The 56,489-nt window shown below is 62.3% G+C and carries 53 protein-coding genes and 1 other annotated feature (2 of these 54 running past the window's edge); of the genes, 28 read left to right on the top strand and 25 right to left on the bottom strand.

Annotated features, from left to right (window positions below):
- Positions 1-891: the 3' portion of an IS91 family transposase gene (locus ACDK93_RS00485; protein ID WP_458070637.1), read on the top strand. 333 nt of this gene lie to the left of the window's left edge; only the last 891 of its 1,224 coding nucleotides appear in the window; the start codon falls outside the window, past its left edge; it ends in the stop codon at positions 889-891.
- Positions 892-1,489: 598 nt separating this feature from the next.
- Here ACDK93_RS00485 and ACDK93_RS00490 read toward each other — a convergent pair.
- The 5 genes from ACDK93_RS00490 to ACDK93_RS00510 all read right to left on the bottom strand — a co-directional run bounded on the left by ACDK93_RS00490 (position 1,490) and on the right by ACDK93_RS00510 (position 9,019).
- Positions 1,490-4,612, bottom strand: coding sequence for a type I restriction endonuclease subunit R (locus ACDK93_RS00490; protein WP_458070638.1), 3,123 nt, complete (start codon positions 4,610-4,612; stop codon positions 1,490-1,492).
- Positions 4,613-4,898: 286 nt separating this feature from the next.
- Positions 4,899-5,408, bottom strand: coding sequence for a hypothetical protein (locus ACDK93_RS00495; protein WP_458070639.1), 510 nt, complete (start codon positions 5,406-5,408; stop codon positions 4,899-4,901).
- A complete protein-coding gene (locus ACDK93_RS00500; RefSeq protein WP_458070640.1) occupies positions 5,405-6,118 on the bottom strand; it encodes a DUF3800 domain-containing protein in 714 nt (237 codons plus the stop codon). The genes ACDK93_RS00495 and ACDK93_RS00500 overlap by 4 nt, the downstream gene beginning before the upstream one ends.
- A complete protein-coding gene (locus tag ACDK93_RS00505) occupies positions 6,115-7,428 on the bottom strand; it encodes a restriction endonuclease subunit S (protein ID WP_458070641.1) in 1,314 nt (437 codons plus the stop codon). Before ACDK93_RS00505 ends, ACDK93_RS00500 begins: the two co-directional genes overlap by 4 nt.
- Positions 7,418-9,019: an N-6 DNA methylase gene (locus tag ACDK93_RS00510; protein WP_458070642.1), complete on the bottom strand. Its 1,602-nt coding sequence runs from the start codon at positions 9,017-9,019 to the stop codon at positions 7,418-7,420. The genes ACDK93_RS00505 and ACDK93_RS00510 overlap by 11 nt, the downstream gene beginning before the upstream one ends.
- Positions 9,020-9,097: 78 nt before the next feature.
- On the opposite strand from ACDK93_RS00510, the gene ACDK93_RS00515 reads away from it, so the two are divergent.
- The 4 genes from ACDK93_RS00515 to ACDK93_RS00530 all read left to right on the top strand — a co-directional run bounded on the left by ACDK93_RS00515 (position 9,098) and on the right by ACDK93_RS00530 (position 12,059).
- The gene (locus ACDK93_RS00515) at positions 9,098-9,424 is read left to right on the top strand and encodes a hypothetical protein (RefSeq protein WP_458070643.1); all 327 of its coding nucleotides are present in this window, start codon (positions 9,098-9,100) and stop codon (positions 9,422-9,424) included.
- 174 nt (positions 9,425-9,598) lie between these two features.
- Complete coding sequence (locus tag ACDK93_RS00520; protein ID WP_458070644.1) at positions 9,599-9,778, top strand: helix-turn-helix transcriptional regulator; 180 nt, start codon at positions 9,599-9,601, stop codon at positions 9,776-9,778.
- On the top strand, positions 9,778-10,557 hold the full coding sequence (gene mobI, locus ACDK93_RS00525) for a conjugative transfer protein MobI(A/C) (RefSeq protein ID WP_458070645.1): 780 nt from the start codon (positions 9,778-9,780) through the stop codon (positions 10,555-10,557). Before ACDK93_RS00520 ends, mobI begins: the two co-directional genes overlap by 1 nt.
- On the top strand, positions 10,554-12,059 hold the full coding sequence (locus ACDK93_RS00530) for a YfjI family protein (RefSeq protein ID WP_458070646.1): 1,506 nt from the start codon (positions 10,554-10,556) through the stop codon (positions 12,057-12,059). The genes mobI and ACDK93_RS00530 overlap by 4 nt, the downstream gene beginning before the upstream one ends.
- Before the next feature lie 460 nt (positions 12,060-12,519).
- Here ACDK93_RS00530 and ACDK93_RS00535 read toward each other — a convergent pair whose 3' ends face one another.
- The gene (locus ACDK93_RS00535; RefSeq protein ID WP_458070647.1) at positions 12,520-12,936 is read right to left on the bottom strand and encodes a hypothetical protein; all 417 of its coding nucleotides are present in this window, start codon (positions 12,934-12,936) and stop codon (positions 12,520-12,522) included.
- A gap of 480 nt (positions 12,937-13,416) precedes the next feature.
- On the opposite strand from ACDK93_RS00535, the gene ACDK93_RS00540 reads away from it, so the two are divergent.
- From ACDK93_RS00540 to ACDK93_RS00550, 3 genes are all read left to right on the top strand, one after another.
- Positions 13,417-13,770 carry a hypothetical protein gene (locus ACDK93_RS00540; RefSeq protein WP_458070648.1) on the top strand — a complete coding sequence of 118 codons (354 nt, stop codon included), beginning with the start codon at positions 13,417-13,419 and terminating at the stop codon, positions 13,768-13,770.
- Between the two features lie 278 nt (positions 13,771-14,048).
- Positions 14,049-14,330 carry a hypothetical protein gene (locus tag ACDK93_RS00545; protein ID WP_458070649.1) on the top strand — a complete coding sequence of 94 codons (282 nt, stop codon included), beginning with the start codon at positions 14,049-14,051 and terminating at the stop codon, positions 14,328-14,330.
- 28 nt (positions 14,331-14,358) lie between these two features.
- Positions 14,359-14,634: a hypothetical protein gene (locus ACDK93_RS00550; protein ID WP_458070650.1), complete on the top strand. Its 276-nt coding sequence runs from the start codon at positions 14,359-14,361 to the stop codon at positions 14,632-14,634.
- A gap of 160 nt (positions 14,635-14,794) precedes the next feature.
- On the opposite strand, the gene istB is transcribed toward ACDK93_RS00550, so the two are convergent.
- Positions 14,795-15,550 carry an IS21-like element helper ATPase IstB gene (gene istB, locus ACDK93_RS00555; RefSeq protein ID WP_458070651.1) on the bottom strand — a complete coding sequence of 252 codons (756 nt, stop codon included), beginning with the start codon at positions 15,548-15,550 and terminating at the stop codon, positions 14,795-14,797.
- A 13-nt stretch (positions 15,551-15,563) separates the two neighbouring features.
- A complete protein-coding gene (istA, locus tag ACDK93_RS00560) occupies positions 15,564-17,060 on the bottom strand; it encodes an IS21 family transposase (RefSeq protein ID WP_458070652.1) in 1,497 nt (498 codons plus the stop codon).
- A 425-nt stretch (positions 17,061-17,485) separates the two neighbouring features.
- Between istA and ACDK93_RS00565 the strand changes: the two genes are divergently transcribed.
- The gene (locus ACDK93_RS00565; RefSeq protein ID WP_458070653.1) at positions 17,486-17,800 is read left to right on the top strand and encodes a hypothetical protein; all 315 of its coding nucleotides are present in this window, start codon (positions 17,486-17,488) and stop codon (positions 17,798-17,800) included.
- Between the two features lie 488 nt (positions 17,801-18,288).
- On the opposite strand, the gene ACDK93_RS00570 is transcribed toward ACDK93_RS00565, so the two are convergent.
- A complete protein-coding gene (locus ACDK93_RS00570; protein ID WP_458070654.1) occupies positions 18,289-19,116 on the bottom strand; it encodes a hypothetical protein in 828 nt (275 codons plus the stop codon).
- A 282-nt stretch (positions 19,117-19,398) separates the two neighbouring features.
- On the opposite strand from ACDK93_RS00570, the gene ACDK93_RS00575 reads away from it, so the two are divergent.
- Positions 19,399-20,630 (top strand): IS3 family transposase gene (locus ACDK93_RS00575; protein ID WP_458070655.1). Its coding sequence is split into 2 segments (ribosomal slippage): positions 19,399-19,687 and positions 19,687-20,630, totalling 1,233 coding nucleotides; the frame shifts between segments, so codons are not numbered across the junction.
- Positions 19,677-19,793, top strand: a sequence feature (AL1L pseudoknot). Its footprint overlaps the gene before it by 117 nt.
- On the opposite strand, the gene ACDK93_RS00580 is transcribed toward ACDK93_RS00575, so the two are convergent.
- The 8 genes from ACDK93_RS00580 to rpmH form a co-directional block, all read right to left on the bottom strand.
- On the bottom strand, positions 20,606-21,307 hold the full coding sequence (locus tag ACDK93_RS00580; RefSeq protein ID WP_458070656.1) for a hypothetical protein: 702 nt from the start codon (positions 21,305-21,307) through the stop codon (positions 20,606-20,608). The genes ACDK93_RS00575 and ACDK93_RS00580 overlap by 25 nt on opposite strands.
- Before the next feature lie 23 nt (positions 21,308-21,330).
- A complete protein-coding gene (locus tag ACDK93_RS00585; protein WP_458070657.1) occupies positions 21,331-22,152 on the bottom strand; it encodes an SDH family Clp fold serine proteinase in 822 nt (273 codons plus the stop codon).
- Between the two features lie 11 nt (positions 22,153-22,163).
- Positions 22,164-22,361 carry a hypothetical protein gene (locus ACDK93_RS00590; RefSeq protein WP_458070658.1) on the bottom strand — a complete coding sequence of 66 codons (198 nt, stop codon included), beginning with the start codon at positions 22,359-22,361 and terminating at the stop codon, positions 22,164-22,166.
- Positions 22,362-22,525: 164 nt separating this feature from the next.
- Positions 22,526-23,752 carry a tyrosine-type recombinase/integrase gene (locus tag ACDK93_RS00595; protein WP_458070659.1) on the bottom strand — a complete coding sequence of 409 codons (1,227 nt, stop codon included), beginning with the start codon at positions 23,750-23,752 and terminating at the stop codon, positions 22,526-22,528.
- A gap of 183 nt (positions 23,753-23,935) precedes the next feature.
- Complete coding sequence (gene mnmE, locus ACDK93_RS00600) at positions 23,936-25,309, bottom strand: tRNA uridine-5-carboxymethylaminomethyl(34) synthesis GTPase MnmE (protein ID WP_458070660.1); 1,374 nt, start codon at positions 25,307-25,309, stop codon at positions 23,936-23,938.
- A 76-nt stretch (positions 25,310-25,385) separates the two neighbouring features.
- Positions 25,386-27,122, bottom strand: a complete 1,737-nt coding sequence (gene yidC, locus ACDK93_RS00605; protein WP_458070661.1) for a membrane protein insertase YidC — start codon at positions 27,120-27,122, stop codon at positions 25,386-25,388.
- A 134-nt stretch (positions 27,123-27,256) separates the two neighbouring features.
- Positions 27,257-27,622 carry a ribonuclease P protein component gene (gene rnpA, locus ACDK93_RS00610; protein WP_458070662.1) on the bottom strand — a complete coding sequence of 122 codons (366 nt, stop codon included), beginning with the start codon at positions 27,620-27,622 and terminating at the stop codon, positions 27,257-27,259.
- A gap of 14 nt (positions 27,623-27,636) precedes the next feature.
- A complete protein-coding gene (gene rpmH / locus ACDK93_RS00615; protein ID WP_007082494.1) occupies positions 27,637-27,771 on the bottom strand; it encodes a 50S ribosomal protein L34 in 135 nt (44 codons plus the stop codon).
- A 215-nt stretch (positions 27,772-27,986) separates the two neighbouring features.
- Between rpmH and dnaA the strand changes: the two genes are divergently transcribed.
- The 9 genes from dnaA (at position 27,987) to ACDK93_RS00660 (ending at position 38,446) form a co-directional block, all read left to right on the top strand.
- Positions 27,987-29,321, top strand: a complete 1,335-nt coding sequence (gene dnaA, locus ACDK93_RS00620; RefSeq protein WP_458070663.1) for a chromosomal replication initiator protein DnaA — start codon at positions 27,987-27,989, stop codon at positions 29,319-29,321.
- A 256-nt stretch (positions 29,322-29,577) separates the two neighbouring features.
- Entirely contained in the window at positions 29,578-30,678 is a 1,101-nt protein-coding gene (dnaN, locus tag ACDK93_RS00625) for a DNA polymerase III subunit beta (protein WP_458070664.1), read from the top strand.
- 96 nt (positions 30,679-30,774) lie between these two features.
- Entirely contained in the window at positions 30,775-31,854 is a 1,080-nt protein-coding gene (recF, locus tag ACDK93_RS00630; protein ID WP_458070665.1) for a DNA replication/repair protein RecF, read from the top strand.
- Between the two features lie 93 nt (positions 31,855-31,947).
- Positions 31,948-34,383 carry a DNA topoisomerase (ATP-hydrolyzing) subunit B gene (gene gyrB / locus ACDK93_RS00635; RefSeq protein WP_458070666.1) on the top strand — a complete coding sequence of 812 codons (2,436 nt, stop codon included), beginning with the start codon at positions 31,948-31,950 and terminating at the stop codon, positions 34,381-34,383.
- 204 nt (positions 34,384-34,587) lie between these two features.
- Positions 34,588-35,883: a tetratricopeptide repeat protein gene (locus ACDK93_RS00640; protein WP_458070667.1), complete on the top strand. Its 1,296-nt coding sequence runs from the start codon at positions 34,588-34,590 to the stop codon at positions 35,881-35,883.
- Between the two features lie 202 nt (positions 35,884-36,085).
- Positions 36,086-36,742: an energy transducer TonB gene (locus tag ACDK93_RS00645; RefSeq protein WP_458070668.1), complete on the top strand. Its 657-nt coding sequence runs from the start codon at positions 36,086-36,088 to the stop codon at positions 36,740-36,742.
- A gap of 68 nt (positions 36,743-36,810) precedes the next feature.
- Positions 36,811-37,599, top strand: coding sequence for a MotA/TolQ/ExbB proton channel family protein (locus ACDK93_RS00650; protein WP_458070669.1), 789 nt, complete (start codon positions 36,811-36,813; stop codon positions 37,597-37,599).
- Positions 37,600-37,609: 10 nt separating this feature from the next.
- The gene (locus ACDK93_RS00655; RefSeq protein ID WP_458070670.1) at positions 37,610-38,035 is read left to right on the top strand and encodes an ExbD/TolR family protein; all 426 of its coding nucleotides are present in this window, start codon (positions 37,610-37,612) and stop codon (positions 38,033-38,035) included.
- Positions 38,036-38,038: 3 nt separating this feature from the next.
- Positions 38,039-38,446: an ExbD/TolR family protein gene (locus ACDK93_RS00660; RefSeq protein ID WP_458070671.1), complete on the top strand. Its 408-nt coding sequence runs from the start codon at positions 38,039-38,041 to the stop codon at positions 38,444-38,446.
- A gap of 92 nt (positions 38,447-38,538) precedes the next feature.
- On the opposite strand, the gene ACDK93_RS00665 is transcribed toward ACDK93_RS00660, so the two are convergent.
- The 5 genes from ACDK93_RS00665 to ACDK93_RS00685 form a co-directional block, all read right to left on the bottom strand.
- Positions 38,539-39,282, bottom strand: a complete 744-nt coding sequence (locus tag ACDK93_RS00665) for a pyridoxine 5'-phosphate synthase (protein WP_458072306.1) — start codon at positions 39,280-39,282, stop codon at positions 38,539-38,541.
- 91 nt (positions 39,283-39,373) lie between these two features.
- Positions 39,374-40,012, bottom strand: a complete 639-nt coding sequence (locus ACDK93_RS00670; RefSeq protein ID WP_458070672.1) for a 4'-phosphopantetheinyl transferase family protein — start codon at positions 40,010-40,012, stop codon at positions 39,374-39,376.
- 68 nt (positions 40,013-40,080) lie between these two features.
- Complete coding sequence (gene acs / locus ACDK93_RS00675) at positions 40,081-42,021, bottom strand: acetate--CoA ligase (RefSeq protein ID WP_458070673.1); 1,941 nt, start codon at positions 42,019-42,021, stop codon at positions 40,081-40,083.
- A 287-nt stretch (positions 42,022-42,308) separates the two neighbouring features.
- Positions 42,309-42,569 (bottom strand): GlsB/YeaQ/YmgE family stress response membrane protein, encoded by a 261-nt coding sequence (locus ACDK93_RS00680; protein WP_458070674.1) that lies wholly within the window; start codon positions 42,567-42,569, stop codon positions 42,309-42,311.
- Between the two features lie 132 nt (positions 42,570-42,701).
- Positions 42,702-42,929, bottom strand: a complete 228-nt coding sequence (locus ACDK93_RS00685) for a hypothetical protein (protein ID WP_458070675.1) — start codon at positions 42,927-42,929, stop codon at positions 42,702-42,704.
- 180 nt (positions 42,930-43,109) lie between these two features.
- On the opposite strand from ACDK93_RS00685, the gene ACDK93_RS00690 reads away from it, so the two are divergent.
- A complete protein-coding gene (locus ACDK93_RS00690; protein ID WP_458070676.1) occupies positions 43,110-44,246 on the top strand; it encodes a PA0069 family radical SAM protein in 1,137 nt (378 codons plus the stop codon).
- A gap of 10 nt (positions 44,247-44,256) precedes the next feature.
- On the opposite strand, the gene ACDK93_RS00695 is transcribed toward ACDK93_RS00690, so the two are convergent.
- The 3 genes from ACDK93_RS00695 to ACDK93_RS00705 form a co-directional block, all read right to left on the bottom strand.
- On the bottom strand, positions 44,257-46,305 hold the full coding sequence (locus ACDK93_RS00695; protein WP_458070677.1) for a prolyl oligopeptidase family serine peptidase: 2,049 nt from the start codon (positions 46,303-46,305) through the stop codon (positions 44,257-44,259).
- 159 nt (positions 46,306-46,464) lie between these two features.
- A complete protein-coding gene (locus ACDK93_RS00700) occupies positions 46,465-47,376 on the bottom strand; it encodes a patatin-like phospholipase family protein (protein WP_458070678.1) in 912 nt (303 codons plus the stop codon).
- 114 nt (positions 47,377-47,490) lie between these two features.
- Entirely contained in the window at positions 47,491-48,525 is a 1,035-nt protein-coding gene (locus ACDK93_RS00705) for a class 1 fructose-bisphosphatase (RefSeq protein ID WP_458070679.1), read from the bottom strand.
- Positions 48,526-48,702: 177 nt separating this feature from the next.
- On the opposite strand from ACDK93_RS00705, the gene ACDK93_RS00710 reads away from it, so the two are divergent.
- The 8 genes from ACDK93_RS00710 to ACDK93_RS00745 all read left to right on the top strand — a co-directional run.
- Complete coding sequence (locus ACDK93_RS00710; RefSeq protein WP_458070680.1) at positions 48,703-49,311, top strand: DJ-1/PfpI family protein; 609 nt, start codon at positions 48,703-48,705, stop codon at positions 49,309-49,311.
- Between the two features lie 230 nt (positions 49,312-49,541).
- Entirely contained in the window at positions 49,542-50,246 is a 705-nt protein-coding gene (locus ACDK93_RS00715; RefSeq protein WP_458070681.1) for a helix-turn-helix transcriptional regulator, read from the top strand.
- An 83-nt stretch (positions 50,247-50,329) separates the two neighbouring features.
- Positions 50,330-50,938 carry a ParB-like protein gene (locus ACDK93_RS00720; RefSeq protein ID WP_458070682.1) on the top strand — a complete coding sequence of 203 codons (609 nt, stop codon included), beginning with the start codon at positions 50,330-50,332 and terminating at the stop codon, positions 50,936-50,938.
- Between the two features lie 38 nt (positions 50,939-50,976).
- Positions 50,977-52,650 carry a SulP family inorganic anion transporter gene (locus ACDK93_RS00725; protein WP_458070683.1) on the top strand — a complete coding sequence of 558 codons (1,674 nt, stop codon included), beginning with the start codon at positions 50,977-50,979 and terminating at the stop codon, positions 52,648-52,650.
- Positions 52,651-52,691: 41 nt separating this feature from the next.
- The gene (locus ACDK93_RS00730; protein WP_458072307.1) at positions 52,692-54,452 is read left to right on the top strand and encodes a DUF885 domain-containing protein; all 1,761 of its coding nucleotides are present in this window, start codon (positions 52,692-52,694) and stop codon (positions 54,450-54,452) included.
- Positions 54,453-54,585: 133 nt separating this feature from the next.
- The gene (locus tag ACDK93_RS00735) at positions 54,586-54,984 is read left to right on the top strand and encodes an MbcA/ParS/Xre antitoxin family protein (protein ID WP_179479008.1); all 399 of its coding nucleotides are present in this window, start codon (positions 54,586-54,588) and stop codon (positions 54,982-54,984) included.
- Positions 54,985-55,108: 124 nt separating this feature from the next.
- Positions 55,109-55,798 (top strand): RES family NAD+ phosphorylase, encoded by a 690-nt coding sequence (locus ACDK93_RS00740; RefSeq protein ID WP_458070684.1) that lies wholly within the window; start codon positions 55,109-55,111, stop codon positions 55,796-55,798.
- A gap of 45 nt (positions 55,799-55,843) precedes the next feature.
- Positions 55,844-56,489, top strand: the 5' portion of a protein-coding gene (locus tag ACDK93_RS00745) for an SGNH/GDSL hydrolase family protein (protein ID WP_458070685.1). 50 nt of this gene lie beyond the right edge of the window; the window shows 646 of its 696 coding nt (coding positions 1-646); its start codon is at positions 55,844-55,846; the stop codon falls past the right edge of the window.

Consider the following 56,489-nt stretch of genomic DNA (forward strand, 5'->3'; position numbering starts at 1 on the left):
ACCAACAAGGAGGTCATCTACAGCCTGCTGTTCGAGATTGCCGCGCAGACGCTGCGCACCATCGCCGCCGATCCACGGCATCTGGGTGCGCGCATCGGAGCGACCCTGGTCCTGCACACCTGGGGCTCGGCACTGACCCACCATCCGCATGTGCACGGGATCGTGCCCGGTGGCGGCCTGGCCCTCGATGGCGATCGATGGGTGGCCTGCAAGCCGGGGTTCTTCCTGTCGGTGCGCGTGCTCTCGCGGCTGTTCCGGCGGCGCTTCCTCGAAGAACTCCAGGCGGCGCATCTTCGCGGACAACTGCAGTTCTTCGGCGACACGTCCGCACTCGCCGACGCCACGGCCTTCGCCCAATGGCTCGTGCCGCTGCGCCGGTGCGAATGGGTCGTCTACGCCAAGCGTCCCTTCGCAGGACCGGCCGCTGTGCTCGCCTACCTGTCGCGCTACACCCACCGGGTCGCGATCGCCAATAGCCGGCTGGTTGCCTGCGACGAGCGCGGCGTCACCTTCCGCTGGAAGGACTATCGGGTGCACGGCAGAACACGCTACAAAACGATGACCCTGAGCACCGATGAGTTCATGCGCCGATTCCTGCTGCACGTGCTGCCCAGCGGCTTTCATCGCATCCGCCACTATGGGCTACTCGCCAACTCCGGCCGCGCACAGAACATTGCCCATGCACGTACGCTCCTGCAACAGCCGGCTCCACCGGTGCAGGCCGACGTGGCACCAACCTCTGCGGTGAACGAATCCACGCAGACCACCCCTGGTGGATCCGTGCTGGCCACCTTCGTGTGTCGGCACTGCGGCGCACCCATGCGTGTCATCGGTATCCTCGCCCGTGCGCACCACATCCGCGCACCACCATCGTTGCCGTCTCCACCATGAGCGACCGCCGCTCCCACAGACAACATGCTCCATCGACACTTCTTCGAACCGTGCCGGTGCGGACGCCCTTGGTCTTCTGCCCGGAAACCCTCGCTTTTGGCATGCATCACTGCCAGTACAGCGTGCGTTTGCGCTTCCATGTTGAGCGCCACGCCGCATGGGGCACGCCACCCGCCGCCGCGATCGTCACTTCCGACGGTCATGTCAGGATTCAAACCGCCATAGCTCCTCGCCTCGGCTGACCACCTCAGCACGCCACCGCGGTTTCCTCCATCGAGGATTGTCCAACACCTGCCCGCCAGACGCCCCCGCGAATGGACACTTGGCGCGCGTGGGCAGGTGTCGAACAATCCTTAACAGAAAGAGACCGTCGGTCGGATGGTCATCTGGCTGCCGGCGCTGGCCAGTTCACCTACCGGAAGTGGTCAGTTGTGATGGCAATGCCTTGTCAATTTGTTGGCAATACGCACTCAGTGATCAAGCCTAGCGAGCGGTCCTCGCTCCGTGGATGGAAGAGCGAGACACCACGACGCCTTCATTCGATCCTCTCGACTGAAGTGCTCGCGTGGCTGATCGGTGCAAATCCGGAACACGAACGTCAGTTGCGCGCGCGATCCGAAGCCCACGTATCAGCCAGCAGCTCCGCCTGCGCGATCACTTTTTCTGTGGCTTCCGCCTGCTTGTCGGGTGGATATTTGTGGATAGCCAGGAGCACCTTGACCATGGCGACCATGCGGGCGCGGGCATCCTTGCGATTCTGCCAGTTGATGGTGGCGGACTTGCGCAGCTTGTCGGTCAGCTCCTGCGCCAAGGCACGCAGCACCGGATGGCCTAGCTCCCTGACGGCCGACTCGTTCTCAATCAACGCCTGGTAGAACGCAAACTCCTCGTCGGTCATGCCTTCCGGCGGTTTGGCGGCGTTGATCTCTTGGGCCAGCTTGATCAGTTCCTCGATCACCTCGACCGTGGTCAAGCCGCGATTCTGGTATTTGATGATCGCCTCTTCCAGCTTCTTCGTGAATTCCTTGCCCTGCATGGCGTTTTTCTGACCACGTGCCTTGATCTGATCGGCCAGCAACCGTTCCAGCAATTCAGCGGCCAGATTCTTGGTCGGCATCGCTTGGATCTGGGCAAGAAAGTTTTCATTCAGCAACGAGATGTCGGGCTTGGCCAGACCGAGCGTGGCGAAGATGTCGTTGACGCCTTCCACCAGCACACCCTTGGCAACCAGCTGCCTCAACGCGGCCTCTTTTTCCACCCGTGAGCGGGTCTGCCCGGCACGGGTCAGCTTGATCAGGCACACGCGCACCGCCTGGAAGAAAGCGATTTCCTCGCGTACCGCCATCGCCGGTGCCCGGGTGCCGGCCAACGCCTGCGCTGTGGTGAGCTTGGCCACCTGATCAAGGTAGGCACGGACGCCGCGGTTACGCCCCTTCGTGTCCGGTTCGGGATCATGCTGCAGCACGTGTTCCATTGCCGGCCCCAGCAGTGCCAGGGCCTTTTTCGGATCCTCGAAACCACTGCAGTCAAAGCCGTGGAAGAACTCCTTGCGGACCACGTCCAGGGTATCGAGCAGCACGTGCAACGCCTGACCGGAGGTATCAACCGGCTCGCGTTCGGCGCCGGAATCCTTGGTGTACTGCTTGATCGCTTTCTTCAGTTCTTCGCCGATACCGATGTAGTCGACGATCAGGCCGCCGGGCTTGTCTTTCCAGATACGGTTGGTACGGGCAATCGCCTGCATCAGGCCGTGGCCCTGCATCGGCTTGTCCACGTACAGGGTGTGCACCGGTGGTGCATCGAAGCCGGTCAACCACATGTCACGCACGATCACCAGTTCCAGCGGGTCGTCGGCATCCTTGAATCGCTTCTCCAGCATCTTGCGCTGGGGCTTGTCGCTACGGTGCGGCTGGAAATGGAGCGCATCAGCGGAATTGCTGGTCATCACCACCTTGATCTTGCCCTGGGTGATGTCGTCACTATGCCAGGCGGGGCGTAGCTTGATGATTTCGTCGTATAGGCGCACCGCCGCCTCGCGCGAGATCGACACGATCATGGCCTTACCGTCGACGGATTGCTTGCGCGCTTCCCAGTGGGCAACCAGGTCCGCCGCCAATGTGGCCAGTCGTCCTTCGGCCATGGCCAGCGCTTCGAGCCGGGTATGGCGGCTACCCGAGCGGTTCTGTTCACTTTCGTCCTCGTCGTCGGTCACTTCAAGGAACTCGTCCATCAAGGCTTGCTTCTCGGCCTCGTTGAAACGCAGCTCGATGATCCGCGACTCGTAGCTGACCGGCACCACCGCCTCGTCATCCTGCGCGGCGATCATGTCGTACACGTCCACGTAGGTACCAAACACCGCCTCGGTGTCTCGATCGTCCAAGCTCACCGGCGTGCCGGTCATGCCCAGATAGATCGCATTGGGCAAGGCGTCGCGCATGTACTTGGCCAAGCCATACCGGGTCTTTCCGGTCGTGGTGTCCAGATCTGCGCGGAAGCCGTATTGCGTTCGGTGCGCCTCGTCGGCGATGACGATCACATTGGAGCGCTCGCACAATGCCGGCATCGTGCTCTCGCCGGGACGCGGTGCGAACTTGTTGATGGTGGTGAAAATCAACCCGCCAGCCTGCACCTGCGAAAGCTTGTCGCGCAGATCCTCGCGGCTGTCGGCCTGCTCGGGCGTACCGCGCAGCGACCAACGGCAGTCCGCAAACGTCTCGAACAACTGCCCGTCCAGATCGTTGCGGTCGGTGACCAGCACCACGGTCGGGTTGCGGAACTCCGGGTGGTCGCGCAGCGCCATCACATAGAACAGCGCCAGCAATGACTTGCCCGAGCCCTGGGTAAACCAGATCACGCCGCCCTTGCCATCCTTGCGGTGGGTCAGCGCCTCCACCGCACGCGCCACCGCCTTCTGCACACCGTGGTACTGATGCCATTGCGCAATGATCTTGAAGCTGGCCCCACCGTTGGCGCCGCCGTAGGCGACAAAACCGCGGAAGAACGTGAGCAGGGTTTGCGGTTCCAGCAGGCCGCGAATCAGTACCTCCAACTCCAGCTGCACCTTGGCCACTTTCTTGCCATCCAGCAGGCGCCAGCGCGAGTAGCGGCCGAGGTCCGCCGTCAGCGAGCCGTAGCGGGCGACCGTGCCGTCGGAAATCACATTGAATAGGTTGAACCAGAACAGCTGCGGGATATCCGCCTTGTAGGTCTGGATCTGGTTCCAGGCACTTTGAATGTCGGCATGAAGATCGGCCGGGTTCTTCAGCTCGATCACCACCAACGGTAGGCCGTTGACGAACAGCACGATGTCGGGACGGCGCACCTTCTGGCCGTGGATGGTGAACTGGCGAACCGCCAGCAGGTCGTTGGGTCCGGCAAAGTCGATCACCGGCACGCGCAGCACGGAGCGCCGGCCATCGGCCTCGATCCGTTCCACCGGCACGCCGTTGCGCAACCAGTCGTAGATTTCCCGGTTACCGTCCACGGTGGACTGCGCGCCGTAGTCGGCAAGCCGGGCGACGGCTTGCTCGACCTCGGCGTGGCCCAGTGTTGGGTTGAGGCGCGTGATGGCATCGCGCAAGCGCGGCGCCATCACCACGTCGGAGTACCGGCTTCGTGCCTCGTAGGTACCGCCGGGGGACACATCGTCGCCGTGCAGGCAGGTGTAGCCCAGACCAGCAAGCCATTCCAGGCAGGCGTCTTCGAGGTGGTTTTCGTTCATGCGTCCTGCCCCTGAAACTTGTTCGATAACAGCCGCCGCAGGCACCCGAAAATCAGATTCTTGAGGCCGTTAAACGGCTTGCACCTAAATGGCAAGTCATTGATGCAATGATGAAATATATCTCACGCCGGCGAGACTGGGCCCAACACCAAAATGGACCAGGCCTTGTCGGGATCATTCCTGCCAAGCCTTCGATTCATTGCCCGTCCATCTCACTATGTGTAACATCACGCCAGCTCATCAACCACGTGTTGAAGGAGTAACGAGGCCGTCCCTAGGGGCGGCCTCAGCCTTTTTGGGCACTCCAGAATTCGGCCCAGCGTCGGCGCAACTTGCCCTGCCGGTGCGGTTGCTCGACACAGTACGCGGTCCAAGGGAGCACGAAGTCGCCGCGATCGGCCACCACGACGACATAACTGAAGTCGTCGAGTGCAAGCAGATACCGATCCTCACTGCCCCGGCGCTCCTTCCACCAGACCAGCCGACACCCGGTCGTTTTGGGCGGCGCGGCATCGAACTCATCCATCATCGGTCGCGGCCAGGCGATGCGTTCGCAGCGGCGGAAATCCGCCAGACGTTCCGCTTCTCCCTCGCCCTCTGAAATTATGTGCCAGAACGTGGCGCTCTTCCCTGCATGCTCAGGGTGCCGCTTGAGGCCGACGCGCTTGCCGACCCAATGCGGCGTGGACTGGACGAAATCCGCCACGAACTGGCGATGCAGGCGTTCAAGATAGACATCCCAGTCTCCATTCGAATCTTCAAACAGAAACAAGTCAGGCAACCATTCACCACTCATGCGGCGACTCCGCCGCCACGGCCCCGCCACAGGAAGAGGTTGAATTTCGGTTCACGGAGCAACGTCGACCGGGTGAGCGCATACCCGGTACGTTCGCGAATCCGTGCAATCAACGCCTCCTTGCCAGCGTTTCCCGCCAGTCCGCGGTTGACGTAACCCACCGCTCCCAAGAGCAGATCCGACAGTTGCAGCTGTTCGACGGCGTGGGACTCCACCACCTGCACGCGCTCGACGATCTCGCGCTTGAAGTCGTAGAGGTTGTTGCACAGCACGTCGTGAAGCTTGACGACCTTGCGTGCACTGCGGGTGTCCTTCTTGTCGAGATAGATGCGAAAGCAGGCATCCGGGCGAATCACCGGCTCGAGCAGCCCGAACATCATCTTGTAATACCAATCGTCATGGTCCTGACCGAACGCTTCGTGCTGCAACCCGGTCTTGTCAGCCACCAGCGCACGGAAATGCAGATCGTCGTCGTCGAAAAAGTAGTCAAGGTAGTCGCGATAGAACGCTACCTTGGCACCGGAGACCTTGCTCCACTTCACCTCGAAGTCAGGTGCCAGTCCATGGGCGACCTTGATCTCCCGCAGCCGCACCGCGATTTCCCTGGCTTTTTCGATCGGACACCAAGCAACGCCCAACACCATCACGCGCTGGCCATCGTTCGGCAGGTGGCAACTCTCGTCGCAATAGAGATTGAAGGTTTCGCTCATGCCACAGCCTCGGCGATGGCGGCCTCGGCCTCGGGCAGGCGCAGCTTGCCCGAGATCAGGCGAGGGAGAAGGGTGTCCCGAAGCGACGCTATTTCACGGGCCTGCAATGCGTTGCACACACGCTTATCCAACAAGCTACCGATCAGAGGCGAAACGGCATTCAAGAATTCGCTCGAAGGCAGCGCCAATCGAGCTTCCGTCAGATGCCTGCGCTGAATGTGCCCCATTGTGGTCGCTTTGTTCGCAGCAGTTTCTCGGAAACTCGGTAGGAAATGTTTTGTCGCTTGGTAGCAGAACCAGTTGGGAACTTCACCCGAAGTGATCTTGAACAAGTGCTGGTTCAATGCGCCGTCGCCACCGCACCAAAATTCGACCTCCAACGATCCGGACCACGAGAACAGCACGTCTCCGTCTCGAACGATGTAGTCCGGTTTGAGCCGTGCGCTCGCCCGATCTGCACCCAAAGTGTGCCCAGCCCTGAGCTGAGCAATCTTGATCACAGGCAGGTACTCACTGTCACTCTCAGGCGGAAACCTCTGTAGCGCGAGTCCGTTGAGATAGGTGGCGAAAGAGTCTAGGGAGCGAACCCTCCAGCCCTTCGGAATCAACCCCAGCTCCGACTCCTCGAAATCGTTGGGGAACAGGGCGGCAGTGGCGGCGTCCATGCCTTCTGGCTCGCGGCCTTCGGCCTTGGCGCGCACGGGGTCGAAGTCCACGAACCAGGACTTGAACAGGGTCTGGGCGATGGCTTCGAGGGTGGTGTTGGTTTGGCGGAGGAGGTCGATGCGGTCATCGAGCGCGACAAGCATGTCAGAGATTGCTGCGCGAGTACTTTCCGGGGGAAACGGAATCGAGAGCGCCCTTAAATCCTTGAGGTTTATCGTAGTTTGAACTGTCGTGTTAGCGGTTGTGCCGAGCTGATGTTGGGCAACCGGCGAACGCAACACGAATGCGATCCAACGTGAAAGCAGATGATGCCTAGGACGGATCAGAGCAATTGCGCGCGCGATATTCCATCCTGCCTGCGCGTCCGGAACGACGGCGACTAGCCCGACTGATCCCACGATAGTGATCAACACGTCCCCGGGCTGCAATCGCGTTCGCTGATATTTCGCCTCAATGCTGGCGTCAATTCGCATTACGTCGGCCACATTGAGGGAATGCCCAGAAAAATTATTGACACGGAGCATAGGAGTGCCCGTCGGTGTCCCGACCCCAGGCTGCACAACGCCATACGTGACGTTGGCAGCGGTGAGCTCAGACAACGGCACCCATTCCCAGGTCTCGACGTCGCCGATTTCAGACGCCATAACCCAGCGCCCCCAACTTCTCCCGGATCACCGCGTCCAGCTGCGCGCCCTTCTCCATCTGCTCGGCTAGCTGCGCGGTCAGCCGCTCCATCTTCTCGCCGAACGCCTCGTCGTCATCGTCCTCGGCCACCGCACCCACATAGCGGCCCGGCGTCAGCACGAAACCGTGCTTAGCCACCTCGGCCAACGAGGCCGAATGGCAGAACCCTAGCTCATCGGCATACTCGTCGCCGTCGCTGAAGTCGGTGCCACGCCAGCGGTGATAGCTCTGCGCGATGCGCGCCAGATCCTCGTCGCTGAATTCCACCTGGGTGCGACTGATACGACCACCAGCCGCCTTGCGCGCGTCGATAAAGAGAATCTGTCCGCTGCGGTCAGTGCTGCCATTGCCGCCGGCTTTCTTGTCTCGAGACAGAAACCACAGGCAGGCGGGAATCTGGGTGTTGGAGAACAGCTGGCCGGGCAGTGCCACCATGCACTCCACCACATCGGCCTGCACCATGTTGCGGCGGATGTCGCCCTCACCTGATTGCTGCGAGGACATTGAGCCATTGGCCAGTACCGTGCCGGCACGGCCACGGCTGGAGAGGCGCGCCAGCATGTGCTGCAACCAGGCGAAGTTGGCGTTGCCCTTGGGCGGGATGCCATATACCCAGCGCGGATCGTCCTGCAGCTTGTCGCCGTCCCAGTCGGAGATATTGAACGGCGGGTTGGCCAGGATGTAATCGGCGCGCAACGCCTTCTGCTGATCGTTGGTGAAGGAAGAGCCATAGGCCTGACCCAGGTCACCGGCCAAACCGTGCACCGCCAGGTTCATCAGGCACAGGCGGCGGGTGTCCGCCATCAGCTCCTGGCCGTGGATGGACAGGTCACCTTTCTTCTTCAGGGTTTTCTGGTGGGCGTCCTTGAAACGTGACGACTGCACGAACATGCCGCCGGAGCCGCAGGCCGGATCGTAGATGGTGCCCTTGAACGGGGCGAGGATTTCGACCAGCAGGTTGACCACGCTCTTGGGCGTATAGAACTCGCCGGCACGGGCACCTTCCTTCAGCGCGAACTGGCCAAGGAAGTATTCGTACACTTCGCCAAACACATCGCGGCTGCCATGCCGGTCGGGGTCGAAGCTGAGCTTGGCCACCACGCCCATCAGCTCGCCGAGCTTGCCCGGCTCCAGCTCTAGCCGTGAGAATTCGCGGTAAAGCACACCCTTCAGACTCGGGTTCTCTGCCTCGATCGCGCCCATCGCCCGGTCCAGCCGTTGCGCCAGATCGGGCGCGGTGGCCTGCGCCAGCAATGCGCTGAAGTGGGCATCGGTGGGAACCCAGAACACGTTATCGGCGTCGTAGAAGGTCTTGTCGCCCACGAAGAGCGCTTCGCTCTCCTTCCGGACGGCGGCATCGTCGATGTAGTACTCGCCCTGCGGATCGGCGACGCGGTGACGGATCACCTTCGACTGGGCGTCGAACATGTCCGACACGTACTTGAGGAACACCATGCCCAGCACGGGGTATTTGTATTCCGCCGCCGACACCGAGCCGCGTAGCTTGTCCGCCGCGGTCCACAGCGTTTTCTTAAATTCTTCGTTCGTCATGCCTTCCCTGTTCCGTCACACATATATAGATGAGTCCTGTCAGCTCGGCGTAGCCAGCGAGGAAGACGGCATAGTGTCATGGCTGACGAGGACGAGGGCGAAACGCACGAGCACGCCCTCTCACTGCGCACCGTCTCGTTCGACCACTTCTTGACGGTATTTCTCGACAGACTGGTTGGGCATGAAATCTCGCCGATCGACATGTCATTCCGAGGCTTCATTCTCCGCCCCTTTGCGTATATCGCCATCGTATGCACTTCGTATTCCTGGTTGGGCAATCCCCGCAGGCCAGTGAAGAACACCCAGGCCAATTTTCAAACGGCAAACACGCTAAGCCGAGACTCGTCACTTTGGCAACCTTCAAATGACGGTCACGATTGGCTGAAGCAGGCAGTCACGCCGTAGCGAGTGATCACTCACATCATAGCCAAAGGGCCGAGGCAAACCCCGGGGCAGTTCATGCGTGCGCCTTCGTGCGCGATTTGCCTGATTCAAGGGCATAAAACCGACCCGACTTCTTCGATCGGCGGCAGCAGAATAACTCTCACGCAGGCCAGCCGGCCTGGATGGAGTGACATCATGAATAGAGACTACCGATTTCTCCGTCTGCCGGAGGTCATGCAACGTGTCGGCCTCAGGAAGAGCACTATCTACTCCCTTATGCGGCGTTCCAAATTTCCGAGGGCGCGGAAAATATCGGATCGCGCGATCGGTTGGGTCGAACATGAGATCGAGGCATATCTGCGAGGCATCCATTGATGGATCCCGCCGCCCGCTCAGAAAAAATCGGAGAACTTCGCGCGATCGTCACCGCTGTTAGGGCCGCGCTCGAAAACTGCGCTGACCTGATGTGGCAGATCCAGGACGACTTCCAGGCAGAACGCCGCGCGATCTTGGCCGCAGTCCGAAGACAACTTCAACGGGGCCAGACCTCCAATCTGCTGCTCTGCGTCCGGTGCCGACCTGGTCGGGTTCTCGGGGCCCCGACAGCCGACTGGAAGCGCATAACGGCCCGGGGCCATCGGGTTCAGCGGGCCAAGATGACCGTTGCCGAAAAGCGCCGCACCCCCATACCGGTAGGGAACGGCGAGGCTAGCCACATCAACATTTTTTCAAACACAATTCCTAAGAATAAAAAGCACGGATGGCGCAGGACGGACCTGGCCCGACATGCCCACCCTTCAGAATTGGAGCTTGTCTACTCGACCGAGGCGAAGCTCCAGCCTCTGCGAAAGCGAGTCGCTGCCCTGGCTGCTCGCGGAACCCGAGCATTGCAGGCGCTGTACCAACACGAGCGTGCCCTGCAGGCAGCAAAGGACGGCGTTGCCAGCACCACTGACAAAGTACCGCGCGGCAGTATGCCCAAGGCAGGTCTTGATTCCCCTGCTAGGGCGGTGGGCAACTTTGAACGGCCGCAGCTTCTGAATCCACAGCAGTCCAATTTGCCGGCTTGGGCAAACGAGCCGATCTCGAAAATCGATTCCGACACCATGTCGCTGGATATTTATCCTCGGCCTCAGCTGAGGAAGCCGGAATGAGCGCACCGCTGGGTAAGATCCTCACAGAACCGAGTGATGCAGGGCGCTCACCAAAAGCATTGCCTTCCCCACTGCCTGAAGTTCCAGCATTTGACGCGGAGTTGCTGCCCGAATCAGTTCGTGACTGGTGTGTCGATGCGGCCGAAGGTCTCTCCGTTCCTTTGGATTTCACCGCCGTGCCCGCCATGGTGGCACTGTCGGGAACGATCGGTCGCTGCATCGGCATCGCCATGAAACGGCATGAATCTTGGCATGAGCTACCGATCCTTTGGGGCTGCGTCGTGGGGCGGCCAAGTTCCGGCAAGAGTCCTGCCCTCGCGCCCTCGCGCCGCATGCTGGATCGTTTGGCGCGGGTCGAACGCGAAGCGCACGAGGTGGCCATGCGCGAACACGAGAAAAAATTGCTCATCGCAGACGCTCTCCGTGCGAACGCCAAAAAGGCGATCCAACGTGCATTGGCCAAGGGTGACTTAGACACGGCAACCGCCGCCGCGGGGAATGCTTTGCCCGATGGAGGTCCGCCGATCGAACCTCGCCTCGTCGTCAACGATGTCACGATTGAGAAGCTGGGCGAGTTACTAAACGCCAACCCGCGGGGCCTGGTGCAATGCCGCGACGAACTGGCGGGCTGGTTGGCCACGTTGGACAGGGAAGGTCGCGGGGGAGACCGCGAATTCTGGCTGGAATGCTGGAACGGGACAGGGGCCTACACAGTCGATCGAATAGGACGCGGGACAGTCCGTGTCGAGGCGTGCGCTGTCTCGATCCTCGGCGGCATGCAGCCGGGCAAACTCTCCGAGTATGTGCGCGGCGCAATCCGTGGCGGTTTCAGTGATGACGGGCTAATGCAGCGATTCCAGCTCGCCGTCTACCCCGATCTGCCACCGAGCTGGACCTACTCCGACCGGCCGACCGACCAAGCTTCGGAAGCGAGGGCATGGGCGACATTCCAGCGGCTGCGGGGACTGGATCCAGGTGCCGTCGGCGCGCAATCTCTGGACGGTATCGACGTGCCTATCCTTCGGTTCGACGACGAGGCACAGGAACTTCTGGTTTCGTGGATGAGCTCGCTGATGCATCGCCTGCGCATCGGCGACGAGCCGGCGTGGCTTGAGTCGCACCTATCAAAATTCCGGGCGCTGGCCGGACGGTTGGCCCTCGTCCTCCACCTGGCCGATGACCGCCGAGGCCCTGTCTCAGCAGCAACCTTGGCCACGGCGCTGCGCTGGTGTGAGTATCTGGAGGGGCATGCGCGACGGATCTACTCGCCAGCCTCAGACAACAGCGTGACGATCGCGCATGCGATTCTCAAGAAACGCCAAAAACTACCTGAAGGATTTACGGCCCGCGATATCCAACGACATGCATGGTCCGGTCTGGAGGAACGCGATGCCATCGTCTTAGGGCTGGAACGATTGGTCGAGCACGGCTATCTCGTCGAATCGGTCGCGCAGACCGGTGGTCGCCCCTCGGTGGTCTACTCGTGGTGCGCGTCGTTATGAAGCTGGCAACGGATCAATTCGGCGGCATGCAAAATTCAAATACCCACGGCAAAGGCACTGACAAAACCGACGAAAGCCCCTTTTGTCAGTTTTGTCAGTCGCGCAAGCGAGCGTCCATGGTGGGGCTCTGGCCGTGTCGTGAAAGCTCGCCGTCCGTCAGTCGGGGACGCCTAGGTGGCGGAGTGCCTCGTTCTCAGCCAGTCTGCCGCCATCAAGTAGATAATTAGCGGCAGAGTGCACGGCATCCTTGCCGTGCGTGCCGCCGAGATGCGCCTGCTTTTCGTCATCTGGAATCCTGCCGGGAATCGCGACGTGCTCGCCTGACGCGCTGTGCAACGCGTGAGTCGCTTCCCGGCGCCCATGCTCGGGAGATCGACTGATGGCTTCCCCTGTGGCAGAAGTTCCGAGGCCTCCTGATCAGCTGGGCTCACCCCTTGAACCGGTCGCTGCTGCACCGGCGCTAACGCGACGATCCATTGTGAGCCGGTGTCGTGTTGGAGGGAACAGACGCCGATGGTGGCCTGCCCGACGAAGCGTAGATGCAGGTCACACCGCCATTGGTAAGCACCACGGCATAGCGCAGGTCACAGTTCACCGCGGCGAAAAGGATGGGCAGCTGCTCATTGCCCCAGCGGTCAGGCAGGAAGGCGACCTTCTGGCCAGGCGTGCAAGTCGCGGCGGTGGCATCGGACTGCCAGCGGTGTACCTCGCAGACCTGCGCCTGGTCGGGCAGCGGCGATTGGTGCGTTGCAGGTGTTATCCGATGGCATCCCGACAGGCAGGCCATCGTCAGAACGGCGACGGCCCATGGACGTGAAGGTGTCTTTGCGCGCAACCGTGCGAGCAGGGTGGACTTGGGTAGGAGATGGTGGTGCATGGTAGGCCCTCGTGGTCGTGGTGTGGTTCGAGCAAAACACGAACGCCGGATAGCGCAAGGCCGCCCAACGAACCGGCGGACGCCAGATCGTTGATGGCATACATGCCGTGGGTTAGCCTCAACCCATGCGTAAAGCACCGCTCCCATTCACGCTTTGGCCCGGAGACCGCAGTGCCCTGGAACGCCATGCTGTTCATGCGGCGGCAGTCGGCGACCAGGACGCCCTGCGGGAGATCATGGCGACACTGAGATCTCGCGGAGAACTTCGCCCCGTGGAATCGATCCGGGCGACAGCCGGGTCGCCGGCGTCCTACCTCGTCGACGGGATGGGGTCGCACTCAGAGGTGGCGCAACCGGCGGACGGCGACTCCTCAGAGTCCATCACCTCAGCCAGCTGCATCGGTCGGAATCGCACGCTGTGAGATGGCTGGATGTTTCATTGGACGGCATCGCTCATGAAGCCCAGATCATGGAGTGCCGATGCATCCGTTCAAATTTACCTTAGGTGGAACCTCGCTCCTCAGCTGGCGCGGACTTGCCTATCTGCTGACGGGCCTCGTCGCAGTCGTTTCGACCGTCATGCTGTTTGGTCTCGCTACCCGGTGCTTCGCAGGGTTTGTGACCGACCCGACCGTGCTACTGAGATGGTGGCGGCACCCCCTCGCCTGCTTGAAAGGCCTCCCCTTCGGCACACTGGGAACGACGGTCGTCATCGTCGTGATCGTGGTTCCCCTGCTGGTGGTGTGCCGGCACATCGGCGCCTGGATCCTCGCCACCGTAGGGGGCTCTCATGCCTCCAAAGAATCCAAGCCGTCAGACGATGGGGGCGACTGATCTCCGGCGTTCGCGTATTTCTGGCCAACATATCTTGGCCGTCCGTCTCGGACGCCAAGGCGCGGGAGTGCTTCCTGGTAGCCAGTGGGCCTCCCATAACGAGGTAAGTGGTGGCGGATTGCCCTTCGTCCGCGCTGCTCGTCTCGGCGGAAATTCCAGGATCTTTGGCGTCTGCGGCCGTTCGGAGCAGTGACTTGCGCGACTGACGCTCAGTGCTATGACTGGGTCTCTTTTCAACGCGCATGGTCTCCATGAGATCGATCCACGGATTTCCCCTGATGCAGATTTATGCCGAGGCCTACCTGGAGCGGCTTGGCTTCTCCTACGAGCAGTTTGCCGCCGCTCCCATCGCGACCCTCTATGCCGCCGGTCAGCCGGACGCCATCGACATCATGCGATCGGGATATCGGCCGTTGCTGCCCAAGCAGGTCGCGCTGCGGCGAGCGCTGCAGGCGAAGTGGGAAGAAGAAGGTCATCCCGCCGAACCCCAGCGGCGGAGTCGGAGTGTGGTGCATCGACCAGTGGGTCTGGTCGGGCCTGGTCAGGGCGATGCTGGCTGAATAAGCGACAGTGAACCGTGGAGGCGTGATGCCGATCGTTTTCTTGATTGTGCCGGTGGTGATGATCACGATTTTTGGATGGGCGATTCGTTCGCTCAAGGCAAACCACGAGCGATGGAAGGCGCTGCCCGTGCTCCGGCAATACGTCGAGCGCCATCCGGATTGCAAGACAAGCCGTGGCATCAAGTGCTTCCATTGTGGATCGTCGAGCATCCGCAATTGGGGAGAGGGGCGCGCGGACAGTGGGTTGCGCACCTTCATCTGCAATCACTGCGGGGCCAAACTTTATCGCAGTGGGCCATGATGAACCCGTGGGCACGGCGGACGGGCGCTACCTCGACTCGCCAGTGTGCGTATTCCGGCGAAGCCGGGCCACGATTCCGCTGCATGCCGGGCCAGTGTTCCGGAGCACGCCGGCAGGGGGTGAAGCGGTGGGGGTAATGTCGCGTTGACGGGGTGATCCGTCAAGCATTCTGCGAAGCGTTGGCCTTCTTCGTTTCGGTTTTCTGTTTGCGCATGGATGCTCCGGTGAGAGCGAGCCGGTAACTGTTGTGCACCAGGCGATCGAGGATGGCGTCGGCGAGGGTGGGGTCGGCGAGATAGGCGTGCCACTTGTCGACGGGGAGCTGACTGGTGATGAGGGTGGACTTGCGGTCGTAGCGATCGTCGAGGATTTCGAGCAGGTCGCGCTTGAGCTCATCGGTCAGGGGCGCAAGGCCGAAGTCGTCGATGACCAGCAGGTCGGCCTTGGCGATGAGTTTCAGGAAACCGGCGCGGTTGCTCATGGCGCGGTAGCGGGCCAGTTCATCGGCGAGGCGCGGCAGTCGGAAGCAGCGCACGCTGCGGTCGGCGCGACAGGCGGCGTGCGCGAGCGCGCAAGCGAGGAAGCTTTTGCCGACGCCGCAGGGGCCGGTGACGAGGACGTTCAAGTGCTCGTCGATCCAGGCGAGGTCACGCACCTGGGCGAGCTGACGCGGATCGAGTCCGCGCGGGGTGCGGATATCGAGGTCTTCGAGGGCGGCGCTTTGTGGCAGCTTGGCCCAACGTAGGCGTTGCGCGAGACGGGCGCTGGCGCGTTCGGTGAGTTCGTGCTGGATCAAGAGTCCCAGCCGTTCGTCGAAGTCGAGGTCGCGGACTTCGCTGCCTTGATTGGCCAACGCGGCTGCCATGCCATTCAGGCGCAGCGCCTTGAGCTCGCGGATAAGGGGTTCGTGCAACATCGGTGCTCCTTGGTCAGTGGAAGTAATCGCCACCGCGCACGTTGGCGTGCATCAGCGGTGGCGTGGGTGGCGCGGGAGGCTCGTCGGGTGTGGCGATGAGGGCGCGCAGGGCGCGGTAGCTGAAGGCGCCCAGCGCCACGGCGCGCGCGGCGGCGGCTTCGAGTTGGGCAGGGCTGAAATCCTTGGCCAGGCGCAGGATGCCGAGGCTGGCGCGCAAGGCCTCTTCGGGATGACGGCGGCGCTGCGCCAGCTGGGTGAGCACCTCCACCGTGGCCGGGCCGATGGCGAGAGCGCGCTGCATGAGCTTCTCGTGGGAGAGCTCAACGACGGCGCTGTGCCGCTCGGGCCGGTGCGCTGCCTCGGTGGTGAACTGGCCTCGCTGGGCGCTGCGTCGATGCGTGGCGACGCGCACCTGCCGATGGAGGATCTCGACGCCGCGCGCCGTGAGCCGCACGTCGACCGTCTTGCCGACCAGGGCATGGGGCACCGAGTAGAACGCACCATCGACTTGCACGTGGTAGTCCAGGTGCACCTTGGCCTTCTTCCACTGGGCAAACTCGTAGGGGTGCGCCGGCAGCGGACGCAGTGCGGCGCGCTCCTCGGCCTCGAACAGGGACTGGCGGTTGCCCTCGCGCTGCTGGAACGGTTTGGCGTTGAGCTCGGCCAGCAGCGCCGTGATCGCCTGGTTGAGCTCGGCCAACGAGAAGAAGGTCAGGTCGCGAAGGCGTGCCAGGATCGAACGCTCCACGATCAGCACGCCGCCTTCGACCTTGGCCTTGTCGCGCGGCTTGCGCACGCGCGCCGGCAGGATCGCCACGCCATAGTGCTCGGCGAAGTCCTGGTAGGACGGGTTGAGCGCCGGCTCGTAACGGCACGGCGCCACGACGCCCGACTTGAGGTTGTCCGGCACGATCGCCGCCGGCACGCCGCCGAAGAACGCCAGCGCGCGGGTGTGCGAGCCCAGCCAATCCGGCAGCGCCTGCGTCCAGGTCGCCTCGGCATAGGTGTAGTTGCTGGCCCCGAGCACGGCCACGAAAACCTGCGCCTGGCGCACCAGGCCGGTCAGCCGGTCGGTGACCGGTATCTTCTGGCCGGCGTAGTCGACGAACAGCTTCTCGCCCGGTCGGTGGGTCTGGCGCAGCACCACGTCCTGCCGGCCCAGCCAGCATCGATACTGCTCGCAGAACTCGCTGTACTGCCAGCCATCGGGCTGCGCAGCCTTGTACTCCTGCCACAGCAGCATCCGCGTCACGCCGCGACGCTTGAGCTCCGCATGCAGCCGAGCGAAATCCGGCGCCGGCGTCTTCGACAACGGCACCTGCCGAAAGTACAGCCGGGCGTACAGCGTCTCCTCGGTAAGCTCGACCGGCAGTGGCCAGACGAGGCCGGCTTCACGGCAACGCCGGACGCAGTCCTGCACCGTCGAACGTGCGCAGCCGATGGCGACGGCGATCTGGCGGTCACTGATCCCTTCGGCACGCAGCCGAAGCACTTCTCGAATCTTGCGCACGGGCAACCTTTGTTGTGCCACCGCTGCTCTCCTTCGAACTCGAAAAAGAGCGCACGGTAGCCAAAGTCAACGCGCTTCACTCACCCCTGCCGGCATGCTCCGGAACGGTGGCCCGGCATGGAGCGGAATCCTGGCCCGGCATGTGCCGGAATCGGTGGCCGGCATAGAGCGGAATACGCACCAGTGCCCAGCGCCGCGACTGCTCCACGGCCGGCGCCGAGGCTTGACCGTCGAGGCCGGACGCCGAGGCTACCTCGGCACACAGCTAGGTGCCACGCGTGGAAATCCCTCGCGATCGGCGTGGGAGCGGGATCTGCGATCCCTGCCCTTGGCAGATCGCTTGCGCAATCCGGCGAGTGTGCTCTTTTGGCAGTGAGCCCCGTCGCGCTCGTTGTTACACCCTGGCCCCACAAGGAGAACGTCCCATGCACGATCAGCAACCCATCACCCCCATCCGCAAGGATCGCCACTATTGGCTATGCCTTGCCGTCGGCACGCCGATCCTGATCGGTGCCCTTCTGATTCTGGCGCTTGTGGGATGGGCAGTTTTTGGATTTCGCGCCGACGCGGCGCCCCACCTCTGGATGCACAACGTGCTCCTTCTCTTCCCGTTGGTCCTTTACGGAGGCCTGGCCACTGCACTGGGTGGAACCTTGCTCTGGATCGTGGGCCGGATCGTCTTCGCTTTGGGTGATGGCGTCATCGAACAATTTCGGCGTGTGTGTCAGCGTTCGATCTGACGACGCCTTCTATGGTCACGGCGCTCAGCGAAACGGCCAGAAGCAGGGCTGCGACCGCCGCACATGGACGTCTGAATGACGGCATGGATATCTGCGCCAGCTCTCGGTGCATATCCCATTCCAAACCGGCCAGCCGAAATGGTCCGTAACCGGCCATCCGTAACGATCTGAAACCGGCCACCGGAAATGGTCTGAATCCGGCCACCTGTAACGTCAGGAAAAGCACCACCCAGATGAGGGTGGTTCGTCGACGTGCAGGTTGCTAGGGAGAGCAGTGTGCACCGCAACGCATGCAACACGCGACTGAAGGTCACTGGCCAAGCTACCGACCAGTATGATTAGCCTAAGGCCGACGCCGACCGGCAAAAGCCACCCGAAACGGTCGTTGAACGCCTGAGTTAAGCCGGGGCCGCTGAGTGGGCGCGGCGATAATTAAATCATAGCGAGCCGGCATCGACGCGTGGGGACAAAGAAGTTGAGTTGTGTAGTCACGGGTGCGACCGCTGCATCGTGAGCCGCCGCAGGTACATGCCCGCGGTCACCAGCACCACGTGCAATCGGAAGGTGCTGTGGTCCTGATCGGACAGGCCCGGGTGCGCACCCTGCGTGTGGAGCATCTTGAATAGGCCGTTGACGTAGTTCTTGCCATCGCCCGACCACTCATTACTGCTGGCATCCAGGAACCGTTCGGTCGCCAGCATGGCGCGACGGTTCTCCGCGGTGGGTAGCTGCGAGGCCTGCGGCGAATCGATGTGTCTGGCGATGTCGTCGAACAGCCCCTCCATGAAGACACGTAGCTGTCCGTTGCACGAGGCCCAATCGCCGCGGGTATGGGCATCGATTGCCTGGTCGAGATGGCCGAGCGGCGTGGCGAAGCCAAACTGCTTGAGCAAGTGGTGCACTTCGTCATCCGTTGCCGGCAGCTGGATCTCGCCGGGCAGCGCGGCGCGGATGGACGCGCGCTGGCCGCTGTTCGCGGGCGGCACCAGCACGAAGCCGTCGCGCGCCAGTCCTCGCAGGAAGTCTGTATGAAGTGCGTCGGTCGAGGCCGGTTGTGCCAGTTGCGCCGCTTCGCGTACGACCGCTTCCGCCAACGTCACAGGCCCGTCCACGGTCTGTAGCACTTGGTCGCCTCGCGCCACCACGATTTTGCCCAGCACCGCGATCTTCTTGCCCACGCTGATCGTCGTGTCCTGTGATACGTCGTTTTCGAGCCCGAGGCGCACGACCATTTGATTGAACCGGGCCTGCGTGTGTTGTTCGAGCAGCTCCGTCGCGGCAACGACGGTGGGGCGAGAGAAGGGGCCTTGGCGCATGGGTCGGAAGAGTTCCTGGGCAGGCGTTAACGGGAATGACGAATCGCGAGCAGCTAGGGTGTGTGGCGTGCGAGGAAGTCTCGGAGGACCTCGATGCGAATGGCCTGGACGCTGACCAGTTGCGGATCCCAACGACACAGCATGCCGGTCACTTGAGCCATGGCGGGGGACCACGGTTGACCCGTCATGTCGCACTCGACACGACGCGTATTCCACAGCAACGACCCACTCATGAACCGCCCCGGGATTTGAGGAGGCTCCAACTCTTGAGAGAATGGAGCCATGAACAAGTCCACGAAGTTTTCCCCTGAGGTCCGCGAGCGAGCAGTGCGCATGGTGCAGGAGCACCGCGGAGAGTATCCATCGCTGTGGACCGCGGTGGAGTCGATAGCGCCGAAGATCGGCTGTGTGCCGGCGACGTTGCTGGGCTGGGTCCAGCGGCACGAGGTCGACACCGGCGTTCGCGGCGGCGTGACCACCGCCGAGGCGCAGCTCGTCAAAGAACTCGAGCGCGAGAACAAGGAGCTTCGTCGTGCCAACGAGATCCTGAAGCTGGCCAGCGCGTTTTTTGCCCAGGCGGAGCTCGACCGCCGACTCAAGTCCTGAGGAACTTCATCGACGAACATCGGAGCACCTTCGGGGTCGAGCCGATCTGCAAGGTCCTGCAGATCGCCCCGTCGGGATATCGAAGGCATGCGGCGCGCATCCGGGAGCCGGAGCAGTGCTGTGCCCGAGCCAAGCGCGACGCGATGCTGGAGCCGGAGATCGAACGTGTCTGGAGGGGCAACATGCAGGTCTACGGTGCCGACAAGGTCTGGCGGCAGTTGGGCCGCGAGGGGATGACGGTGGCGCGGTGCTCGGTCGAGCGCTTGATGCGGCGACAAGGCTTGCGCGGTGTGAGGCGCGGCAAGGTGGTGCGCACGACGGTCAGCGATGGCAAGGCGCCGTGCCCACTGGACCGGGTCAACCGGCAGTTCCGCGCCGAGCGGCCGAACCAGCTCTGGGTTTCGGATTTCACCTACGTCTCGACCTGGCAGGGCTGGCTCTACGTGGCCTTCGTCATTGACGTGTTTGCCAGGCGCATCGTCGGCTGGCGGGTCAGTAGCTCGATGCACACGGACTTCGTGCTCGATGCCTTGGAGCAGGCGCTCTACGCACGTCAGCCTGAGCGTGACAGCAGCCTGATTCACCATAGCGACCGCGGGTCGCAATACGTTTCCATCCGCTACAGCGAGCGACTGGCCGAAGCCGGCATCGAACCGTCGGTGGGCAGCAAAGGCGACAGCTACGACAACGCGCTCGCGGAGACCATCAACGGCCTCTACAAAGCCGAGCTGATCCACCGCCGAGCACCTTGGAAGACCAAGGAGGCGGTGGAGCTTGCCACGCTGGAATGGGTGGCCTGGTTCAACCACCACCGCCTGCTCGAACCCATCGGCTATATCCCACCGGCCGAGGCCGAGGCAAACTACTACCGGCAACTCGCCAGTCAGGCAGCCGCAGCGGAGGCCTGACTTAAACCAAACAGCCTCCACGAAACCCGGGGCGATTCACTCATGCCGGGCGGCTCGGACAACGGCGCGCCGCCGCTCGGCTTCACGCTTTGAGCCTTTTCCGTCGAGTAACCGACCAGCACGTAATTGACGTGCAGATCGTTAACCGTCGGCGGGTTGCGCTCCTGTGCGATCAGCCTGGTGGCGTGGCTGGCCAGGGTGTTGAAGTAGAAGTGTGAACGCTGTTGTGGGAAACCCGCAACGAACAGCAACTCGCCGGCCACCGGCGCATGCTGCTGCGCCAGCCGCGAGGACGGGACGGTGATCGCTTGATGGGGGCGTGCATTCCACACGTGGTCAGGGATGTGCCAAATCGCCGCGTCGACGGGATGCTTTTCGATTCCCGTGGGCGCGCCGACAAGACGAAAGACATCGTCGCACCCATGAAATTGGTGGGCGAACTGGCGGGTTTGCCAGTCGCCCAGTACATGCTCGTTGCTGATCAGCCAGCGCTTGTCAGCAAACTCCAGATAGCTGCCGGTGCCTTCCAGCGCGCCGTCGTCGTTGCTGATCGCGTGTGAGATCGGTGTGACGTACGGCAGGCAATAGTCCTGCATTGCCTTGGCGGTCTCGCAGCACAGCGCGTCCCACCAGGCTCGCAGTTCGGGGCTAACGTCGTCTCGATGAGCTATTTCCACGGTTCGGTCCTGGAGGCACGCCCTCAGGACGGACTTGTTGCCGCTACCGCCGAGCTGACGAGCTCACCCTCAAACATCTTGCCAATATTGAGCAAGCCGCAGTCGTGTGCGTACATTCCCCGTAAAAGCCATATCGCTCGCCAAAGCTCATTGTCTTCCGGAAGATTTTCGACGTTCAAGCCCAGACTGATGGCCTCTGCCGCATCTATTACAGACCCGTGCGAGTGATAGTGATCCCGACTTGCCAATTTCCGGACGGTGTCGTCGATGAGCTCCGCTCGATCCTTCATCATTCCTGTGGAAAGCAGCGCGCCAGCAAGCTTCATTGTCTGACGTTTGAAGGTTTCCGCCACTTGCAGCTCGATTGCGTTCACCGAACCGGGCGGTGCATTGATGACAAATTCGACTGGCACATTGTTGAACGATGGATCGATTGGACCCAGCTCAGACGAGGCACCCATAACGATGGTATGGCCAGCGAGCGCCACCACCGTGCCGTTACTCTTAGCCCTTCGCGGCACAAACACGCGCAAATCGGGCGCTAGAGTTCTCAAGATTGAACAGACCTTCTCTGTGGCATCTGTCATGCCACCACCGGTCTCCAGCAACAAATCCACTCCTCCACGCTTACATCCGCGCAAGAGCTCGATCAAATGCTGGTCATCCCCCCCATCGATCTGGAGGGTGCAGCGATCGACATCCGTAAAGTAGACAATCAGATCGCGTCCGGTGCGTTCTTGTATGTCTCGAATCAACAACTGCCGCAGGTAGCGATCTTTATTGGCTACCCAATATAAAGGAGACTGCTTGGGTAATGCTCTTGCGCGGGGGAAGGACTCTTCCATGAGGCTGACCCTTACTGCTCTTCAAGAGTTGCTACAGGCTTCATTTCACGGATTGCGCTGGCGAGCTGAGCGTCCTTGTTAAGAGGCGGCGCCAATACCACCTCATCCCTCACTAGCTCTTGCTTGCTTAGTTGCGCGAAAACATCGGTCAGGCTGCGCTCAGCTAGAGAGCCAAATCCAAAAATTCGACTGGTCTGCAAATTGTTCATATCGGCTCCCCTTGTGGGGTAGTGTCCATTAAGACTTTCGTAGAGTAAAGAAATTTGGACGGCCGCCAAATTTGCATCCGAGCCGTCTCATGGTGCGCGACGATACCACCTTGAAGGTGACCGCCGCGTCCAAGCCGACAAAACCACACCCTCCGCCGGCTGATTCAGGCATCCGCCTTGTGATGCAACATGTTATCCAGAGCACCGCTAGTAACCAGATCCACGTGATTCGCCCAGAGTTGTAAGGCTTCCTTGCGCTCTTCCAATCGCTCGGCTCGATCGTAGGTACCCGATACACCACCCTTCCGATGGTTGAGGCACAGTTCGGCCGTCTCGCCGTTGACCCGCAGATTCGACAGACCCGTGCGCCCCGTGCGGCGGAGATCATGGATTACCCAATTTTCCGGCATGTTGGGCAGTTGCCGAAGTGCGGTGTTCCAGGTTGTTCGGCTAATCGGGACCTTGCCGAGCCGTCTGGTCGAAGGCAGCACCCATACCGACTGACTCGCCATCTCACGCAGATTTTTGAGAAGCGAAACCGCCTGGTGCGGAAGCTTATGGCGGATGGGAATGCCATTCTTGGCGATCTCCTTGGGGATATCCCACAGACCTTCGTCGAGATCGAAATATGCCCAACGGGATAGGATCAGCTCGCTTTTTCGCACTGGCACGAGCAAGAGGAAATGCAATGCGAGCTTGTGGGGCCGCGCCAGCCGAGAGGTATAGATAGCGGTCAACCACTGTGCAATTTCTTCGTCCGACAATGTGCGATCTCGCGACTTCGTTGGGGCAATGTGCACGGGGCGAACCACCGTTGCGGGGTTTCCGATAAGCACGCCTTTGCTGTTCCCGTACTCGAAGATGCGTTTGATCACACTACGGACGCGCCGGGCGGCTTGCCCATGCCCCCGTTTCAATAAAGGATCGATGCAACTCCACACCTCGACGGTCGTGACATCCTTCGGAAGCAGCTTTCCCAGCCTCGGCAAAATGTCGCGGCATAGGTAGGTTTGGTCTTGTCGCGCATTCTTGTTGGCCGGCTTGAGTACTTTCTCGACCCAATCTTTAGCAAGGTCTTCAAAGTTAAGAAGGGGTTTCCCATCGTTTGCGCGTGCGGCCCTCTGGCGATCTCGCTTTTCGGATGCAGGACTTTTTCCCAGGAGAACCTTCTTTTCGGCCTCCATACGCAACTCGCGTGCCAGCTTCAGGCCGATCGTGGGATAAGGGCCAAGCGTAACCTTCTCGCGGCTGCCATTAAGCCGGTAACGATAGCGCCATACCAGAGCGCCAGACGGCTGGACCTCAATGACAAGCCCATCTCGATCGGTAACCTCGTAGCGAGTTCCAGACCGCGGCCTCAGTGCCTTCAACGCAGCATCAGTGAGCGACATAGACATCCTCCTGGTCCCACGAATGGATACTACCGCCAAATAGTGACGTCTGTGGGGCCACTCGTGGGGTCAATCTACCAGGATGTTAACGAACGTGTATACACCTAGAAAAACTATAAATATCTGATTATCATAATTTTAAGTCTCTTCGGCGGACCCCGTTGGACGGTAAGAGACGTCAAATTACTTGCCGATGCAGAACGAGCCGAAGATCGCTCCAAGCAGATCATCGCTGCTGTAGCTTCCGGTGATTTCACCCATCGCCTGCTGCGCCTGGCGAAGCTCTTCGGCGGCCATTTCGCCAGCGCGGCCTTCGCGCAGATGAATCGCGGCGTCATGCAAATGGACGTCTACTTGCTGCAAGGCAAGCACGTGGCGGCGGCGTGCGCTGAAGGCGCCTTCGCCGCTGCCGGCACCGGCAAGCTGCTTCAAGGTTTCGCGCAAAGCGTCCAGCCCGACGCCGGTTTTTGCCGAGGCCCATAGCCAGCGGCGGCCGTCGCGCTGCTCGCCATGCGGTAGCTCGTTATCGAGGTCGATCTTGTTGACCAGCACCAGCTGCTCGATGCCGTCGACCACGTCGGCGAGCAGTGCGAGATCGGCATCGGCCTGCTTTGCGTCCGTGACCAACAGCGCCACATCGGCCCGCTGTAGCTCACCGTGGGCGCGGCGCACGCCTTCGCGTTCGACTGCGTCATCAGTTTCGCGCAGGCCGGCGGTGTCAGCCAGTTCCAGCACGATGCCGTCCAGGCTCAGCTGCTCGCGCAGCACGTCGCGCGTGGTACCTGCCGCCGCGTTGACGATGGCGCGATCGCTGCCGGCCAGCGCGTTCAACAGGCTGGACTTGCCGGCGTTTGGACGTCCGACGATGGCCACGCGCAATCCGTCATTGAGCCGCAAACCGCGGCGCGCCTCGCGCAGCAATTCAGCCAGCTCGGCCTGCACGGTCACCAGCTGGCGATCGATGGCGGGGTCGGCGAGAAAGTCGATCTCCTCTTCCGGAAAATCGATCGCCGCTTCGATATGCACGCGCAGCGCGACCAGCGCCTGCAGCAGGGCATCGACCCTGCGTGAAAACACGCCTTCCATCGACTGCAGCGCCGCACGTGCACCCGCGTGCGAGCGCGATGCGATCAGGTCGGCGACGGCTTCGGCCTGCGCCAGGTCGAGCTTGCCGTTGAGAAAGGCCCGCTCGGTGAATTCGCCGGGGCGCGCCAGCCGCGCGCCCAACGCACATGCGCGACGCAGCAGCAGATCGAGCAAGACCGCGCTGCCGTGCCCCTGCAGTTCCAGCACGTGTTCGCCGGTGTAGGAGGCCGGCGCCGGGAAGTACAGCAGCAGGCCGCGATCGATCAGCTCACCCGCGGCATCGCGGAAGGCGGCGAAATGCGCATAGCGCGGCGTCGGTGCACGACCCAGCAGCGTTTGCGCCATGGCTGGAACGGCCGGTCCGGATACGCGCACCACGCCCACACCGGCCATGCCGGGCGCGCTGGCGATGGCGGCGATGGTCTCACTGGAGTGATCGAGTGTCGGATCGGGCGAGAGCGAAGAAGTCATCGGCATGCACTCTAAACGAAGACAGCCGCGACGGTTTCCCGCTCGCGGCTGTCGAGGTGACTCTATCGAACCGGACTCAGGCGGCTTTGAGGCCTTCTTCGCGATCCACGTGGTGCGTCACCCACCACTGCTGGCCAAGACCGACCAGGCCGTTGATCGCGTAGTACAGGCACAGGCCTGCAGGGAAGAAGGCATACATGACGCTGAACAGTATCGGCATCACCTTCATCATCCGCGCCTGCGCCGGATCCATGCCGGCCGCGGCCGGATTGAGCCACTGCGTGCCCAGCATCACCAGCGCGAAGATGATCGGCAGGATGTAGAACGGGTCGGGCGAGCTGAGATCGGGAATCCACAGGAACGGTGCATGGCGCAGCTCGATGCTGTATTCCAGCACGTAGAACAGGCCCAGGAACACCGGCATGGTGATCAGCACCGGCAGGCAGCCGCCCATCGGATTGACCTTTTCCTTTTTGTACAGCTCCATGGTGGCCTGCTGCATCTTCAGCTTGTCGTCGCCGTAGCGCTCCTTCAGCTGCGCGATGCGCGGCTGCAGCTTGCGCATCTTGGCGCTTGACTTGTACTGCATGGCCGTCAGCTTCCAGGTGGCGCCCTTGATCAGCAGCACCAGCAGAATGATGGCCACGCCCCAGTTCTTCGTAATGGCATGCAGCTGGGACAGCACCCAGTGCATCGGCACGGCAATTACCTTGAACATGCCGTAGTCGATGGTGAGATCGAGTCCCGGCGCAATCGCGTCGAGGGTGCCCTGAATGTTCGGGCCCAGATACAGTTGGGACTGGCTGCTGATGCTCTGGCCCGGCGCCACGCTGAGGCCTGGGCCCATCGTGCGTATCAGATAGTGCGGCTGACCGCTGTCGGGGTTGATGGTGCTGGTGACATAGCGGTCGGTCTGGTCAGCCGGCGGAATCCACGCCGCGAAAAAGTACAGCTTCAGCATCGCGGCCCAGCCGCCCTTGATCTGCGCGTCCAGCTGATCCTTCGGCTCGGCGAAATTCTTGAACGGCAGCTTCTCGAATTTCTCGCCGGTGTACCAGCCGGCGCCTTGAGCAAAGCGCGTCTGCGGGTCGGTGTACCCCTTGATCCAGCTGCTCGGCTTCGGCGGCGCGGCGCGCAGCAGCTGCTGATAGGCGTAGCCCTGCCACGGTTGTGTGCTGCCGTTGTCGATACGCTGGGTCAGGCCGATCTGGTAGCTGCCGCGCTTGAACGTATAAGTCTTGGTGACCTTGAGGCCGGCGGCGTCCTGCCAGGTCAGATCAACCTTCAGTTCGTTCTGACCCGGCGCCAGGGTGTAGTCGGTCTGCGCGGCGGTAAAGATCGCCTGGTGATTGGGCTGATCGGCGGGCGCCTTGTCGCTGCTGCTGACCAGGCCATTTTGCGCGACGAAATAATCGTCCTCGCTATTGTCCAGCAGCACGGTCGGTGCCGGATGCGGCATGGCGTGGGTGGGCGGCAGCGAGGGGTAGGCCAGCAGCTGAGTTTTCACCACGCTGCCGCCGCGCGTGTCCACGGTCAGGTGCAGCACGTCGGTGTTGATGCTGATCAGCTGGGCTGTTGTCGCCGTGGGCGACGGCGCGGCGCCGGGAGCAGCCGCACCGGGTATCGCCGCACCAGCCGAGGCAGCGTCGTTGTTCGACGTCGGCACACTGCCGTCGGCCGGCGTTGCCGCGGTGCTGGAACTTGCCACTGGCGTGGATGGCGGCAGCGGCGAGTAATCCTTCTCCCAGGCCAGAAACAGGAAATACCCCACGGCGAACAGGGCGAACAGAAGAAAGGTGCGCGTTTGGTTCATCGCGTAGCAAATCCGGGTAACGCCACGACAGTGCAGAGCCGCGGATGGTCGAGAGGGAAGGTTGGGAGGCGAAAGAAAGCAGTCAACGCGCGATTGTGGCGGTCACGGCGGCCGGCTTCAATGGCAGGACTGTTTCAGCGCGAGATTTCATGGCGACTGGCCAGCAGCTTTTTCCATAGCAGATCGATCTCCGCCAGCAGCTCGGTGCCAGGCACACCCGCGGCCTGCTCGCGCGCCATCACCATCAGATCGACTGCCGGAAGCTGATGGCGCACGCGTCGGAACGACTCACGCAGCAAGCGCTTGATCCGGTTGCGCTCAACCGCGCGTTTGGACACACGCTTGGATATCGCCAGGCCGAGCCGGGCCTGGCCGAGCTCGGTGCCGCGATAACGCATATGAAAACAGCGGCCGCCTGCGCGTCCGCTGCTTAACCGCAAGGCGGCGAATTCACTCGGCCGGCGTAACCGCGCATCGCGCGGCAAACCGGCGGATTGCATGATCTACCGCTCGATTACGGGATCAGGCGCTTGCGGCCTTTCGCACGGCGGGCATTGATGATCTTGCGACCATCAGCCGTGGCCATACGGGCACGGAAGCCGTGAGTGCGGGCGCGCTTGAGCTTGCTTGGCTGGAAGGTCCGCTTCATGGCGTACTCCGAAGGGAATGTTAATAAAAGTTCGCAAAGTATGTCTGGTTTGTAGTTCGGGTGTCAAATGGGATTGACATGATGCGCTCACCGGCCTGTGGACAGGGCTGTGGGCAAGCGTGTGGATAATTGCCGGTGATGCCAGCAAGGCTGCTGCTAGACTTGCCTGCCTGTCATGCGCGCAAGCGCCCTAAAGTCTGTGGTTGAAACTATTCATGAGTGATTTGTGGCGGCGCTGTCTTGAGCGTCTGGAAGGTATTGTTAGCGTTGAAGATCTGCACACCTGGCTGATGCCGCTGCAGGCGCGCGACGAAGCCGATGGCCTGCAGTTGTTCGCGCCCAATGCCTACACGTTGGATACCGTCAAAGAGCGTTACTTGTCGCTGATCGGCGAAGTGCTGAGCCAGCTGGCCGGGCGCGTCATCGCGGTGCGCGTCGATGTGGGCTCCAACACCGCGAGATCTCAGGCCGCGGCCAAGCCGTCAGCGCCACCGCGCACCAAGACAGCGGAACCGGCGGCGCCGGCGTTCAACCACAACCTCGATCCGCATTACACCTTCGAAACCTTCGTCGAAGGCAAGTCGAACCAGCTGGGCAAGGCCGCCGCGATGCAGGTGGCCACCAACCCCGGCCGCGCGTACAACCCGCTTCTGCTGTACGGCGGCACCGGGCTGGGCAAGACCCATCTGATGCACGCAGCAGGCAATCTGATGCGCGAGCATAATCCGAACTGCAAGGTGCTTTACCTGCGTTCGGAGCAGTTTGTGGGTTCGATGATCGAGGCGCTGCGCGCCAAGAGCATGGATGAGTTCAAGAAACGCTTCCGCTCGGTCGATGCGCTGCTGATCGACGACATCCAGTTCTTCGCCGGCAAGGACACCACGCAGGAAGAGTTTTTTCACACCTTCAACGCACTGTTCGAGTCCAAGCAGCAGATTATCCTCACCTGCGACCGCTATCCCAAGGAAGTCGACAAGCTGGAGCCGCGGCTTAAATCGCGCCTGGGCTGGGGCCTGAGCGTGGCGATTGAACCGCCGGATTTCGAGACACGCGCGGCCATTCTTCTAGCCAAAGCGCACGAAAAAGGTGTCGCGGTGGATGAAAGCGTCGCGATGCTGCTGGCCAAGCGCATCCGCTCCAACGTGCGCGATCTGGAAGGCGCATTGAACACGCTGGCGGCTCGCGCCAACTTCTACGGCAAGCCAATCACCACCGATTTTGCCGAGGAAACCCTGCGCGATCTGCTGGCGACGCACGCTCAGGCGATCACGATACCCAATATCCAGAAGATCACCGCCGAGTATTTCAACGTACGCCTGCAGGATCTGCTGTCCAAACGGCGCGTGCGTTCGCTGGCGAGGCCCAGGCAGATGGCGATGACGCTGTCCAAGGAACTGACCGAACACAGCCTGCCCGAGATCGGCGAGGCCTTTGGCGGGCGCGACCACACCACCGTGATGCATGCCTGCAAGACGATCCGCAAGTTTGTCGAGACAGACGCACGCATGCGTCAGGACTGGGAGCAGCTCATCCGTACGCTGACCGGCTGATTGCGACCTGTTGGAATATCGCGGCAAAGCTTAGGATAAGCAGGCTGTGGAGCTGTGGATAAGAGGTGGATGATTAGGGCCCACTACTTATCCACAAATGGCGCACAGGAAAAACGGCACCAGGGTCACAGGCATAAAATCCGTCAACCGTTTGATTTCAATAAGATTATTTAAGAATAAAAGTTATACACCGCCTCTACTACTACTACCAAACTTCTTTTAAAAGACAGAACAGCAGTTACAGGAAAGCATAGATATGCAATTCAGCATTCAACGAGAAGCGCTGCTCAAACCGCTGCAGCAAGTCGTGGGCGTCGTGGAACGACGTCAGACGCTGCCTGTTCTGGCCAATCTGCTGGTGAAAGTGGCGGAAGGGCGTTTGTCGTTCACCGGCACCGATCTCGAAGTGGAAATGGTGGCCACCACAGAGGCGGAAAAACTCGATGACGGCGAAATCACCATTCCGGCCCGAAAGCTTTTCGATATCGTCAAGGCGCTGCCTGATGGCGCCAGGATCGAGCTCAAGCTCAACGGTGACCGCGTAGCGCTGAGCGCTGGCCGCAGCCGCTTTACGCTGACCACGCTGCCAGCCAGCGAATTTCCGACCGTCGATGAAATCGAGCTGGTGGAAAAAGTCAGTTTGCCTGAGGAAGTTTTGCGTGATCTGATGGAGCGGACGTCGTTTGCGATGGCGAATCAGGACGTTCGCTATTACTTGAACGGCATGCTGCTCGACTTGCAGGAGCACACGCTGCGCTGTGTGGCGACCGACGGGCACCGCCTGGCCATGAAGGAGACCCAGCTGCAGAGTTCGGTCAGCACGCGACGCCAGATCATCATTCCCCGCAAGGGCGTCAACGAGCTGGTCGGCCTGCTTGAAGCCGGTGATGGTGAAGTCGAACTGGAGTTTGGCCGCAACCATCTGCGGGTGCGTCGCGGTGACGTGGTGTTTACTTCGAAACTGATCGATGGTCGCTTCCCGGACTATGAGGCCGTTATTCCGCTGGGCGCCGACAAAGCGGCGACGCTGGATCGGGAGGTTCTGCGCGGTGCTTTGCAACGTGCTGCGATCCTGTCGAACGAAAAATACCGCGGCGTTCGGCTTGAATTGTCGCCGGGCAAGCTGCGTATCGTCGCGCACAACCCGGAGCAGGAGGAAGCGGTGGAGGAGGTCGAAGCAGACACCCACGTTTCTGATCTTGCCGTGGGTTTCAACGTGGGTTACCTGCTCGATGCGTTGGCAGCGCTACGTGGCGACAAGGCTCGGCTCAGCCTGCGCGATGCGCAGTCCAGCTGCCTGGTACAGGAACACGATAACGAGCGTTCCCGCCACGTCATCATGCCACTTCGCCTCTGACGTGCATTTGATGCAGAAAGGCCTGTTCGGTTGCTCTCCTGAACGCCGAAATCTCTACGAGGGATTTCGGCGTTCTCGTGTGGGCGTGTCGGCTACATGAGAATTGAACGGCTTCGCGTCAGCGGCTTGCGCTGTCTTTCCGATATTGATCTGGGTTTGAGCTCCGGGATCAATCTTTTTATCGGTGACAACGGCGCGGGCAAGACGAGCGTATTGGAGGCGGCGTTTTTGCTGTCGCACGCTGGTTCGTTTCGCAGCGGATCGAAAGATGCTCTGCTGCAGCGTGAGGCGAACCGTCTTTCGGTGTTCGCCGAGTTGGTTCATGCGGATCGGCGGACGGCTCGCGTTGGCCTTGGCCGCGAGTCGTCGCGTTGGGAAGCCAAGGTGAACGGCGAGAGCGCTGCTCTTGGTCAGCTGGTAAGGCAGTGCGCGGTCGTCTGCTTTGAGCCGGGTTCTCACGCGCTTATTGCGGGTGGCTCGGATGAGAGAAGACGGTATCTGGATTGGGGAGTGTTCCACGTGGAACACGATTTCCTTTCCCAGTGGCGCCGCTACCAGCGCGCGCTAAAGCAGCGAAACAGCCTGCTCAGATCGGGCGGTCTTGTTTCCGATGAACTGTTCGAGCCCTGGGAAGCCGAGATCGCTCAGACCGCTCATCGCATTGACGGGTTTCGTAGACACTATCTCGATTTGCTTCGACCCCACCTTGTGGCGAGCCTTTCGCGGCTGTTGCCGGAGCTCGGGGAGTTCAACTTGCGCTACCGCCGAGGCTGGGCGGACGAGGAGCATCTGAATAACCTGCTGCCCAACACCAGGAGCAAGGATCTTGCTCGGGGTCATACGACGATTGGCCCGCATCGCGCAGACTGGTCGGTATCGTTTGAACACGCGCCGCTCCGGGAACATCTTTCCCGCGGGCAGGAAAAGTTGACCGCCATGGCATGTGTCCTCGCCCAGGCTCAGTTGTACGCATCGTGCTGCAATGAATGGCCTATCGTCTGCCTTGACGACCTGGCATCCGAGCTCGACCAGAGCCACCAAGCGGCGGTCGTGTCGCAGCTCGTTGATGCAGGCGCACAAGTGTTAATTACCGGCACAGAAAAGCCACAAGTAATGCACGCCGTCCCCGCCCGAGTGTTCCACGTGGAACAGGGGCAGGTCTCGCGCCTGCTATAATCGAAAGGTTGCATCCATCGCCAATGCATAACTATCGCCCGATCTGTCCCAGCGCTATACGGACGGTCGCGGATGCCAGGAAACGGTCATCGAATGAACGACGAAACCACGAACGAACCGACGTACGACTCAAGCAACATCAAGGTGCTCAAAGGCCTGGAAGCGGTTCGCAAGCGCCCGGGCATGTATATCGGCGACACCGACGATGGCACCGGCTTGCATCACATGGTGTTCGAAGTGGTGGACAACGCCATCGATGAAGCGTTGGCGGGTTATTGCGACACGGTGATCGTGACCATCCATGATGACGAGTCCGTCAGCGTCATCGACAACGGTCGCGGTATCCCAGTGGACACGCATCCGGAGGAGGGCCGTTCCACGGCGGAAGTGGTGATGACGGTGCTGCACGCCGGCGGCAAATTCGATGCAAACTCCTACAAGGTCTCAGGCGGCCTGCACGGCGTGGGCGTGTCCGTGGTCAACGCACTGAGTGAGCACCTGTGGCTTACGATTTACCGCGGCGACGAGGAATATCAGCAGGAATACGCGCACGGCGAGCCGTTGTACCCGCTCAAATCCGTCGGCGCGTCGACCAAGCGCGGCACCATGGTGCGCTTCAAGCCCAGCCCAGCCACGTTCACCAACAATCTCGAATTCCATTACGACATCCTGGCCAAGCGCCTGCGTGAGCTGGCCTTTCTCAACTCCGGGGTTACCATCGAGTTGAAGGACGAACGCGGCGACGGCCGCGCCGATACGTTTGCCTACGAAGGCGGCATCCGCTCGTTCGTGCAACACCTGGCCCAGCTCAAGACGGCGCTGCATCCCAACGTGATCAGCCTGAGCGCCGAGCAGGACGGCATCACCGTTGAACTGGCGATGCAGTGGACCGACTCGTATCAGGAAACGATGTTCTGCTTTACCAACAACATTCCCCAACGCGACGGCGGCACGCATTTGACCGGCTTTCGCGCTGCGCTGACGCGCTCGCTGCAGAGCTACATCGAAAAATCGGGCCTGGCAAAGAACGCCAAAGTCTCACCGACGGGTGATGACATGCGCGAAGGCATGATTGCCGTGCTCTCGGTCAAGGTGCCCGATCCGAAGTTCTCCTCGCAGACCAAGGACAAGCTGGTTTCGTCCGAGGTCAAGACGGTGGTGGAGCAGGTCGTCAACGAAAAGCTGGGCGAATTCCTGCTGGAGCACCCGAACGAGGCCAAGGCGATCGCCTCCAAGGTGGTCGACGCCGCGCGCGCGCGCGAGGCGGCGCGCAAGGCGCGCGAGATGACCCGCCGCAAGGGCGCGCTGGATATCGCCGGCCTGCCGGGCAAACTGGCCGACTGCCAGGAGAAAGATCCCGCCCTGTGCGAACTGTTTCTGGTCGAGGGTGATTCCGCCGGTGGCTCGGCCAAGCAGGGCCGCAACCGCAAGACCCAGGCCGTGCTTCCGCTGAAGGGCAAGATCCTCAACGTCGAAAAGGCGCGCTTCGACCGCATGCTGGCTTCGGCCGAGGTCGGCACGCTCATCACAGCCCTGGGTACGGGCATCGGCAAGGACGAGTACAACCCCGACAAGCTGCGCTATCACCGCATCATCCTGATGACCGACGCGGACGTCGACGGTTCGCATATCCGCACGCTGCTGCTGACGTTCTTTTATCGCCAGATGCCCGAGCTGATCGAGCGCGGTCACATCTACATCGGGCTGCCGCCGTTGTACAAGGTGAAGCAGGGCAAGCAGGAGCTGTACATCAAGGACGACACTGCGCTGAACGATTACCTGATTTCCAGCGCCGTGGACAACGCCGGCCTCACGTACAGCCCCGACGCGCCGCCGATCACCGGCGAGGCTCTGGAAAAACTGTTGCGCGCTTACCAGCAGGCGCTGGACCAGATCGCCAAACTCTCGCACCGTTTCGATGCCACCGTGCTGGTTGCCCTGCTGGAACACACGCCGCTTGAGCCGCCGCTCTGGGACGATGCCGCGGCCATGCAGGACTGGCTGACCCGAGCCGAGCAGCGGCTGGCGGCCAGCGGTCTGGGCAAACCGCGCTACAAGCTTTCGCTGCGGGAGGCTGCCGGCGAACAGCCGCCTGCGATCGAGGTGGTGCGGGAGCAGCACGGACTCAGCCATACCTGGTTTCTGCCAAAGCCGTTCTTCGCAAGCAACGAATTTCGCGCGATCCTCAGCGTCAGCCAGCAGGTGTCCGCGATGATCCAGCCGGACGCCGTGGTGCGTCGGGGCAATGCGTCGCGCGGCGTTCTGAGTTTTGTCGACGCGCGCAACTGGTTGCTGGACGAGGCGAAAAAAGGCCGCAGTATCCAGCGCTTCAAGGGCCTGGGTGAAATGAATCCCGAACAGCTGTGGGAAACCACGGTCAATCCGGAAACCCGGCGCATGCTGCAGGTTGGGGTGGAGGACGCGATTGCCGCCGATCAGATGTTCTCGATGCTGATGGGCGAGGCGGTGGAACCCCGTCGCGATTTTATCGAAGCCAATGCGCTGAAGGTCGCCAACCTCGACGTCTGACCGTCGTGGAACGGTCCGGTTTCGCGGATGGAGCCGGACCATTCGTAATTTCCTGCCGGAGGCGTTCCGGAGGACCCCGGCTCAAGTTTCTGATTTTAATGAATATTTAATGCGGCAGCGCAACTTGTTATTGTGTTCACTCCCGGGTTAGTCTGGGCAGTCAACTCGCGCGGTCAGGCGAGCCATCGAACGACGAGGATCACCATGAAGCATGCCCACGGATTTAACGCGCTGGCGAGCGCCGCCCTGATGCTGATGCTGGCAAGCAGCCCGGCGCTGGCGAAAGACAGCTCGTCCAAGGACAAGCCGGAAGTGCAGTATCCCAACGCGACGCGCGTGGCGCCGAAGCTCGATCTGACCAGCGAGAAGGATCAGAAGAACCTCAACGCCGGCCTCGACGCCGTCAGCGCAGGCGACAAGGCAAAAGCGCTGCAGTACCTTCAGCCGATCGCCGACGGTGGCAGCAAGAGCAAGTACGCCCAGGCGCTGGCGCTGCAGGGTCTCGCCACCATCAAGTACAACGACAACGACCCCAAGGGTGCAATAGCCTTGCTCCAGCAGTCGTTGGCCAACGGCGTGCTGCCGAATGACACCTATTTCCAGCTTGAGTACATGCTGGCGCAGTTCCAGGTCGCCGACGAGGAGTACCAGCCGGCGCTGGATACGCTGACCAAGTGGCGCGCCGAGGGCAAAAAGGAAACGCCCAATTCGTACGCGCTCGAAGGCAACATCGACTACCGCTTGGGCAAATTCCCCGAGGCGATCGCGGCGATCAAGAAAGCGCAGTCGCTGACCGACAAGCCCGATCCGGCCTGGAACCAGATCCTGATGGCGAGCTATTCGCAGTCCGGCCAGGGTGATCAGGCCGCACAGGTTGCACAGCAGGCGCTGGCCGCCAATCCGAACGATCCCAACGCGCTGCAGAACACCGTCGCCGTGCTGATGCAGGCCAACAAGAATGACGAGGCCATCGAGGTCATGGAAAAGGCCCGCGCCAGCGGTGCGTTGAAGACGGAAGCCAACTACGTCAATCTGGCCAAGCTCTACCTGATCCGCGCCCAGTCCAGCAATACCGACTCCAAACCCGACGCCGAAAAGTCCGCGCAGGTGCTGGAAGACGGCATGAGCAAGAACATCGTTACCGCCAGTGCGGACAACTATCTGCTACTTGGCGAGGCTGACGAGCTGTCCGACAACACCAGCAAGGCCGTTGACGCGTACACCAAGGCCCTGCCGACTGCGAAGGACGGGGAGGCCGCGATCCGCGGCGGCCAGATTCTTCTGTCGCAGCAGAAATTCAGCGCGGCGAAGTCCATGATCCAGCAGGGCATCGACAAGGGCGTCAAGCAGAAGGGCGCTGCGTATATGCTGCTGGCCGAGAGTGACCGTGGCCTGAAGGACAAGGCAGGCGCGATTGCAGCCATGAAACAGGCCGCCCAGGATCCGCAGACCGCGGACAAGGCGAATGCGTGGCTGAAAAAGGCCGGCGCCGGCAAATAACGTCAGCCGAAAATCCCTCGCAGGCCAGATGGACGTCCATTTATCTGCCCCGTCGAGGTATACAAAAGCCGGACGCTGTTGTACCGTTGAAAACCTTTCCCTGCGTCTCCCCAGCGGCGAGTTCCGTCCAGTCATCAGACGGTTTCAGGCCACGCCCTGCGGCAACGTTCTCTTCCGATTGATCAGCTTCAGACAGTGAAAGATGGCCTCAAGTAGACAAGACAACGAGAACGAAGGCTTCAGCTGGAAGCGCACGGCGGCATTGGCTTTTGCCATTGGCCTTCATGCTTTCGCCTTTCTGTTCATGGTGGCGCCGTCGGCCCCGCAGACGCAGAAAGACAAGCAGGTCGACAAGATCGTCAAGGTGAGCTTTATCGAGCCGCCACCGCCGCCACCGCCGCCGCCGCCGCCGCCGCCGGAGCCGCCGAAGCAGCCACCGCCGAAGATCATTCAGCAGGTCAAGCCGCCACCGACGCCGCCACCGCCGACACCGCCACCTGCAGTCGACGAGGTATCGCAGAACGCGGTGCAGGCACCGCCGCCGTCGCCGCCAGCGCCGCCCGCACCACCGCCTGACATCGCGGCAGGTTCGGATCTGAGCTACGGCAGCCGACCACAGCCAAGCTATCCGCCGCAGGCAGTTCGCCAGCACCATACCGGTACGGTGACCTTGCTGATCCTGGTTGGTCTGGACGGCACGCCGAAAGACGTCAAGGTGGAAAAATCCAGCGGCTATCGCGAGCTGGATAGGGCAGCAATGGATGCGGTACAAAAGTGGCGCTTCAATCCGGAGGTCAAGAACGGAAAGAAGGTGGAAGGCTATGCACGCGTTCCAATCAACTTCAACTTGGCCGAGTAATTAATCCTCTGTCGTCCACTTCACTGGATTACAGTTACAGTTCACGCTTGACTTCCTAGGGTAGCGTTATGTTCTTACAGACTCCTGCAGCATCCGACGCCGCACAAGCCGCTGGCGCCAATTCCACCGCCGACGCCATGAAGCAAATGGGTGTCGGCCACCTCGTCGACGGTTTCATTCATGGTGAAAACGTCGTCGGCCTCGTCGTGTTCGTCGTGTTGTTGATCATGTCGCTGGCCTCCTGGTACTTCATCATCGCCAACTCGATCCGCAACTCGATGGTCAGCTCGCGTCGCGACAAGGTCATTGACGGGTTCTGGAACAACGGTTCCACCCAGGACGCGATCCGGGAGCTGGAAGCCCAGCCCAAGGGTGAACCGTTCTCCAAGATCGCTCTCGACGCCGCGTCGGCCGTCGCCCATCACCAGCAGTCCTCTGCCGGTGCAGGTCGCCTCGCCGAGTCGCTGAGCCGTTCGGAATTCATCGACCGCGCGCTGCGCCAGGCCGTGGCCCGCGAGAGCCTGCGTCTGGAAGGCGGTCTGACCATGCTGGCAACCGTCGGTTCCTCGGCGCCGTTCGTCGGTCTGCTCGGTACCGTCTGGGGCATCTATCACGCGCTCATCGGCATTGCCGCTTCCGGCAACGCCTCGATGAACGCGGTGGCCGGCCCTGTCGGTGAGTCGCTGATCATGACCGCGTTCGGTCTGTTCACCGCCATTCCGGCCGTGCTTGCGTACAACTTCTTCAACCGCTCCAACCGTCTCACGTACGCTCGCTTTGATGAGTTCGCGCATGACCTGCACGACTTCTTCGCCACGGGCTCGCGCGTCGAAGGCGCCGCACCGACCCTGAAGTGAGGTCTGACTCATGGCTATGAGCTCAGGTGGTAATTCCGGTGGTCCGATGTCGGAGATCAACGTCACGCCGCTGGTGGACGTGATGTTGGTGCTCCTGATCATCTTCATGATCACCGCCCCGCTGATGTCGCACACGATCACGGTCGAATTGCCCAAGGCTAACCCCAAGAGCAAGGATGAAGAGGTCAAGACGCCACCGATTGACCTCGCGATCAAGCAAGATGGCAGTCTTTACTTCCAAGATCAGCCGATCACGGAAGAACAACTGAAATATAAACTTGGGCTCAGTGCTCAGCAGTTGCCGCAGCCGGAACTTCAAATCCGAGCGGATAAAGCGACCGAATTCAAGATTGTGAAAAAAGCAATCAGCGATGCGAAAGGGCAAGGCATGGTACATGTCGCCTTCATGACCACCGCACCAACGAAGGGACAGTGACCGATGGCATTCTCCAGCAATAGCGGCGGCGGCCCGATGGCGGATATCAACGTCACGCCGCTAGTCGACGTGATGCTGGTGCTGCTGATCATCTTTATGATCACGGCGCCCGTGCTTTCGCTCAAGATCAAGGTCGATCTGCCGCAGCCAAATATAAACGTGACCCCACCACCCAATCCCAAAGATCCCATCAAGCTGAAGATTGATCAGAGCGGGTCGTTTTACTGGGGAGATAATCCAGTAGACGAAGCTGGACTTAAAGCGCAATTTTCTGTGCTCGCGCAATTACCTGATCCACCAGAGGTTCAGATTTCGGCGGATGACGCGGCGGCTTATCAGTATGTCGCTACGGTTTTGGCCGACGCGAAGAGCTACAACCTGACCAAAATCGGCTTCGCCGACAGTCAGTAGTTGTGACCCTCAGTTTCAGTAGAAACGGGAACCCCGCCTCGCGCGGGGTTTTTCTTTGCGTGAGACGATTCGGCCGCCGAGCGAAACCCGATTTACTGCAAGATATTTACGTAGCTGCGCACGGTCGCTGCCAGTCCCTCGTAAAGCGCTTCACCGATCAGCGCGTGGCCGATCGATACCTCGGCCAGATGAGGAACCGCCGCCTTGAACGCCGCCAGGTTCGCCTGACTGAGATCATGCCCCGCATTGATGCCCAGTCCAGCGCGGTGCGCAAGTTCGGCTGCTCTCGCGCAAGTGGCCAAAGCATCCCGCGCTCGACCTTCGGCGAACGCTTGCGCGTAAGGGCCCGTATAGATTTCGATACGCTCCACGCCGATAGCCGCGGCCGCTTCGAAACGTTCGGTCACGGCATCGACAAACAGGCTTACGCGACAGCCAAGTTCACGCAGTTCATCGACCAACGGACACAGCCGATCGATATCACGCTCAAGATCAAAGCCGTGATCGGAGGTGATCTGGCCGTCGCCGTCGGGAACGAGAGTAACCTGCGTCGGACGCACCTCGCGAGCGAGCTCGATCAAACCCGGATACTCTCCGCGCGCCGCGGCAAACGGATTCCCTTCGATGTTGTATTCCACGCGGCCCCGAAGCAGCGCCGCGAGCGCACGGACGTCATCCGGCCGCACATGCCGTAGATCGGGACGCGGGTGAACGGTGATGCCACCGCAGCCGGACTCGATACAGGTTTGCGCGGCCTTGCAGATATCCGGCTCGTCACTGCCGCGCGAATTGCGCAGCACGGCGATCTTGTTGAGATTGACGCTAAGCAAAGTCATGGGGTGAACGATTCCGTCGGTGGAAATAATGGACAACGAGGCGAGCGTTGAGATTAACCAGGCGACGCGAAAGACTCCGTAAAATGGAGCGTCAGCAGACGATATTCCAGCACTGAACATCTCTCGCTGCTCCACGCCAGGCCAGTGCGGCAATGTAATCCGCCCCGACATCCACGCACTGCAACTGCCATGCCGAGACGTCGTCGTCGTCGAGCCAGCGCAACACTGGCCGAGCTTGAACGCTTTCCACATGCAGCCGATCAAGCCCGAATGCGATTCCGCGACCCATCGCCTTGAGCACCGCCTCTTTCGCCGTCCAAAGCCTTAGAAACTCGGCCCCGCGAGCGTCTTCCGGCGTCGCCGCCAGAACCGCGAACTCCGCTTCGCAGAAATAGTGCTCGGCAATGTCCAGCGCGCGCGCGCGCGCGCGTCGACGTTCGATATCGACACCCGGCGCGCATTGCCTGCCAATCGCGATCAATGCGCAATCGCCGCTATGCGACCAGTTGAACCCCAGCGTGGCGCCATGATCTCGGTCAAGCTGAGGTCGGCCAAACTCGCCGTCGACCAGCACAACCTCGCTACCGGTTATCCCCAGATAGGCACCCAGCACATTCTGCAAGGGCAGACGCTTGAGCCGACGCTCGTAGGGGAGCAGATACACGTGCATATCGTGATCGCCCAGCTGCTCCGCGATCGCGCTGACACCGTGCATGTCGATGGAATTCATCCTGCTATCTTAGCGCGGGTGCGGCGGTGTCTGCCGCCCCGCCGCAAGAGGCAAAACCGTCTGGACGGCTATTTGATCAGCCGCTCATCCACCAGGCTCTTCACGACGCCAGGATCGGCCAGCGTGGAAATATCGCCAAGTTGATCAGGTAGGTTCTCACCGATCTTGCGCAGGATGCGCCGCATGATCTTGCCCGATCGCGTTTTCGGCAGGCCCGGCGCCCACTGGATGTAGTCAGGCGTCGCGATGGGACCGATTTCCTTGCGCACCCATGCCACCAGATCCTTGCGCAAATCCTCACTGCCCTCGATCCCCGATACCAGTGTGACGTAGGCATAGATGCCCTGGCCCTTGATCTCATGCGGGCAGCCGACGACTGCCGCCTCGGCCACTTTCGGGTGCGCGACCAGCGCGCTTTCCACCTCCGCCGTACCGATGCGGTGACCGCTGACGTTAATCACGTCATCCACGCGGCCGGTAATCCAGTAGTAGCCGTCCTCGTCGCGGCGCACGCCGTCGCCGGTAAAGTAGTTGCCGGGATACGCACTGAAATAGGTCTCGATAAAACGCTGATGGTCGCCATAAACCGTACGCATTTGCCCGGGCCACGAATTAGTGATCAGCAAATTGCCTTCGGTTGCGCCCTGCTGTACTTCGCCATTGGCATCGACGATCGCCGGCTGGATGCCGAAGAACGGCAGCGTGGCCGAGCCCGGCTTGGCGTCGATCGCGCCAGGTAGCGGCGTGATCAGAATGCCGCCGGTCTCGGTCTGCCACCAGGTATCGACGATCGGGCAACGCTCATCGCCAACGACCCGGTAATACCACTCCCAGGCTTCCGGATTGATCGGTTCGCCAACGGTGCCAAGCAATCGAAGTGATGCGCGCGAAGCCTTCTTCACCGGCGCCTCGCCCTCGCGCATCAGCGCGCGTATGGCTGTTGGCGCGGTGTAGAACAACGTTACCTTGTGCTTGTCCACCACGTCCCAGAAGCGGCTGTAGTCGGGGTAGTTCGGCACACCGTCGAACATCACCGTCGTGGCACCATTGGCCAGCGGTCCATAAACCACGTAGCTGTGACCGGTGATCCAGCCCACGTCGGCGGTGCACCAGTAGACATCGTCCTCGCGCAGATCGAACACGCACTCATGCGTATAGCTGGCATAGACCAGGTAGCCGCCGGTCGTATGCAGAACGCCCTTCGGTTTTCCGGTAGAGCCGGAGGTGTAAAGAATGAACAGCGGGTGTTCGGCCTCTACTGGCGCTGCTGGGCAATCGGCTGTCTGGCCGTCCATCAGATGATGGTAATAGCGGTCGCGCGGCGACTGCATCGGCACGCTGGCGCCGGTGCGGCGAACCACGATTACGGTTTCCACGCTGTTGGTACCGGGACGCTCCAGGGCCGCGTCGACGTTGGTCTTGAGCGCGATCTTCTTGCCGCCACGCACGCCTTCATCGGCGGTGATCACCAGTTTGGCGGTGAAGTCGGCAATCCGGCCGGCCAACGAGTCGGGTGAAAAGCCGCCGAACACCACCGAATGGATCGCTCCGATACGCGCACACGCCAGCATGGCGATGGCCGCCTCGGGAATCATCGGCAGATAAATCGCAACGCGATCGCCCTTGGTCACGCCCAGGTGCTTCAACGCGTTGGCAAACTTGCAGACTTCGGCATGCAGCTCGCGATAGCTGATGCGCCGCGATTCGTTCGGATCGTCACCCTCGAAGATGATCGCTGTCTTGTCGCCGCGCTCGGCCAGATGCCGGTCGAGACAGTTTGCGGTGACGTTGAGCACACCATCTTCGTACCAGCGGATATGCAGATCCTTCGGATCGAACGAGACGTCGCTGATCCTGGTCGGCGCGGCCGTCCACTCCAACCGTTTGGCCACGTTGGCCCAGAAGCCGTCCGGATCCTTGATGGACTCCGCGTACAGCCGTTCGTAATCCGCCTTTTGCAGACGCGCGCCTTCAGCAAAGTCGGGTTTGACCGGGTAAAGCTTGGACATGGTGAGCCTCGCGTTTGGCCGGCCAAACGAGTCGCCGGCGGATAATCGTCAATGGCGCCGAGCGCCATAACCAGTGCCCGAGTGTAATACCGTCGATTGGCATGCTGTTGACGCGAGGCACAAGATTTATCCGAGGAGACGGACTCACGATTTTTTGAAGGACGAAAACAAAAAACGCAACAGCTCACACTGTTGCGTTTTGCGACACCCGATTGGCAAGAGTGCATCATTCCAGGCCAATCATCCCGCAGCACTGCCCGACGCCCGACGCCGGCTCGTCCTGGGGATTACGCCCGCCTGAAAAGGCCGATGATCACCAGCAGGACGACGGCACCGATCATCGCGTGAACAATACTGGTGACGATCGGTCCGATAATGACGAAATGCACGCCCAGTGCGGGCAGCAGCCAGCCGGCCAGAAACGCGCCGATGATGCCGACCACGATGTTGCCGAGCAGGCCGAAGCCGAACCCACGCACGATAAGTCCCGCCAGCCAACCCGCCATTGCGCCGATGAAAAGAAAAATAAGCAAGCCGTAACCGGTCATGGAAAACTCCACATTTGGGCGAGGCAAGAAGGATGGATGCAGTGCCCCGAAACTGCTGAGCGCGGAGCATCCGGCTTTGACCGTGCAGCCGTTGTGACGGGCAGGCTATGGCCGCGTACCGCGCTGCCGGGATTAATCTCTACCCAAGGGATTCTTGCCCTCGCGCAGCCGCTGCAGGTCATAACTGGAAAGACTTTGGCTGCGCGCACTGCCGGAAATTCTGGCCTGCGCAAAAGCCAGCACGGTGGCGAACGCACCGACGATGCTTACAAACAGCCACCAGGCCATCGCGCCGCTGCCGTGGCGGGTGAAACACAGCAACACGGCCAACAGCGTTATCAGCAGCATCAACCAGCGCATGGGGGACCTCGCTCCGAGCAACGCATTGCACCGCTCCCGAGGCGGCTGGCCGCATCATAAACCGGTCGATCACTGTTGTGCGTGTGAGGCGCCAGCGGCGTCTCAGCATTAGCGGATTTCGCCCGAAAGCTGTCGCAAAATGTCGCGAGAGCTGAGACGCTCGCGCGGCACTATGCAGCAATGGACTACCAACCGACGCACGATAAACGGCAGTCAACCAATTTCGCGGAAGCGCCGGTGGTGCCTGTCCGGGCGCTGAAGGGACGTGGCGCTGCGTCCAATCCCGAAGGCCGTTTCGAAACCATTCGCCATCAGGCCGAAGACGACGGCTGGTCGCACGCGCTGCTCGACGAAACGGCGCCACGCCCGCGCACCGAAGTCACCGAGGAGCGCGCGCGCAGCGTGATCAGCCGCAACGACTCGCCGGATATCCACTTCACCCAGGCGATCAATCCGTACCGCGGCTGCGAGCACGGCTGCATATACTGCTACGCGCGGCCGTCGCACAGTTATCTCAACCTCTCGCCCGGGCTCGACTTCGAAACCAAGCTGCGCGCCAAGGGCAATCTTGCCGAGGTGCTGCGCGTCGATCTGGCCAAACGCGGCTATGTCGTCAGCCCGATCAATATCGGCAGCAATACCGACCCTTACCAGCCGATTGAAAAGCGCTGGCAGCTCACGCGCGCCGCCTTGCAGGTGCTGGCCGAATGCCATCACCCGTGCACTATCGTGACCAAGAACGCCCTGGTCGAGCGCGACCTCGATATTCTTGTGCCCATGGCGCGCGAGCATCTGGTGCAGGTGTTTATCTCGGTCAACACGCTGGACAACCACCTGGCCGCGAAACTCGAGCCGCGCGCCAGCGCGCCGCATCGACGCATCAAGGCCATCCGCACGCTCACCGACGCAGGCGTACCGGTCGGCGTGCTGGTTGCGCCGATCATTCCCGCACTCAACGACAAGGACATGGAAGCCGTGCTTGCGCAGGCCGCCGATGCCGGCGCGTGCAGCGCCGGTTACACCACGCTGCGCCTGCCGCACGAGCTGAAAGCGCTGTTCCGCGAATGGCTGGCCCTGCACGCGCCGCAGCGCGCCGACCACGTGATGAGTCTGGTGCAGCAGATGAACGGTGGCCGCGACTACGACAGCGACTTCTCCACCCGCATGCGCGGACAGGGCGTATTCGCCGACCTGCTGCGCCGCCGCTTCGATATCGCCAGTCGCCGCCACGGTTACGCGCGCTCGCGAGAACTCGTCCTCGATACCTCACGCTTCGTACCACCGCGAACGTCGTCGCCGCAGGCAGACCTGTTCTAAACGACGCGGCTTACTTCGACGCTGGCAGGTATTTCTCAAACCAGCCCAGCGCGCGCTGCAGCACGTCGCGCTGGTGCGCGGGATCGACGAAGTGATGGCCTTCGTTGGGATACACCACCAGCGACGTTGGTACGCCTTCGGCGCGCAGCGCGTGCCACAGCTCGAACGACTGCGGCGCGGGGCATTCGGCATCGCGGTCGCCCACGACGATAAGCATCGGCGTCTTGATCTGCTTGACGTAGTTGATCGCCGAACTCTTTGCATAGACGGCCGGATCGTCGTACACCGATTTGCCGAAGAACGGAATCATCCACTGGTCGATCAGATTTTCGCCGTAATAACTCTGCCAGTTCGAGATGCCCGCGCCCGCCACCACCGCCCGAAAACGCTGCGTCTGCGTGGGCGCGAACATGCTCATGAAGCCGCCGTAGCTCCAGCCGGTGAGGCCAAGCCGCTTGTCGTCCACCGGGAGCTTTTTCTCCACCGCATCGACGCCGGCCAGGGTGTCGCGCAGGTCGCCGTAGCCGAAGTCCTTGCGGTTGGCCTGCACGAACGCCTCACCCTGGCCGAAGCTGCCGCGCGGGTTGGGCATCAGCACGAAGTAACCGAGGGCCGACAGTGGCGCCGCGCCGAAACCGACCGAGGGCCAGCGCGGAATCGTTGCCGCCGAAGGGCCGCCGTGCACCACCACGATCATCGGATAGGACTTGCTGGCATCGTAACCGGCCGGATACAGCAGCCAGCCCTGCACGTGTCGGCCTTCGTTGGTCCATTCGACCGATTCGGCCTTGCCCCACGCGGGCTTCAGCGCGGCGTTGATGGTGGTGACCGCCTTCGGCGCCGTGCTGCCCAGTGCACCTGCGTGCACCTCGGGCGCTTGGGCGAAGGCGCTTTGTACGAAAGCTATCTGCTGATGATCATGCGACAGCGAGAGCGCCATGGAAGCACTGCCGTCGCCGATGCCGGCGGGCAGGTTGAACAGCACGCGCTCCTGGGTGGCCCTGTTCGCTTCCACGCGGTACTCGACGACTTCGCTGTCGCCGCCGCGAACCTGGGAAACCAGCAGCTGCTGGTTGCTGTTCCAGCTCAGCCATGCCGGCGACACGGAGATGCCGGGTGTGAGATTGGTCGGGCTGCCGCCGCTGGCAGACACGGCGTAGATATCGCCGCCGGTCGAGCCCTGATCGCTCATCAGGCCGCCGATGAAGGCGATCCGCGAACCGTCCGGCGACCAGCGCGGCAGCGCGATCTGCAGACCGTGCAGATCGCCGCCCACGCTGCCGGGATCGACCAGCACGGTGGGCGCGGCATTGGCCTGCGCGCCCTGCACATACAGCTTGGCGATCCACCAGTTGTTGTCGCCCGGCGGTGGCGCCGAAACATAGGCGATGCGCTGCCCGTCGGGCGACCAGCTGAATTCGTAAACGTAGCTGGCCGCAGGCGTCAGCATCTGCGGCATGCCGCCCGCGGCGGGCACGAAAGCCACGCGCTGCACCTCCAGTCCGTCCACGCCGACCTCGCCCGAAGCGGGTTTGGCGGCCGACACGGCGCTGGCGCGACGGGTGGCGCCCTCCACATAGAGAAAGCCCAGGCGGCTGCCATCGTTCGACCAGCTCAGTGCCTGCGCGTTGCCGTTCAACGTCGTCAGCACCGCCGGAGCGGTCTTGCCCTGCGCGTCGGCGAGCACGATCTGCGCGGCGTGCGTCTTGTCCTTGCGCTCTGCGCCGTGGCAGTCGGAGATATAGGCGAGGTGACGCGAATCCGGCGCCCAGGCGATTTCGTCCTGGCTGCAGCTGCCCGATTTGGCCGAGGGATCCGCGGCGCGCACGTGGCTGCCATCGGCGTTGGCGATCTGCACGCTCGGCTTGTCGTTGGACTCCAGCACCCAGGCCAGCTGGCGTCCGTCGGGCGAGAGCTGCGCGGCGTGGATCGACTTCACCTTGCCCAGCTGCGTCAGCACATCCTGGATACGCGGATCGACCGTCGGCGCTCCGGCAAACACCGAGGGCGCGGCGGCGAACAGGGTCAGCAAAATGGCAACGCGTAGACGACAGGTCATGACAGATCCTTCGGACGGTGATCCACCAACCTAGCAGCGCGCCATCAGGGTTCCAAGTGACGGAAGTACTGGTCCAGACGCACGGACCGCTGCCCGTCCTTTGCCATGAAACCGCATCGTCCCGGCGCCCGCGCGATGGAGCCGGCACAACCGGATCGACTACGGTGTGACCGGCGCCAGCATCAGGCTGGCACGGCGCGCCGCGATGGCGGCCTTGAGCGCTGGGATCGCCGCCAGCGTCGCCCGCTCGCCTTCGAGAATGGCCTGGTTTTTCTGTTCGAAATCGGTGGCGCCGATGCCGGTGATATTCGGCCTGATGACAAAGTCCGCGCTGGCCAGCTCCTGCTTGCCCAGTTGCCGGCCCATGATGGTGATCGACTGGCCGACGATGTTGACCATGCCCTGCGGATTGCTGCCGCTGGGCGTTGCCGAGATGTCCACCGCAATCACGAAATCCGCGCCGAGCTGGCGCGCCGCGTCCACCGGCACCGGGCTCACCACGCCTCCATCGACATAGTGCTTGTCGCCGATCAGGACCGGCTCGAAAACACCGGGAATGCTGCTGGACGCGCGCACGGCCTGACCGGTATTGCCGCGCACGAACACCGTGCGCTCGCCGGTTTCCAGCTGCGTGGCAACGGCGGCAAACGGCAGCTTCAGCTCCTGGATTGCGCGGTGGTTCACTGCGGTGTTGATGTAGTCCTGCAGTTTCTGCCCCTGCACCAGGCCGCCGGAAAAAATATGCACGTCGCGGATCTTCGCCTCGTCCAGCGCAAAGGCCTGTTCCTGCAGCTGAAACGGATCCATGCCGGCGGCGTACAGCGAACCCACCACGCTGCCGGCGCTGGTGCCGGACACCACGTCCGGATGGATGCCGCTGGCCTCGAGCATCTTGATCACGCCGATATGCGCAAAGCCCTTCGCCGCACCGCCGCCGAGGGCGAGGCCGATCTTCAGCTTCACCGGCGCGACGGCGACAGCCGGCGGAGCGCTGGCGGGTTTGCCGTGCCCGGCGCAGGCAGCCAGCATCAGTGTGGCAAGCAGAAGCAGCAGCTGGCGGTGGAGTGACATGATGATGTGTCGGCGAAGGGAAGAGAGATACTGATCTCGAAAAGCGGCAAAGCCATGGCAAACACGGGCATTGCCGCTTGCGCGGTCGCGCGATGGATCGAGCGCTGCGCGAACCTACTTCTGTGCGCTGTCGGCACCGAGGTGATAGTTCGTGGCGACCTCGACCTCTTTCTTCGAGCCGAGGAACACCGGCACGCGCTGATGCAGTCCGGTGGGCTGCAGCGCCATGATGCGTTCGCGCCCGGTGGTGGCCGCGCCGCCGGCCTGTTCGATGATGAACGCCATCGGGTTGGCCTCATACATCAGCCGCAGCTTGCCGCCCTGTTTGAGGATCTTGGCGTCCAGCGGGTAATAGAAGACGCCGCCGCGGGTCACGATGCGGTGCACGTCGGCCACCATCGAGGCGACCCAGCGCATGTTGAAATCCTTGCCGCGCGGGCCGGTGGTGCCGGCCAGCAGTTCGCCGATATAGCGCTGCATCGGCGGCTGCCAGTGGCGCTGGTTCGACATGTTGATGGCGAACTCGGTGGCCTCCTCCGGAATGCGGATGCCGCGACGACTGAGCATGAAGCTGCCGACCTCGCGCTCCAGCGTGAACTCGTGCGTGCCGTGGCCGAAGGTCAGCACCAGCGTGGTGGCCGGGCCGTACACCACGTAGCCGGCGGCAAGCTGTTCCGTACCCGGCTGAAGAAAGTGTTCGGCCTTCGGTTCGGTCACGTCGTCCGGGCAGCGCAGTACCGAGAAGATCGTGCCGACCGAAATATTGACGTCGATGTTGGAGCTGCCGTCCAGCGGATCGAACAACAATAGGTGGTTGCCCTTCGGATAGCCGTCCGGAATCTGCTGCGGGTCTTCCATCTCCTCCGACGCGCAGGCCGCGAGGTGGCCGCCCCAGGCGTTGGCTTCGAGCAGGATCTCGTTGGAGATCACGTCGAGTTTTTTCTGCGCCTCACCCTGTACGTTGATGCTGCCGCCTTCTCCTTCGCCGGCCTGCATGCCGAGCACGCCGCCGAGCGCGCCCTTGTTGGTCGCTACCGCAATGCGCTTGCAGGCGCGCGCGACCACTTCGATCAAGAGGGAAAGCTCGGCATTGATATGGCCGGCGCGGCGCTCCTCGATCAGGAACTGGATCAGCGAGATGGGTTTCATCGAGTTCGGTGTCATGGGATGGCCAAGGTAGACGAAACCGCCATTGTCCCGGCTCCGGCTTAACCGCGCCAGCCGGACCGGCGCACGGCCAGGAATGATCAGATCGTTGCCCGACTACTGACAGCACGTTGGCAGCAGGGAGCGACCAAGCTACGCATCCACCAGGGAGGAAACGCCATGCGCGATACAGTTTATTTTCTGATCTTCGACGGGTTTGCCGACTGGCAGGCGGCGCTGGCGCTGTGCGAGATTCGCCGCCCGGGCGACTGGCAGGTGCAGACCGTCGGTTTCTCGACCGCCGCGGTGGTGTCGATGGGCGGACTCGCGGTGCAGCCCGATATGTCGCTGGCGCAGATTGACCTGGCGCGCGCGGCCATGCTGATCGTGCCCGGCGGCCATCTCTGGCTACGCGGTGAGGGCAGCGAAGCGGTGGCTGTTTTACGGGATGCGGGTGAGGCGGGCGTGCCCGTGGCCGGCATCGATACCGCCGTCGTGGCGCTGGGCCGTGCGGGTCTGCTCAACGACGTCCGCCACACCGGCAACTGGGCCGGCCAGATCGCAGGGCAGGTCGCCGATTATTCGGGCGAGTCGTTCTACGACGACTCGGCGCTTGCGGTCAGCGACGGCGGCGTCGTCTCCGCCAGTCACCTGGGCAGCGTGGAGTTTGCCCACGACATCATTCGGGCGCTGCATCTCTACAGCCCCAGCGATCGTGAGCACTGGTATCGACTGTTCAAGCACGCGCAGCTGCCGCCGTGGTGCGTGGGCGACACGGTGATGGCCTGAGGATGACGCGATGAATTCGCCATGGCATCGCCTATTGAAGGCGTATCACCCGGTCTATCAACGCGGCCTGCTGATGGATGGGATCTACAGATGGCCCGCGGACAAGGCGCCGGATCATCCTTCGAGACCCGAATCAAGTCCGCGACGCCGCATGCTGTTTATCGCACTGACCGGGTGGTGCACAGCGCCCGGCAGTGGCCGCGCTCGTCCGCCTCGGCGATGATCAGCGCATGCGTCGTGCCGATCGCCTCTTTCTCATCATCCACTCTTTGCGCGGCCGGCGTACCGCCCTGCAGGCGCGCCAGCTTGCGCAGACGCTGGGCGTTTCGCTGCGCACGGTTTATCGCGACGTCGCCGACCTGCAGCTCTCCGGAGTGCCGATCGAGGGCGAAGCCGGCGTCGGGTACGTACTGCGCAAGGGCTCGGATATCCCACCGCTGATGTTCAACGCCGACGAGCTCGAAGCCCTGGTGGTCGGCACGCGATTTGTCCGCGCCTTCGCCGGCGCGCGCTTGGCCGATAGCGCCAAGACCGCGCTGCTGAAGATCGAAGCGGTGCTGCCGCCGGAGCTGCGCGAACGCGCGGCGCATACGCGCATCTTTGCGCCGGTATGGCGCGACCAGCAGCAGTCGGATTTCGCGACGATGATTGATCGCCTGCATGCGGCGATCGTCGGCAATCACGTGCTGCAGCTGGACTATCGCGACGAAAGCGGCCGCGTCAGCGCACGCGAGGTCGAGCCGCTGTGCCTGTCGTTCTGGGGCGGCGCATGGACGCTTGGCGCGTGGTGCCGGCTGCGCAAGGACTTTCGCAATTTCCGTCCCGACCGCATGGCCGCCTGCGCGCCGACCGGCGAGGTCTGCACAGAATCGGCTGAGCGAAATCTGGCCAGCTATCTGCGTGCCGTTGGCGCCGGCATGATGGACATTAGCTAGCCCGGCGGCCATCTTTTTTGCGGATGCGCCGCGCGCTGATGACGAGTACGCTGGCACGCACTTCATCGCCAGGACGCCGAGCCATGCAACCGCATCATCCCCATCTGCAGGTAGCGCCGGCGGATCTGCGACCGACCCAGTTGACCGTTGGCTATGCCGAGGTCGCCGCCAAGCGCGCCGAGTGGGAAAAGCTCGCCAAGAAAAAGCGCAAGGAGCTGCTCGGCCGGCACTGGTTTCCCGGCGTGCTCGGGCCCGGCGGCAAGGTCTATATCGTCGACCATCATCATCTGGGGCTGGCGCTGATCGAGGAAAAGGTGGACAGCGTGCCGGTGACGGTGCTGCGGGACTTTTCCTGGCTGGAGCCGGCCGTGTTCTGGCGCACCATGGAGTTCAACCGCTGGGCCCATCCGTACGACGCGCACGGCCACCGCGCCGACTACGACGCGTTTCCGGCGAAGCTCACCGACTTGACCGATGACCCCTACCGCACGCTGTCCGCCCGCGTGCGTGAAGCCGGCGGCTATTCAAAAGACGCCACGCCTTACGCGGAGTTTTTGTGGGCGGATTTTCTGCGCCCGCGGATCAAGCTCAAGGGCGGGCAGCCCGGCAAGCGCGCGCTCAAGCAGTCGCTGGAGCTGGCCCATACCCGTGAAGCGGCCTACCTGCCGGGCTGGAGTGGCGTGATCGCATGAGCGCGATTGTATGAGCTCGGCCGCATGAGCAAGGCTGCATGAGCAAGGCTGCCGCGCCGTCGCGATCGGCCGATCTGCTGGCCGGGTTGTCGATGGCCGGGCTGCTGTTGCCCGAGGCTGTGGCGTATTCCAGCATCGCCGGTTTGCCGCCGCAGGCCGGCGTCATCGCGCTGTTCGCCGGCCTGGTCTGCTACGGCGTGATCGGACGCAGCCGTTACGCCATCGTGTCGGCGACATCCTCTTCCGCGGCGGTCCTGGCCGCGGCCAGCGTGGCGATCGGCGGCGGCGATCCGCTAGTACGCGCCGCGTTCGCTGCGCTGCTTGTCTTGATGACCGGCGGCTGCTTCCTGCTGGCGGGCGCTGCGCGGCTGGGCGGCATTTCCAATCTGATCGCCAAGCCGGTGCTGCGCGGGTACGCGTTCGGTCTGGCGATGGTGATTGCGGTCAAGCAGTGGCCGAACCTGGTCGGCCTGGCCGCAAAGCAGTCGAATTTTGCGCCGCTGATCGTCGAGTTGCTGCAGCGTGCGCGCGAATGGCACTGGGTCAGCTTTGGCTGCGGCATCGCCGCCTTGCTGCTGCTGTTTCTGCTCGAACGCCTGCACCGTCTGCCGGGGACCTTGCTGGTGATCGTCGTCGGTATCGTCGGCTCCCGCTGGCTGGCGGCCCACGGCGTGGCGCTCACCGGAGTGATCCGTCTGGCGCTGAGCTGGGCGGCGCCGGCGTTGCCCGATCGCGCGCAGTGGCTGCCGGATCTGGAACTCGCCGCGGCGCTGATGCTGATTCTGTATGCGGAGTCGTACAGCTCGATCCGCAGCTTCGCCTTGAAGCACGGCGAGACGGTGGCCGCCAATCGCGATCTGGCCGCGCTCGGCGTGGCCAACGTGGTGTCCGGGCTGTTCCACGGCATGCCCGTAGGCGCGGGTTACTCCGGTAGTTCGGCCAATGAAGCTGCCGGCGCGCAGTCGCGGCTGGCCGGCCTGACCGCAGCCGCCACGGTGCTCGTGCTGGTGCTGACCTGCCTGCCGTGGATCGAGCGCATTCCGGTGCCGGTGCTGGCGGCGATCGTGATCCACGCGGTGAGCAAGTCGCTGCGTCTGGACGTCTTCGCGCCGTATCTGAAATGGCGGCGCGATCGGCTGGTCGCACTGGCAGCGGTGCTGGCGGTGATCGCGCTGGGCGTGCTCAACGGTTTGCTGGCGGCTATCGGCTTCAGCCTGGCGATGCTGCTGCGCACGCTGGCCACGCCGCGGCTGAGCGCGCTGGGCCGGCTGGCCGACAGCCACGACTTCGTCGACATCGCACGGCATCCGCAGGCGTTGCCGCCGGCCGGCACGATGATTCTGCGGCCGGAGGAGCCGCTGTTTTTCGCCAACGCCGAGCCGATGCTGGCGCTGGCGCGCGCCCGCGTGCTGGCTCAGGACAATGCTCGGTCCCAGGCCGCCGCCGCCACGCCGATCACGCGGGTGATTCTGAGCCTGGAGGAGTCGCCGGACCTCGACAGCAGCGCGCTGGAGGCGCTCGCCGATTTCGCCGACTGGCTGCAGGCAAGACATATCGAATTGCGGGTAGCGCGACCGAAGGAAGCCGTGCGTCAATTGCTGATGCTTGCCGCGCTGCCCCAGCTGCCCCCGGCAGCGCTGGACTACTGGAGCGTCGAAGACGCCGCCAGCGGCGGCGGAGCTTCGGCAAAGCCGGATAACAACGAACGTTGAAGGAGTGAACTTAAGTGAAGTCAGTGGCAGTGAAGAACAAAGTGACCACGAACATTGCCGCAAAAAAAATCCTCGTCGCGATGATTGCCGGCCTGCTGACTCTGCCGGCGTGGGCTGCCCCGAGCACCGCCGATACCTCGTTTCAGAATCTGTATCAGCACGAATGGGCCTGGCGCACCGGCCAGTCCGGCGTCAGCACCTCGGGCGAATCGCAGCCGAACGACGGCCGCCTCGACGATGTCGATGCCGCCAGCCAGCAGCAGCGGCTGGATTACTGGCAGCATGTTCTCAAGCAGCTCGACGGCATCGATGCGAGCCAGCTGTCGCCGGCCAACCGCATCAACGCCGCGGTCTACCGCGAGCAGATCGGCAATTTCGTCGCCGACCAGCACTTCGCCAACTGGCAGATGCCCTTCAACAGCGACTCGGCGTTCTGGTCCGACGTGGGCTACGAGCTGGGTGGGGGCAATTTGCGCACGGTCGACGACTACCGCAAGTACCTCGACAAGCTCGATCAGATCCCGGCGTACTTCGATCAGCAGATCGCCAATATGCAGCTGGGCCTCAAACGCGGTTTCAGCGTGCCGCGCGCCGTGCTCAACGGGCGCGACGTGTCCATCGCCGCGGTCGCCGATCTCAAGGACCCCACCGAAAGCGCCTTCTACCAGCCGTTCAAGCACCTGCCGGATTCGATCAGCGCCGACGATGCGCAGGCTCTGCAGGGTCAGGCCGTGCAGCGCATCCGCGACGACGTGATTCCGGCCTACGCCAAGCTGCTGACCTTCTTCCGCAACGAGTACGTGCCGCAGGCGCGCACCACGCTGGCCGCCGAGGCGATGCCCGACGGCAAGGCGTATTACCGCCAGCAGATCCACGAGTACACCACGCTCGATCTGAGCGCCGATGCGATCCACCAGATCGGGCTGGACCAAGTCGCGAAGATCCACGCGCAGATGCTCGACACGATGGCGCAGACGGGCTTCAAGGGCAGCTTCGCCGACTTTCTGCATTTTTTGCGCACCGACCCGCAGTTCTATGCCAGGACGCCGCAGGAATTACTCGATCGTAGCGCCTGGGTGGCGAAAGAAGTCGACGGCAAAGTGGGCAAGCTGTTCGGCCATCTGCCGCGCGAGCGCTTCACTATCGAGCCTGTGCCCGACGCGATCGCGCCGTACTACACCTCCGGCCGCGGCGGTCCGGACGTCTATCTGGTCAATACCTACGACCTGCCGTCGCGCCCGCTGTACAACATGCCGGCACTGACACTGCACGAGTCGTACCCCGGTCACGCGCTGCAGCTGGAGCTGGCCGACGAACAGCACGATCAGCCGGATTTTCGCCGCAACGGTTACATCTCCGCCTATGGCGAGGGTTGGGGCCTGTACTCGGAGTTTCTCGGCAACGAGATGGGCATCTACAAAACGCCGTACGAGCAGTTCGGCTTTCTCAGCTACCAGATGTGGCGCGCCTGCCGCCTGGTGGTCGATACCGGCATCCATCACCTGGGCTGGACGCGCCAGCAGGCGATCGACTACATGACGCAGAACACCGCGCTGTCCGACCGCGAGATCGCCAACGAAGTGGACCGCTACATCAGCTGGCCCGGCCAGGCGCTCTCGTACGAGCTGGGCTATCTGAAAATTCTCGAGCTGCGCGCCAAGGCGGAAAAGGCGCTCGGCTCGAAATTCGATATCCGGCACTTCCATGACACCGTGCTCTCCACGGGATCGGTGCCGTTGCCGGTTCTCGAACAGCGTGTCGACCAGTTTATTGCCGACGGCGGGCCGGAGCCGAATTTCTGAAGTCCTTCGACCATAGCGTTCCGGCGACATCCATCCAAAGCGATTCGGCCGTCCGGGCGCGCTGATTCGGGCAAAACCGAGTAAACTTCTTTTGTAAAGTAAATTTGTCTATTACTTCACAGCGAGAATTTGAATGTCGGCCACTCCGCTGCCTCACGCGCTTCCCGCCGATGAACTCGGCGGCCCGGCCTTGCGCAGTTTCTTTGGCCTGGCCGACCGCTGGAATCTGCGCATCGCCGACCAGCGCAAACTGCTCGGCGACCCGCCGGAGTCGACGTTCTACAAATGGAAGCGCCAGCAGGACGGTGCGCCGGGGCGAGACACGATCGAACGGATCAGCTACCTGCTCGGTATCTGGAAGAACCTGCAGATTCTGTTTCCCGATGCCGCCCAGGCCGATGCCTGGCTGCACAAGCCGAATCAGGCGCCGCTGTTCGGCGGTCATTCGGCGCTGCAGCGCATGCTGTCCGGCAACGTCGCCGACCTGTATGTGGTGCGGCAGTATCTGGACGCGCAGCGGGGCGTCAGCTGAGGCTGAGCGGGCCGTCGCAGATGGCGATACGCGCTTGGCCCACGCTAGGACTTCCCAGCGCTAACGCTTTTCGATCAGGGCAACGCGCCGATTCGAAGCGATATAGCGCGTGACGAAAACTCCGATGCCCCATGCACTGCCACCCATCAAACGTATCCGCTGGAGCCACGCGTATCGCGTTGTGCCCAGCCGGTTTCCGCCAGTGGGCGTTTACGACCGCATCGCCGATCCGGCCGATCTCGATGCGGTCTTTGCGATCGAGGCGATGACCAATCCGCGCTTGCGCGAAGAGGCAGGGTCGTTGCAGCTGATCCCGAAAGATCGCCGCATCAGCGGGCCGGGCAGCACGCCGGTGATGGCCGCCTTTACTCATCTCAATCCCGAGGGCAGCCGATTCTCCGACGGCAGCTGGGGCGTGTTCTACGCAGCGCACAGCGTGGCGACCGCGGTGGAAGAAACCGTTTACCACCGCCAACAATTTCTGGCGGCCACCGCCGAACCGGACTGCGATATCGAGATGCGCTGCTACCGTACCGCCATTGTCGGCAAGCTGCACGATCTGCGCGGCGGCTGGCCGGAAGCGCAGGCTCCGGACAGCTATGCCGCCAGCCAGATGCTGGCGCGGCAGCTGCGCGATCTGAAGTCCAACGGGATCGTCTACGACAGCGCGCGCCACCCCGGCGGCGAGTGCGTCGCGGTGTTTTATCCGGACCTGATTGCGCCGTGCGTGCAGTCAGAGCACCTGATATACCGCTGGGACGGGCAGCGCATCGCGATGGTGCTGAGGGTTTCGGCGATGGAGCGACCGCGTTAGCCTCGGACGTGGCCTAAGCCTTTGACCCATGCTGTGAGAATAAACATGAGACGACTCATCCTGTTGGTGTTGCTAATGCTGCCGCTATGGGTACACGCAAGCGAACCGGTTCTCGAATCCGCGGAGCAGACGAAATGGGAGCCGGCCATCGCGGCGTTTGAAGCATCGGACAGGCAGCATCCACCGGCGCCGGGTTCCATTCTGTTTATCGGCAGCTCGTCGATCGAGCACTGGAAAAGCCTTGCTGCCGATTTCCCGGAGCTCAGCGTGATCAATCGCGGCTTCGGCGGTTCGGAGCTGGCCGATTCCACTTACTTTGCCGACCGCATCGTGGCGCCTTATCACCCGCGCGCCGTCGTGCTGTATGCGGGCGACAACGATCTGCAGGATGGTCACAGCCCGGCGCAGGTGCGCGACGATTTTGCCGCCTTCGTGCGCAAGGTCCGGTCGGTCGACCCCGGTGTGCCGATCGCCTTCGTCGCGATCAAGCCGAGCATGGCGCGCCAGGTACTGCTGCCCAAAGTGCGCGAAACGAATGCCCTAATCAATGCCTATGCGGCCACGCAGAAAAAGGTCACCTACCTGGACGTCTATACGCCCATGCTCGGCGCCGATGGCCAGCCGCAGCGGAAGTGGTTTGGCGCCGACGGGCTGCACATGAACCGCACTGGCTATGCGCTGTGGATCGGCA

It is taken from the genome of Rhodanobacter sp. BL-MT-08, from assembly GCF_054161255.1.

Coding starts and splice junctions, on each gene's coding strand:
- ACDK93_RS00490 (WP_458070638.1), bottom strand. CDS start 4,612: ATGAACGAAAACCACCTCGAAGACGCCTGCCTGGAATGGCTTGCTGGT.
- ACDK93_RS00495 (WP_458070639.1), bottom strand. CDS start 5,408: ATGAGTGGTGAATGGTTGCCTGACTTGTTTCTGTTTGAAGATTCGAAT.
- ACDK93_RS00500 (WP_458070640.1), bottom strand. CDS start 6,118: ATGAGCGAAACCTTCAATCTCTATTGCGACGAGAGTTGCCACCTGCCG.
- ACDK93_RS00505 (WP_458070641.1), bottom strand. CDS start 7,428: ATGGCGTCTGAAATCGGCGACGTCGAGACCTGGGAATGGGTGCCGTTG.
- ACDK93_RS00510 (WP_458070642.1), bottom strand. CDS start 9,019: ATGACGAACGAAGAATTTAAGAAAACGCTGTGGACCGCGGCGGACAAG.
- ACDK93_RS00515 (WP_458070643.1), top strand. CDS start 9,098: ATGGCTGACGAGGACGAGGGCGAAACGCACGAGCACGCCCTCTCACTG.
- ACDK93_RS00520 (WP_458070644.1), top strand. CDS start 9,599: ATGAATAGAGACTACCGATTTCTCCGTCTGCCGGAGGTCATGCAACGT.
- mobI (WP_458070645.1), top strand. CDS start 9,778: ATGGATCCCGCCGCCCGCTCAGAAAAAATCGGAGAACTTCGCGCGATC.
- ACDK93_RS00530 (WP_458070646.1), top strand. CDS start 10,554: ATGAGCGCACCGCTGGGTAAGATCCTCACAGAACCGAGTGATGCAGGG.
- ACDK93_RS00535 (WP_458070647.1), bottom strand. CDS start 12,936: ATGCACCACCATCTCCTACCCAAGTCCACCCTGCTCGCACGGTTGCGC.
- ACDK93_RS00540 (WP_458070648.1), top strand. CDS start 13,417: ATGCATCCGTTCAAATTTACCTTAGGTGGAACCTCGCTCCTCAGCTGG.
- ACDK93_RS00545 (WP_458070649.1), top strand. CDS start 14,049: ATGCAGATTTATGCCGAGGCCTACCTGGAGCGGCTTGGCTTCTCCTAC.
- ACDK93_RS00550 (WP_458070650.1), top strand. CDS start 14,359: ATGCCGATCGTTTTCTTGATTGTGCCGGTGGTGATGATCACGATTTTT.
- istB (WP_458070651.1), bottom strand. CDS start 15,550: ATGTTGCACGAACCCCTTATCCGCGAGCTCAAGGCGCTGCGCCTGAAT.
- ACDK93_RS00565 (WP_458070653.1), top strand. CDS start 17,486: ATGCACGATCAGCAACCCATCACCCCCATCCGCAAGGATCGCCACTAT.
- ACDK93_RS00570 (WP_458070654.1), bottom strand. CDS start 19,116: ATGCGCCAAGGCCCCTTCTCTCGCCCCACCGTCGTTGCCGCGACGGAG.
- ACDK93_RS00585 (WP_458070657.1), bottom strand. CDS start 22,152: ATGGAAGAGTCCTTCCCCCGCGCAAGAGCATTACCCAAGCAGTCTCCT.
- ACDK93_RS00590 (WP_458070658.1), bottom strand. CDS start 22,361: ATGAACAATTTGCAGACCAGTCGAATTTTTGGATTTGGCTCTCTAGCT.
- ACDK93_RS00595 (WP_458070659.1), bottom strand. CDS start 23,752: ATGTCGCTCACTGATGCTGCGTTGAAGGCACTGAGGCCGCGGTCTGGA.
- mnmE (WP_458070660.1), bottom strand. CDS start 25,309: ATGACTTCTTCGCTCTCGCCCGATCCGACACTCGATCACTCCAGTGAG.
- yidC (WP_458070661.1), bottom strand. CDS start 27,122: ATGAACCAAACGCGCACCTTTCTTCTGTTCGCCCTGTTCGCCGTGGGG.
- rnpA (WP_458070662.1), bottom strand. CDS start 27,622: ATGCAATCCGCCGGTTTGCCGCGCGATGCGCGGTTACGCCGGCCGAGT.
- rpmH (WP_007082494.1), bottom strand. CDS start 27,771: ATGAAGCGGACCTTCCAGCCAAGCAAGCTCAAGCGCGCCCGCACTCAC.
- dnaA (WP_458070663.1), top strand. CDS start 27,987: ATGAGTGATTTGTGGCGGCGCTGTCTTGAGCGTCTGGAAGGTATTGTT.
- dnaN (WP_458070664.1), top strand. CDS start 29,578: ATGCAATTCAGCATTCAACGAGAAGCGCTGCTCAAACCGCTGCAGCAA.
- recF (WP_458070665.1), top strand. CDS start 30,775: ATGAGAATTGAACGGCTTCGCGTCAGCGGCTTGCGCTGTCTTTCCGAT.
- gyrB (WP_458070666.1), top strand. CDS start 31,948: ATGAACGACGAAACCACGAACGAACCGACGTACGACTCAAGCAACATC.
- ACDK93_RS00640 (WP_458070667.1), top strand. CDS start 34,588: ATGAAGCATGCCCACGGATTTAACGCGCTGGCGAGCGCCGCCCTGATG.
- ACDK93_RS00645 (WP_458070668.1), top strand. CDS start 36,086: ATGGCCTCAAGTAGACAAGACAACGAGAACGAAGGCTTCAGCTGGAAG.
- ACDK93_RS00650 (WP_458070669.1), top strand. CDS start 36,811: ATGTTCTTACAGACTCCTGCAGCATCCGACGCCGCACAAGCCGCTGGC.
- ACDK93_RS00655 (WP_458070670.1), top strand. CDS start 37,610: ATGGCTATGAGCTCAGGTGGTAATTCCGGTGGTCCGATGTCGGAGATC.
- ACDK93_RS00660 (WP_458070671.1), top strand. CDS start 38,039: ATGGCATTCTCCAGCAATAGCGGCGGCGGCCCGATGGCGGATATCAAC.
- ACDK93_RS00665 (WP_458072306.1), bottom strand. CDS start 39,282: ATGACTTTGCTTAGCGTCAATCTCAACAAGATCGCCGTGCTGCGCAAT.
- ACDK93_RS00670 (WP_458070672.1), bottom strand. CDS start 40,012: ATGAATTCCATCGACATGCACGGTGTCAGCGCGATCGCGGAGCAGCTG.
- acs (WP_458070673.1), bottom strand. CDS start 42,021: ATGTCCAAGCTTTACCCGGTCAAACCCGACTTTGCTGAAGGCGCGCGT.
- ACDK93_RS00680 (WP_458070674.1), bottom strand. CDS start 42,569: ATGACCGGTTACGGCTTGCTTATTTTTCTTTTCATCGGCGCAATGGCG.
- ACDK93_RS00685 (WP_458070675.1), bottom strand. CDS start 42,929: ATGCGCTGGTTGATGCTGCTGATAACGCTGTTGGCCGTGTTGCTGTGT.
- ACDK93_RS00690 (WP_458070676.1), top strand. CDS start 43,110: ATGGACTACCAACCGACGCACGATAAACGGCAGTCAACCAATTTCGCG.
- ACDK93_RS00695 (WP_458070677.1), bottom strand. CDS start 46,305: ATGACCTGTCGTCTACGCGTTGCCATTTTGCTGACCCTGTTCGCCGCC.
- ACDK93_RS00700 (WP_458070678.1), bottom strand. CDS start 47,376: ATGTCACTCCACCGCCAGCTGCTGCTTCTGCTTGCCACACTGATGCTG.
- ACDK93_RS00705 (WP_458070679.1), bottom strand. CDS start 48,525: ATGAAACCCATCTCGCTGATCCAGTTCCTGATCGAGGAGCGCCGCGCC.
- ACDK93_RS00710 (WP_458070680.1), top strand. CDS start 48,703: ATGCGCGATACAGTTTATTTTCTGATCTTCGACGGGTTTGCCGACTGG.
- ACDK93_RS00715 (WP_458070681.1), top strand. CDS start 49,542: ATGCGTCGTGCCGATCGCCTCTTTCTCATCATCCACTCTTTGCGCGGC.
- ACDK93_RS00720 (WP_458070682.1), top strand. CDS start 50,330: ATGCAACCGCATCATCCCCATCTGCAGGTAGCGCCGGCGGATCTGCGA.
- ACDK93_RS00725 (WP_458070683.1), top strand. CDS start 50,977: ATGAGCAAGGCTGCCGCGCCGTCGCGATCGGCCGATCTGCTGGCCGGG.
- ACDK93_RS00735 (WP_179479008.1), top strand. CDS start 54,586: ATGTCGGCCACTCCGCTGCCTCACGCGCTTCCCGCCGATGAACTCGGC.
- ACDK93_RS00740 (WP_458070684.1), top strand. CDS start 55,109: ATGCCCCATGCACTGCCACCCATCAAACGTATCCGCTGGAGCCACGCG.